The organism is Rhodoferax sp. RT5P35, assembly GCF_056521385.1.
Window position 1 is genome coordinate 1 of sequence record NZ_JBWMAX010000013.1, and the last position, 57,671, is coordinate 57,671.

Consider the following 57,671-nt stretch of genomic DNA (forward strand, 5'->3'; position numbering starts at 1 on the left):
AAGGGGGGCATGGCACATCTCCTTCAGGGCCAGGGAATATTCCCCAGCCAGAAGGCTTACCCTCAACGCCCTTCGTCGCAAGTCACACGCAAACAAAAACGCGGTGGCGGCCTGTGACGACCCGCCACCGCGTCAGCGGTTTAGTTCAACGTTTGACGTGAGAGGCACACTGCGGCAGGGCGGCATGTGGGCCAAAATGAAATGACGGCCCGCATGCCGCCCTGCCGTGGTGTTTCCTCTCGATGGAAGGGTTAGGCCTCACTGCGTGTCCGAGATCCCTTTTGTGAGTTCCTGGGCAAGCCCGATCAAGATTCCTTCCGGGCCTCGGATGTAGCATAGGCGGTAGACGTTCTCATAGTTGACCACCTGATCAACGACGGTTGCACCCAGCCCGCAGAGACGGGCGACGGTGTCGTCAATATTCTCGACGGTGAACATGACGCGCAAGTATCCCAATGAATTCACGGGGGCTTTGCGGTGATCAGATGCGATAGCAGGAGCGTGGAAGCGCGACAGCTCAAGGCGGCTATGGCCATCGGGTGTGCGCATCATCGCAATCTCGACGCGCTGACCACGAACTCCGGTGACGCGGCCTGCCCAGTCGCCCTCGATCGGCGCGCGGCCTTCCAGGGTAAGACCGAGCTCAGTGAAAAACTTGATGGCGGCGTCGAGGTCTTCGACCACGATACCGACGTTATCCATGCGCTTGACTGTCATGAGCTTGCCTTTGCGTTAAAGAGCTTTCGCCCAAGTGCTGATGTGCGTTTCGTGTAGGGCTTTTACGGCTGACCTATTGTTCTGGGCGCACAAGAGGCGGTGCCTATAGGCCTAACGTGATGTACACCGCAAACCTTGCAATTTAAATCGGCTACTGAGGTTTAAATCATCCATTGAAATTTCCTGGAAGTGGCTTGCAGGCTGGGTATTTGCAAAATAAGTGATTGTTTATACAGTCATAAAAATGTCGACAAACCCCGTATCTGAGCGATGGACCACTATAGCCCGTCGAAGTGTTGCGATTCCCTGCGTACGTGCATCTTTCATTCACAAGGTGCAGGCATGAAATGCTCTTCTTTTCATAGCTTCTTGTGCATATGGAGTGTGCGCTGGGGTCAACTTTTTTAAAAATTTTAATGAGAGGTTTGTGGGGGTCTATGTCGCCATGGATGCCACAGTTGCCACCGGGCGCAACTGCCGGCCGGGGATGCGGGCTGGGACTCAGAAAACGTCAATGCCAACCCGCCAATAGGGGTCGGAGCCCCAATGCGGGCCACAAGGTGCTCGACCGGCGAGCCAACCGCGCGCAATTGGGATCCGACCCCTATTGGCTACTGCCTGTTCAAACGATGAAGCAAGCTATTTTTTGATAGTCAAAAACAGGAGCACGTTGCGCATATTCCATATGCGCTGAAAGCCATTTTGGCATCTTTAAATAGGTTTAAATTTTAGAAATAACGACCCCACCAAGCCGCCCGCATCCAACCATAGCGCTGGCGTTGGCGGAGCGGGTAAGCTCAGCGGCATCTGTATGCACCGCATGCTTTGCACTAGCGCTCTCTTTCATTTCTCCATACCCCTATGACCCCCGCATTGGCCCGCCTGATCGCCGCCCAGATCTTTTTGCATGCTTGCATGACCGGTATCCGCCTGGCTGCGCCCTTGCTGGCTTTGCATGCCGGGTACAGCGGGCTGGCGGTGGGTGGCTTGCTGGCCTTGTTTGCCTTGACCCAGGTGTTTCTGGCCCTGCCCGCCGGACGCTATGCCGACCGGCACGGCCTGCGCAAGCCGGTGACCATCAGTGTGGGCATGGCCGTGCTGGGCGCGGGGCTGGCGGCGGTGTTTCCGGTCTACCCGGTGCTGTGCGCGAGCGCGCTGCTGACTGGCGGGGCCACCGGCATTGCGGTGATTGCCTTGCAGCGCCACGTAGGCCGCGCGGCCGAGGGTTCCACCCAGCTCAAGCAGGTGTTCAGTTGGCTGGCGCTGGGGCCTGCGTTGTCCAACTTCATCGGGCCGTTTGCGGCGGGGTTGATGATCGACCACGCGGGGAGCGTGCCTGCCGATACCTGGGGCTTCCAGGCCGCGTTTGCCCTGATGGCGCTGCTGCCGCTGGCTACCTGGGCGTTGGTGCAAGGGGTGCAAGAGCTACCGGCCATCCACGCCGTGCAGGGCGCAGCCAAGCCACGCGTGCTGGATTTGCTGCAGGACCCGATGCTGCGCCGTCTGCTGCTGGTGAACTGGTTTTTGTCGTCCTGCTGGGACGTGCACACTTTTGTGGTGCCCATCCTGGGGCATGAGCGCGGCCTCAGCGCCTCCACCATCGGCACCATCCTGGGCGGTTTTGCGATTGCAGCGGCGGCGGTGCGCATGGCCATGCCGATGGTGGCCGCGCGCCTGCGCGAGTGGGCGGTGATTGTGGGTGCCATGTGGATGACGGCGGCGCTGTTTGCGCTGTACCCGTTTTTGCCCGGCGCGGCGGCCATGGGCGTGTGCTCGGTATTTTTAGGCCTGGCGCTGGGCTCGGTGCAGCCCATGATCATGAGCACTTTGCACCAGATCACCCCGGCGCACCGCCATGGTGAAGCACTGGGCCTGCGGCTGATGACTATCAACGCCTCCAGCGTAGTGATGCCGTTGCTGTTTGGTGCGGCCAGCACGATGGTGGGCGTGGCCGGGCTGTTTTGGGTGGTCGGGCTGCTGGTGGGCGGTGGCTCACGCACCGCCTGGGCCCTCAAGACCGCGTCGTTTGACGGGGCTACAGCTTATAAAACGAACGGATAGCGGTCCACGCGTCTTCGGGGGTGTCGACGAAGTTGAACAGGTCCATATCACTGGCAGAGATGGCGCCTTCTTCGATCAGCACGTCAAAATTGATCAGCTTTTTCCAGTAGTCGGCACCAAACAAGATGATGGGCACGGCCTTGGTTTTGCCGGTTTGCACCAGGGTCACCACTTCAAACAGTTCGTCCAGCGTGCCAAAACCGCCGGGGAAGGCCACCAGGGCTTTGGCGCGCATCATGAAATGCATTTTGCGCAGAGCAAAGTAGTGGAACTTGAAGTTCAGGCTGGGCGATACGTAGCGGTTGCCGCCTTGCTCGTGGGGCAGGGCGATGCTCAGACCCACGTTCAGCGCGCCCATTTCGTGGGCACCGCGGTTGGCGGCTTCCATGATGCCGGGGCCGCCGCCGGTGCAGATGTAGAGCCGGTCGGCGGCGGCACGGTCGGCGCTGTAGTTGGCCACCAGCCGGGCGAACAGGCGGGCCTGGTCGTAGTAGCGGGCGTTGCGCATGCGGCGCTGGGCGACTTTCAGGGCCTCGGCATCGCCGCTGGCTTCGGCGGCTGCCAGTGCAGGCTGCGCGTCTTCAGGGGCGGGGAAGCGGGCGCTGCCAAACACGACGACGGTGTTTTCAATTCCCTGGGCTTGCTGGGCCAGGTCGGGCTTGAGCATTTCCAGCTGGAAGCGGATGCCCCGGGTTTCGCGGCGCAGCAAAAACTCGGGGTCGGCAAAGGCCAGGCGGTAGGCATCTGTGTCCAGCGGCTGGCCGGTGTTGGAGTGGGCTTGCAGGTCGGCCCAGGCCAGGGCGACGTTACGGTCATTGAGTATGTCGGTGTTTTCCATAGGTAGATTGTGGTCCTAAAACGTGACGCTTTGGCGCTGCGGGGCGGTAAATGCCGTGCAAACGGTGTAGTGGGGGCTGCGTGGGTTTGACCCAGGCCTGAGCTCTGGTTTGGGTTTCCCCACCGTAGTTTCCACAATGGCGAGACGTATTTTCGCGAATAAATTGAGAGTTGTTCTGCTGCCTGTGTGGGCGGCCATTTATTTACCCAGAAAGGTTTGCACCATGCGTTCAGACACTCCCTTGGCCAAAAAGCCGTTTTACAAGTCCCTTTATGTGCAAGTGCTGATTGCGGTGGCCTTGGGCGTAGCGCTGGGCCATTTCCAGCCCGATCTGGGTGCGCAGATGAAACCCTTGGGCGATGGCTTCATCAAACTGATCAAGATGCTGATTGCGCCCATCATTTTCTGTACCGTGGTGGTGGGTATCGCCGGTATGGAAGACATGAAGAAAGTGGGAAAAACCGGCGGCCTGGCGCTGTTGTACTTTGAGATCATGAGCACGCTGGCCCTGGTGGTCGGCCTGGTGATGGTCAATCTGGTACAGCCCGGTTCGGGCATGCATGTGGATGCTGCCTCGCTGGACACCAAGGGCATTGCGGCCTACACCGCGCCCGGCAAGATGGTCACCACCACCGACTTTTTGCTCAACGTGATACCAAGCACCGTGGTGGATGCGTTTGCCAAAGGCGAAATCCTGCAGGTGCTGCTGTTTGCGGTGATGTTTGGCTTTGCGCTGCACAAGTTTGGCGGCCGTGGCACGCAGGTGTTTGACTTCATCGAGAAGTTTTCGCACGTGATGTTCGACATCGTGGGCATGGTGATGAAGGTTGCCCCGATCGGCGCTTTCGGTGCCATGGCTTTCACCATCGGCAAGTACGGTGTGGATTCGCTGGTATCGCTGGGCAAGCTGATGGGTACCTTTTATGGCACCTGCCTGATCTTCGTATTTGTGATTTTGGGCATCGTGACGCGCTTGCACGGCTTCAGCATCTTCAAGTTCATCAAATACATCAAGGAAGAGCTGCTGATCGTGCTGGGCACCTCGTCCAGCGAATCGGTGCTGCCCCGCATGATGGAGAAGATGGAAAACGCGGGCGCCAAGAAATCCGTGGTCGGCCTGGTCATTCCCACCGGTTACTCGTTCAACCTGGACGGCACCTCGATCTACCTGACCATGGCGGCCGTGTTCATCGCCCAGGCTACCGACACCCCGATGACGCTGACGCAGCAGATCACCTTGCTGCTGGTGCTGCTGTTGACCTCCAAGGGCGCAGCCGGTGTGACGGGCAGCGGCTTCATCGTACTGGCCGCTACTTTGTCTGCCGTGGGCCATGTGCCGGTGGCGGGTCTGGCGCTGATTCTGGGCATCGACCGCTTTATGTCCGAAGCCCGTGCCCTGACCAACCTGGTCGGCAACGGTGTCGCCACGCTGGTGGTGGCTAAATGGACTGGCGACCTGGATATGAAGCGCCTGGATGCCGTGATGAACAACGAAACCTGGGAAGAGGCCAACACGCCCGAAGTGGTGCTTGACAAGACCACTACACGCATGGCGGGCACGGGGCACTAAATTTTATATAAAAATGGCTTCCAGCGTATGTTCTTATTGCGCTATTAGCTATTAAATTTGCAGCATTTGAAAAAAGCCACCGCAATCGACTTGCGGTGGCTTTTTGCTATGTGGCTGGTAGGTGTTATTTGCCCAACGCGGCAGTGCCATGGCTCTGCTAATCATTGATGGTGTCGAATGGTTTTATCCAAATAAACCATTGGATAGATTGGGTTTGCCTGGTTAGGCTTACAAAAACTGTAACGACTCCACCACCATGACCTCTCTGCACACCGTCCAACTGGCCGACGGACCCGCTGCACCGCTGGTGCTGAGCCATGCCTTGGGCTTGGACCACACCATGTGGCACGCTTTCAGCCGCCAGTACGCAGGCCAGCGGCCCGTATTGGCTTACGACCACCGAGGCCACGGCGCATCGGCTGCCAGCCCGGGGCCTTACACCATGGCGCAATTGGTGGAAGATGCCGCGCAAGTGGTGCAGCGCTGGAACCGGGGGCCGGTGGTGTGGCTTGGCCTGTCTTTGGGGGGCATGGTGGGGCAGGGCCTGGCGATTGCGCATCCGGCTGCGGTGCATGCTCTGGTGCTGGCGCATACCACCTCCGTCTACCCCGCCCCAGCCCAGGCCAACTGGGCGCAGCGCATCCAGACCGTGCAGCGCGAAGGCATGGCGGCGGCGGTGGACATGGTGGTGCAGCGTTACCTGGCCCCCGATTTCCAAAAAAGCCATCCGCAAACGGTGGCATGGCTGCGCCAGATTTTGCTGGCTACCCCTGCCGACGGCTATGCCAGAACCTGTGCCGCGGTGGCCCAGGTGGATTGGACGCAGGGATTGCACCGCATCCGGTGCCCCACGCTGGTCCTGGCGGGGGCGCTTGACATGGGCGCGCCGGTTGCCATGTCAGAGCAAATCCACCACGCGATAGCGGGTTCGCAATTGCAGGTGATCGCTGAGGCGTCCCATCTCAGCCCGCTGGAGTGCCCCGAGACATTTTCCAGTCGGGTGAATGCCTTTTTAGACACTCTCTAGCGTTTTGGCGTAAGGGCATACGCTGTGGCGGCAGGGCCTGGCCGTGCCCTAAAGTTCAATCGGTACAGAACTTGCTGCACAAAGCTGAGGGCTGGATAACAAGCCCCTCCTGTATTTCCACGATAAGGTCAACTTTCCCGATGCTGTCCGCTGGTGTGTCTCTGGATGTCTCCCCTTTGGTGAAGCGCTGCGTGTTTCGCTCCAACGCACGCGTGGATACGCACGACCAGGTGGCGGGTGAGTTCTCAGACCACGGCTTGCAATGGTGCCGTGGCAATGTGGACACCGCCTTGTTCAAAACCAAAATACGCGCGTTGCAAATCTTCATGCTGCAATATGGTGCAGAGGTCGAGATCCGGCCCCGCCCGTTTGATGATTTTGTGCTGGTGCATTTGTCGCTGGCGGGCACGGCAGACATTGAATCCGATGGTCGGCGGGTGCATTTACGCCCCGGTGCTGCCGCCTTGCTGGCACCGCGCCGCAGTCTGCATATGCACTGGCAGCAGGGGGCTCGCCAATTCATTTTGAAGGTGCCGCGCCATTTGTTGTCTAACCCTGGGGACGAAGCTGCACCGCCTTGCCCATCGGTACAGCAGCTCACCGATATGCAAGGCCTGCAGTGGCAGTTTTTGATGCAGTCGCTGCTGCACGTGACCAATCTGCCGTCCGACAACGCTGCCCACGGCGTGTGGGTCGACCATCTGGAGCGCAACGTGGCCTTGTTTTTGTGGTCCCGCCCGGGCGGTGGGGCGGATGCGGTTGACGGGGCGGCCGATGTGCCGGATGACACAGCTTGCGGCAGCGATCTGCTGCGTCTGGACAAGCTCGAATCCTATATGCGCAGCCGCCTGTGCGCCCCCATCGCGCTGGAAGACCTGGCCCGTGCCGCCGGTGTGGGCGTGCGGTCGTTGACCATGCTCTGCCAGCGCCACCATGCGCAGTCGCCCATGGTGCTGTTGCGCAATATGCGCCTGGATGCTGTCCATACCCGGTTGACGGCGCAGCCGGGTGCGGCGGTGACCGACATCGCTTTTGAATACGGCTTTGGCCATCTGGGGCGCTTTTCCCAGTACTACGCCAAGCGCTTTGGCGAGCTGCCTCGCCACACTGCGCATGCGCACGCGGGAACGCCAATATTTGTATTGCCAGAAACGGATAAGTCCGGCCGCATCTCTGCCATTTGAGGATAGCCTTGGCGCGGGGTGGCTTCTAGCATGGGGGCATCACCAATCCAGAGGTAACGCCCCATGTCTGACGCCACTTTAGAAGCCCCGATAGAGTTTCATCCCCGTGCCGACAAGGCCCCGCAACGGCCGGTTTTGTTTCCCCAGCCGGACGGCTCCCAGGTGCCTTACCAGGTGTTCAGCTCGCAAGAGGTCTATGACCGCGAGCAAGAGCGTATTTTTCGTGGCCCGATCTGGAGCTTTCTCGGCCTGGAGGCCGAGATCCCGAACGTCGGCGACTTCAAGTCCACCTTCATCGGCGATACCCCGGTGGTGGTGACACGCACGGCCGAAGGCCTGTCATGCTGGGTTAATCGCTGCGCCCACCGCGGTGCCATGGTGTGCCGCGAAAAGCGCGGCAACGCCGCCAGCCACACTTGCGTTTACCACCAATGGAGCTTTGCCGCGAATGGCGACCTGCAGGGTGTGCCGTTTCGCCGGGGGCAAAAAGGCATGGTCGGCATGCCCAAGGACTTCAAAACCGAAGAACACAACCTGCACAAACTGCGCGTAGACAGCTACAAGGGCCTGCTGTTTGCCACCTTCAGCGACGACACGCCGCCGCTGCCCGACTACATTGGTGCCGAGATGCGGCCCTGGATAGACCGCATCTTCCACAAGCCGATTGTCTACCTGGGCTGCACGCGCCAGTACTCCAAATCCAACTGGAAGCTGTACTTCGAGAACGTCAAAGACCCCTACCACGCCAGCCTGCTGCACCTGTTCCATACCACCTTCAACATCTTCCGCGTGGGCATGAAGGCGCGCTCGATTCCCGATGCCACCCATGGCCTGCACAGCATCATCACCGTGACCAAGCCCGAGGTGGAAACCGATACCGCGGCGGCCTACAGCGCGCAGAACATCCGCTCCATGAACGAGGGCTTTGCCCTGGAAGACCCGGCGCTGCTGGGCCAGATCCAGGAGTTCGACGAGATGACCACCAACCACATCCAGCCGATTTTTCCGCAGCTGGTGGTGCAGCAGATCCACAACACGCTGGTGGCGCGCCAGCTGCTGCCCAAGGGGCCGAGCAACTTCGAGCTGGTGTTCCATTTCTTTGGCTATGCCGACGACACCCCCGAGATGCGCGAGCTGCGCATGCTGCAGGCCAACCTTGTCGGCCCGGCTGGTTACATCTCGATGGAAGACACCGAGGCCACCGAGCTGGTGCAGCGCGGCACGGTGCGCGATGGCGACAAGCATTCCTACATTGCCATGGCCCGCGAAGCCCCGGAGCAGATGGATACGGTCATTACCGAGAACCTGATCCGCCGCTTCTGGGTCGGCTACCAGAAGCTGATGTCGTACTGAGCGCGTATTGAGCCCGTATTGAGTCTTTAGGAACCACCATGAACACACAAGAACGCCTCCAGCTCTGGACCGAACTGCTCGAACTGCAACACCGTTACGTCAGCGTGCTGGACAACAACCGCCTGGAGGAATGGCCAGGTTTCTTTGTGGAAGACTGCCGTTACGAAATCATCCCCAAGGAAAACTTCGATGCGGGCTTCCCCGTGCCGATCGTGTACTGCCGCAACGCGGGCATGCTGCGCGACCGTGTGCTGTCGCTGCGCAATGCCAACATCTACGAAGACCACACCTACCGCCACGCCACCTCGGGTCTGGTGATCAAAAAGTTTGAGGATGGCGTGGTCACCACCGAGTCCAGCTACATCGTCGTCATCACCAGCCAAGCTGGTGAATCCAGCGTTTACCAGGCGGGCAACTACCTCGATGAAGTGGTGCAGCTGGACGGCGAATGGCGCTACCGCAGCAAGCGCGTGGTGTACGACACCTTGCGCGTGCCCACCCTGTTGGCCACCCCCATCTGAAAGCGCGGAATATGCAAGCAAACCAAGAGCAAGTCGGCCAAGACAGCGCAGCGGCAACATGGCACGACGTAGGCGAGCCCGATGATTTTCCCGACGGTGCCGTGTGGCCGGTGGTGGCCGATGGACTGGCCGTGGCGGTGTTCCGCCAGGGCGATGCGCTGTTTGCGCTGTACGACCTGTGTACCCATGGTGCGGCCAAATTGTCAGATGGGTACGTGGAAGATGGCTGTGTGGAATGCCCCTTGCATCAGGGTACTTTCGACATCCAGACCGGTGCGCCCTGCAAGGCACCTGCGACCGAAGCGGTGCGGACCTTTCCAGTGCGCGTCGTGGCCGGTCGGGTAGAGGTGGCGGTGGCGGTGGCGGTGTAAAGCCCTGTACTCTCCCCACTGCTTGTTGGCACTTCCCCTTTTTGACTATGCATTTGACCAAGGATTGACCATGACGTGCTCCGCTTCGAGAATTTCCCGCCTGCGCCAGGCGGCTCTGACCCTGGTGGCCTCGGCCTGTGTGCTGGCACCCGCCTGGGCTGCACCGGTGAAGGTCGGTATCGCACTGGACGTGTCCGGTCCGTTTGCCGGTCCGGGTGCAGAAGCCCGTGACGGCTTCAACCTGGCCATCAAGCTGCTGGACGGCAAACTGGGTGGCCAGCCGGTGGAGTTTGTCCAGACCGATATGGCGGGCAGCCCCGACCAGGCCAAACAGTTGGTAGACCGTTTTGTACAGCGCGAAAAAATCGACCTGTTCACTGGCCCTATTGCTTCCAACGTGGCACTGGCCGTGGCCCCCACCCTGTTTGCTGCCAAGGTACCGTATTTGTCGAACAACGCGGGCCCCAGCCAGTTTGCCGGTGCCCAGTGCAGCGCCTTCTTCTTTGGCACGGCCTACCAGAATGACCAGTTCCACGAGGCTGCTGGCAAATTTGCCGATGACCAGAAGTTTGGCCGCATGGTGTTGATCGCCCCCAACTATCCCGCTGGCAAGGACGCGCTGACCGGCTTCAAACGCAAGTACAAGGGCGAGGTGGCCGACGAGATCTACACCAAGCTCGGCCAGATCGACTACGCCACCGAGCTGGCCCAGTTGCGTGCCGCCAAGCCGAAGGCGCTGTACTTCTTTTTGCCCGGAGCCATGGGCATCAACTTCATCAAACAGTTTGTTGGCGCGGGCTTGTCCAAAGACATCACGCTGGTGACCAGCGGCTTCTCGGCCGATGAAGACGTGATTTCGGCTGTGGGCGAGCCGATGCTGGGACTGTTCAACACCTCGCATTGGGCTTACGACTTGGACAACGCGGCCAACAAAGCCTTTGTAGCCGCCTTCCGCAAGGAGTACGGTGGCCGCCTGCCATCGCTTTACGCGGCCCAGGCGTTTGATGTGATTGCCGCAATGGACGCAGCGGTAAAGGCCGTTGGCGGCAATGTGGCCGACCGGGAAGCGTTGTCCAAGGCCTTGGCCAAGGCCCAGTACGCCTCGGTGCGCGGCAGTTTCCGCTATGCCAACAACCATTTCCCGGTAGAGAACTTCTACCTGCGCACCATCGGCAAAAACGCCGAGGGCCGCGTCACCAACAAGACCATCAAGACCCTGCTGGAAAACTATGGCGACAGCTATGCTGCCCAGTGCCCCTTGAAGTAAACCGCCTTTATCCGATGTATCCAGGTTTCCCACGATGAATCCGATTCTGGTTATCGAGCAGTTGCTCAACGGTGCGGGCTATGGGCTCATGCTCTTTTTGATTGCCGCCGGGTTGACGCTGGTGTTCGGCATCATGGATGTCATGAACCTGGCGCATGGCTCGCTGTTCATGGTGGGTGCCTATGTGGCGGCCCAGGTTCATGTGCACAGCGGCTCTTTTGTGGGCGCGGTACTGGTGGCCATGGTGGTGACGGTGTTGGTAGCCGTGCTGCTGGAGCTGACGCTGATGCGCCGCCTCTACGGGCGTGACCACCTGGCCCAGGTGCTGGCCACCTTTGGCGTTATTTTGGTAGCCGACGACCTGGTGAAGATGGTCTGGGGTCCATCGCCGGTAATGGCACCCACACCGCCCATGCTGAGCGGCCCGATCGAGCTGTTTGCCGGTTTGCCGTATCCGTCTTACCGCCTGGTGGTGCTGGCTGCGGGCGTGCTGGTGGCGCTGTTGCTGTATGGGCTGGTGAACCACAGCCGCATGGGCATGCTGGTGCGGGCCGGTGCCTCCGACCGCTGGATGGCCGAGCTGATGGGTGTGCGCGTCAAGCGCGTGTTCAGCGGCGTGTTCGCTCTGGGTGCCGCGCTGGCGGCGCTGGCGGGGGCGCTGATGGGGCCCATCATGGCGGTGCAGGTGGGCATGGGCGAATCCATCCTGATCCCGGCGCTGGTGGTGATTGTGATTGGCGGCATTGGCTCGGTGCGTGGAGCGTTCGTGGCCAGCCTGCTGGTGGGTTTGGTGGACACCATTGGCCGTGCCTTCTTGCCGCTGTTACTGCGCGCCACCTTACCGCCCACGCTGGCGGCCGATGTAGGCCCGCTGTTTTCCGAAGTGGCGATGTACGCCTTGATGGCGGTAGTGCTGAGCTTTCGGCCTGCAGGTTTATTTTCTGCAAAGGCCTGAACGGGTATGACGAACAACCTATCTTTCTCCTGGGCGCGTGCGCTGCTGCCTGCGGTGGTGTTGCTGGTGTTGGCCCTGTTCCCCTGGGTCGCCAGCCAGTTCGGGCTGGACTTCTACATCGGCTTTGTACGGCGCATTCTGGTGTTTGCGCTGGCTGCTGCCAGCCTGAATTTCATCATGGGCTATGGCGGCATGGTGGCGCTGGGGCACGCCGGGTTTCTGGGTGTGGGGGCCTATACCGTCGTAGCTTTGACCGAGGCGGGCGTTACTTCGGCCTGGCTCGTCTGGCTGGCGGCGATGCTGTTTGCCGCGTTGGCGGCGGCGCTGGTCGGGGCGGTGTCGCTGCGCACCAAAGGCGTGTACTTCATCATGATCACGCTGGCGTTTGCGCAGATGCTGTACTTTGTGTTTGTGTCACTGCGCAGCTACGGCGGTGACGACGGCTATACCCTGGCCGTGCGGCCGCTGCTGGGCCTGGGGCTGAACCCTATGGACGAGTCCACCCTGTATTGGGTGGTGCTGGCCATCGTGGCGGTGGCGCTGTGGTGGTTGAACCGTGCCACCGGCTCCCGCTTCGGCGTGGCGCTGGCAGGCATCCGCGACAACGAAACCCGCATGCGGGCGCTGGGCTACCCGGTGTACCGGCTGCAACTGGTGGCTTTCACTGTGGCGGGCGCCATGGCCGGGCTGGCGGGTGCGCTGCTGGTCACGGGCAACAGTTTTGTCAGCCCTTCCTCCATGCACTGGACGCAATCGGCCACCTTGATCGTGATGGTGGTAATTGGCGGGCTGGGGCGGCGCTGGGGCGGGCCGGTGGGGGCGGCGGTATGGCTGGTGTTGGAAGAGGTGCTGAAGCTGAATACCGACTACTGGCACCTGCCGCTGGGCATGCTGTTGATCGCCACCGCCTTGTACGCGCCGAAGGGCTTGGCTGCGCTGCTGGAATGGCGCGCGGGGAGGACCGTATGAGCTTGTTCCAAGTACAAGGCCTGGTGAAGCGCTTCGGCGGTTTGCTGGCCACCGACCATGTGAGCCTGGAGGTGGCCGCAGGCGAAATCCACGCCCTGATCGGCCCCAACGGCGCAGGCAAGACCACCTTGGTGAACCAGATCTCGGGCCTGCTGCAGCCTGATGAGGGCCGGGTGCTTCTGGACGGTGTGGACCTGACGGCGCTGTCCATGCACCGCCGTGTGGCCCTGGGGCTGACGCGCTGCTTCCAGGTGACGCGCATCTTTCCCCAACAGACGGTGCGCGACAACCTGCTGCTGGCGGTGCAGGCCCAGGCGGGCAGCAGCTTTCGCTTCCTGCAGCCGCGTAGCCAGGCACATGGTTTGTTGGATGCAGCCCAGCGTTTGGCCGAACGGGTGGGTTTGCACGACCGCATGGACCGCATTGCCGGAGCCCTGCCGCACGGTGCGCAGCGCGCGCTGGATGTAGCGCTGGCCTTGGCTGCCAGCCCGAAGCTGCTGCTGCTGGACGAGCCCATGGCCGGCATGGGGCCTGACGAATCCGCGCAGATGGTCACGCTGATTTCCACGTTGCGCAAAGACATGGCGGTGCTGCTGATTGAGCACGACATGGATGCGGTGTTCCGCCTGGCGGACCGCATCTCGGTGTTGGTCTACGGCAAGGTGCTGACCGTAGGCACGCCCGAGCAGATCCGCAACAACCCCGAAGTCCAGGCGGTCTATCTGGGCACTGAAACTCTGGAGTCCTGAGATGGCCACCCTTGACGCGCTATTGCATTGCCGTGCCATCGAAGCAGGCTACGGTGCCAGCCAGGTGCTGTTTGGCATCGACCTGCAAATAAAGGCGGGCGAAGTGGTGTCGCTGCTGGGCCGTAACGGCATGGGCAAGAGCACCACCATCAAGACCATCGTCGGGGCGCTGAAGCCCATCGCAGGCGACATCCAGTTTGCCGGTCAGTCGGTGCGTGGTCTGAAAGCAGATGCGATTGCACGGCTCGGCCTGGCCATCGTGCCCGAGGGGCGGCATGTGTTTCCCAACCTCACGGTGCGCGAGCATTTATTGGCTTTTGCCGATAACCGCAACGGTCTGCGCGACAGCTGGACTCTGGAGCGCATCTACGCCACTTTTCCCCGGCTGAAAGAGCGCGAGAACAACCTGGGCAACCAGCTATCCGGCGGCGAGCAGCAAATGCTGGCCATTGGCCGCGCGCTGTCCACCAATCCGCGCCTGTTGATCCTGGACGAGGCCACCGAAGGCCTGGCTCCCGTGATCCGCGAGGAAATCTGGCGCTGCCTGGCCACGCTGAAGGCGGCTGGGCAGACCATTCTGGTGGTTGATAAATACGTGCACCGCCTGGTCGGCCTGGCGGACCGCCATGCCATTCTGGAGCGCGGGCGCGTGGTGTGGCAGGGCGACTCGGCTGCACTCAATGCCGACCGCAGCCTCTGGTCCCGCTACCTCACTGTGTAACCAAGCTTTTTAAGGTCCAACCCATGCTGGATATTGCCGAAGACCGGCCGGTCGCAGCCGCGCTGCGCACCCATGCCATCACCTTGTTCCCCAGCGGGAGCTGTTTCAACGCCCAGGAGGGCGAAAGCCTGCTGGATGCAGCGGCCCGTGCGGGCCTGCTATTGCCGCACCAATGCAAAACCGGTACCTGTGGAGCTTGCAAATCCCGCGTTGTCAGCGGCGACACCCAGAGGTTGCTGCCCGATGCCCCCGCGCTCAGCCCGGAAGAGGCCGCGCAAGGCTTGCGCCTGCTGTGCTGCACCAGTGCCACTAGCGCTGTGCAGGTGGAATGTGCCGAGATTCCGCATATCCCCGGTATCGAGGTGCGCAAGCTGCCGGTGCGCGTGGCCGCGATGGACCGGCTGGCCTCCGACGTGGTGCGCATACAGTTGCAGCCGCCCGCAGGCCAACATCTGCACTATGCCTGCGGCCAGTACGTCAACGTGCTGCTACCCGGCAATCGGCGGCGCAGCTACTCGCTGGCCACGCCACCCGGCGCAGACACGCTGGAGCTGCACATCCGCCACCTCCCCGGCGGCTTGTTCACCGGCCAGGTGTTCGGCAAGCTCAAAGCCCGTGACGTGCTGCGCATCGAAGGCCCCTTCGGCACCTTTGGTATGCACACACCCAGCGATGCACCGGCGATTCTGCTGGCCAGTGGCACCGGTTTTGCGCCTATCAAGGCCCTGGTGGAGCAGCTCATAGCCACTGGCAGCCAGCGCCGCCTCCACCTGTACTGGGGCGGACGCACGCGCCAGGATTTGTATCTGCACACCCTGTGCGAACAGTGGCAGCAGGCGCTGGCAGGCCGATTGCACTATGTGCCGGTGCTGTCCGATGCCACTGCAGCCGATGGCTGGGCTGGCCGTACCGGCTTTGTGCACCAGGCCGTGATGCAGGACCACCCGGATCTGTCGGGCCACGAGGTCTATGCCTGCGGCGCACCGCCCATGGTCGAAGCGGCCCGGCGCGACTTCGCCGTACAGTGCGGCATGCGCCCCACGGCCTTTTTTGCCGATGCTTTTGTAGCCCAACCCAATTGAGACACCATGACCTCTGTTCCCGCTGACGTGCAGACTTATTACGACCGCCAGTACAACGCCCGTTTGTCCGTCCAGGATGTGGGCCTGGTGCTGGCGCAATACCGTGCGCAGAGCGCGCCGGTGCTGGCCTGGCCCCAGCGCGTAGCCAATCAGCGGTATGGAGACAGCCCCACCGAGCTGCTGGACATTTACCCGGCCAAGGTGCCCAACGCCCCGGTCTTCGTCTTTATCCACGGCGGCTACTGGCGCGCCCTGACCAAGGAAGACTCGGCCTGCGTGGTGCCCGCGCTGCATGCGGCCGGGATCACCGTGGTGGTGGTTGATTACGACCTGATGCCCACCGCCTCGCTGGACCACATCGTGGACCAGGTGCGCAAGGCCACCGCCTGGGTGTTCCACCATATTGCGCGTTACGGCGGTGACCCGCAGCGCATCCATGTCTCGGGCAGTTCGGCGGGCGGCCATCTGGCAGGCATGCTGGTCACGGGTGCCTGGCATGCCGACTACCAGGTGCCGAAAAAGGTGGTGAAGGGGGCTGTGCTGCTCAGCGGCTTGTTCGACCTGCAGCCGCTGACGGTTTTGCTGCCCAACACCTGGATGCAAATGGACGAAGCCTGTGCCGTACGCAACAGCCCGCGCTTTGCCATTCCCCCGGCAGGGTCTGCGCAGGCCGGCAAAATTTTGGTCTGCTGCGGCGAGTATGAAAGCACCGAGTTCAAGCGCCAGTCCACCGACTTTTTGGCCGCCTGGAAGGCCCGCTGCCTGCCCGGCGACTGGGTGGACACGCCCGGCACCAACCACTTCGACATCGTGTTGACACTGGCCGACAGCAGCTCGCCCTTGTTTGCGGCGACCCTGCAACTGCTGCAGGGTTGATTGCTATTAATTTAATAGCTACTGGCGTAGGTAGATTACGCGCTTAAGGCACTTTTTCGCACGGTCGGTACGATCTTGGTGGTGGATGAAATGCTGTTTGCTTCACCCACACCACCGAGACTCCGTGGATGCTGCCCGGCGTGGCACCTACCGGTCGGCGGGGCGAAATTCCGGTGCTGGCGGTGGTCAAGTTCCGCGGCGACAAGCTCTTCCATGGGCACATTTACTGGACCCAGGCCAGCGTGCTGGTGCAGATTGGTCTGCTGGACCCCAAGGGGCTGCCGGTAGCGGGGGTAGAGACGGGGCCGAAGCTGCTGGATGAAAACCTGCCGTCGAACGGTTTAATGCCGCTTTAGTCTGGCCGGGCGGACGCCTTGTGCGCCAGAGCCTTGAGCACAAGACCTTGAAGCTACACGTATTGCTGACCGTATTCCTTCCTCAAAATGGAGGGCATAAAGGCGGTGTGCGGTGGCTGTAAAGTGTTTTTCCCAGTACTCTTTTTAAGTTCCGTTCCAACTGCATATTTTTGTATTCGAACGGTCTTGGAGAACCATACAAGGGGAATTGCATGCAAGCCATTCAGTCACTGTGCCATCCAAGCGCTGTGCGGTGCGGCCTTTGGACGGTAGCCGCTGCGGCACTGCTCACCGGTTGTTTGCCCACAGAATACGCCGCCACCATCCGCACCACGTCCTATGGCGTGCCGCACATTGTGGCGGACAGTTTTACCGGCGCGGGCTATGGCTATGGTTATGCATTTGCGCAGCAAAATGTGTGCTTGTTTGCAGAGGAACTGGTCACGCTGCACGGTGAGTGGGCCAAATATTTCGGTGCTACCGGCGGTTACCTGGGCCCATTGGGCACCGTGTTTGGCAACCTCGACTCCGACTTTTTCTACAAACTGGTGCTCGGCCCCGCCCAGGCAGCCCGGTTCAAGGCGGGCTCCGGTCGAGACACCCACGCATTGGCCGATGGTTTTGCCACGGGCTACAACCGTTATCTGACCGATACCGGGCTGGCCAAGCTGCCTGTCGCCTGCAGGGGCAAGCCCTGGGTCCAACCGATGACCGAAGACGATGCCTATTTGCGGTTTTCACAAGTGGCCATGACCGGTAGCGCGATGGCTTTTATCGGGGCCATAGGCAGTGCCGTGCCACCGATTGCGCCTGTCGCAAAAGCTGCCCCGGTCACCGACTTTGTCCATTCTCCGGTGCTGATGGCGTTTGAGCGCGTGCGCGACCACACCATTGGCTCCAACGGTCTGGGTTTGGGGCGCGATGCTACGCAAACCGGCAAGGGCTTGTTGCTGGGCAACCCGCATTTCCCGTGGTGGGGGGCTTTGCGGCTGAACCAGGTGCACATCACCGTGCCCAGTGAAAACTACGACGTGATGGGCGCAACGCTCTTGGGTGCGCCGGTGCCGTTGATCGGTTTTAACGACACCGTCGCCTGGACCCACACCTTTTCGACCGACAGCCGCTTCACGCTGCGCTACCTGGCGATCGACCCCGGTAATCCCACGCGCTATCTGAAAGACGGTAAATCCATCGCCATGCAGGCCGTGCCCTTGACGGTTTCGGCTCTGGGCGCAGACGGCAAGCAGGTCCAGATCCAGCGCACCCTGTACACCACCGAATATGGCCCCATGCTGAAGGACAGCAGCTTTGCCTGGACCACCGGCAGTGCGTATGCGTTTCAATATGCCAACGTGCGCAACTACCAACTCATCGACCAGGTGGTCTTGAACGGCAAGTCCACCAGCGTGGAGGGCCTGCGCCAGTCCTTGGCCACTTACAACGCGATGCCCTGGGTCAACACCATTGCCGCCGACAAAGCCGGAGACACCCTGTACGCCAATTACTCGGTTGCCGCCAATGTGCCCGACGCGCAATTGGCCGCCTGCGTGCCCCCACCGTTCCAACCATTGATGGCACGTACCGGCGTGGTGGTGATGGCCGGTACCACGGCGGCCTGCGACTGGTCAGGCAGCATTGCAGCGGCTGGACGGCCCTGGGTGAAGCGCCCGGACTACGCCATGAATTCCAACGATAGCCATTGGTGGCCTGGTTTGAACACTTTTTTGACCGGTTTTGCAAAGATCATCGCCACCGGGCCAAATGCCGAAGCGATGCCGCAAAACAACCGCACCCGTACCGGCCACGCCATGGTGCGTGACCGCCTGGCAGGTACCGACGGGCAGGGCGGCTACCGCTTCACGATGGCCAATCTGCAGCAGCTCTACCTGAAGAGCCGCTTCTTCAAGGCCGAAAAATGGTTGCCTGGCTTTGTGTCGGGTTGCCTGGCCAGCACCAGTGCGACACCGGCCGCCCTGGATGCCTGTGGCGTGCTGCAGGACTGGAACACGGCCTACACGCCAGCCAGCCAGGGCGCGGTGTTGTTCTACGAGCTGTATGCTGCGCTGGGCGAGCTCAACGATGCGTCCTGGTGGAGCGTGCCATTCAACCCGGCCGACCCGCAAGAAACCCCCAGCGGCACAGCCAACCTGGCTGCAGGCATGGCGCAACTGGAGGCGCTGGTGGCCAGCCCGCAGTTTGACAACCCCGCCAAGCGCCGTGTACGCCCCCAGGATGTTCAAGTGGTCCAGCGCGCCGAAGGAGTGCTGTCACTACCAGGTAGCCGCGCAACCTTCAACAACTGGCGTGGTGTCAAAACCCAGGTCGCCCCCGGAAGCTTTATCTATACGGCCGACCCCATTACCAATGCCGGCGCGTATGGCAACAGCTATATCCAGTTTGTCACCTGGGACCACGCCGGGCCGGTGGCCGAGGGCATCCTGACCTACAGCCAGTCGTCTGATCCAGCCAACCCGCACTTCAGCGACCAAACCCGCAAATACGCGGCGGGCGAGTGGGTCAAGCTGCCCTATACCGAGCGGCAAATCAAGGCCGATGCCCATTTCACCGAGCGCACATTGTTCGAACTGCCCGTGCTACATAAATAATAGCTATAGGCGCATGTTTTATATGCGCTTGAGGCCTATTTCTTCATATTTTTAAGAGCCAAGGCCGCCTGTTGCACCAAGGCGGGCCCCTGGTAGATCAGCCCGGTGTAGATCTGCACCACGTTGGCCCCGGCTTCGACTTTTGCCACAGCATCTGCTGCGCCCAGGATGCCGCCGACACCGATGATGGGGTAGGCGGGGCCCAGGGCAGTGCGCAGTTGGCGGATCACACGGTTGCTGGCATCCAACACCGGAGCCCCGCTCAGGCCACCGGCTTCTTCACCATGCTGCATACCCTTGACTGCGTCACGGGCCAGGGTGGTGTTGGTGGCCACCACCCCGTCCATACCGTGGCGCAGCAGGGTGGCGGCGATCACGGCGATCTGGGCTGCATCCAGGTCGGGTGCAATTTTTACAAAAATCGGCACCTGCTTGTCGTGCTGCACCGCCAGTACGGCGCGGCGTGCGGCCACGGCCCCCAGAAGGCCGTCCAGCGCCTCGTCGCTTTGCAGGGCGCGCAGGTTCTTGGTGTTGGGGCTGGAGATGTTGACCGTGACGTAATCGGCATGCGGGTACACGCCATCCAGCGCCAGCAGGTAGTCGTCGGTGGCGCGCTCGATGGGGGTGGCCGCATTTTTGCCAATGTTCAGGCCCAGCAGCATCGGCTGGCCTTGCGCCTTGCGGCGGAACTGCGCCCGCTGCACATTGGCCACAAAAGCCGCCAGGCCGCCGTTGTTGAAGCCTAGCCGGTTGATCAGCGCCTGCGCCGCAGGCAGGCGGAACATGCGGGGTTGCGGGTTGCCGGGCTGTGCCAATGGCGTGACCGTGCCTACCTCCACAAAACCAAAGCCCATGGCCCCCAATCCGTCGATGCAGCGCGCGTTCTTGTCCAGCCCCGCCGCCAGGCCCACGCGGTTGGGAAACTGCAGGCCCGCTAACGTGATGGGGTCGCTAACCCGCGTTTGGCGGTACAGGCATTCCAGCGGCGTGCCCTGGGTGCGGGCGATAGCGTTCAAGGTGAGGTCATGGGCTGCCTCGGGGTCCATGCCAAATAGAAACGGACGGGCCAGGGCGTAGGGGATAAAGGGCATTGGATAATTGGAGTTTTTTCTACTTAAGCTTGGATTTTCCCAGATGACCAACCTCATTCCCGCACTCACCCAAGACGAACTCAAAACCCTGGTCGGCCACGCTGCGCTGCGCTACGTGGTGCCTGGCGAAATTGTGGGTGTGGGCACGGGCTCTACCGTCAACAAGTTCATCGACGCATTGGCCACCATCAAAGACCAGGTCAAGGGCGCAGTGTCGAGCTCCGAGGCCAGCACGGCGCGGCTGCAGGCCTTGGGCATTCCCGTGTTTGATGCCAACGCTGTGGGCGAGCTGGCGGTGTATATCGACGGCGCGGACGAGATCGACCACCAGGGCTACATGGTCAAGGGTGGCGGCGCGGCGCTGACCCGCGAAAAGATTGTGGCCGCCCAGTCGCGCCAGTTTGTCTGCATTGCAGACGAGAGCAAGCTGGTGCAGACGCTGGGCCAATTCCCGCTGCCGGTGGAGGTGATTCCCATGGCCACCAACCGAGTCACACGCCAGTTCGCTGCGCTGGGCGGTGCGGCCACCCTGCGCCAAAAAGACGGCAAGCCTTTGGTCACCGACAACGGCCAACACATTCTGGACGTGACCGGCCTGCAGATCAGCGACCCGCTGGCGTTCGAGTCGCAAGTGAACCAATGGCCCGGCGTGGTGTGCGTGGGCGTGTTTGCCCACCAGAAGGCCAGCGTGTGCTTGCTGGGCACAGCCCAGGGCGTAAAGACCTTGGCGTTAGTGTGAGTCGACCGCTGGCCGTGTATCGCCCGGGCTAGGGGCGAGGCCCAGCGCGTTGGCCAAGGCGACATCCCAACGGTTGCGGGTGAGCTTCAAGAAGCCGTCGGCGGTGGGGTGGATTTCATCCATCCAATCACCCGACGGGGCTGTGGAGCCAGCTGCTGCCAGCGTCAACAGGCCTCTTTGGTCCACCACATATACGTTGTTCAGGGTTGCAATTTTTGTGACCAGTAGCTGGTTCAACTTGTCGATAACCGATTGGGTGACTGCCAGCATTTGCGCATCGCTTAAACCCGCAGCATGCATATTGGGGTAGAGCCACGGACCCGCAACCTTGAGTGCACCGCCGAAAATGGCCCCTTTTACCGGGCGGGGTTGCAGGTAATCGTAGCCGTTGACAAAAATCGGTGCTGCTTTGGTTCTAGCCCGGGGGCTGACATCACGCAGGGCCACAAAAGCCTGGATGTTGCCGACCACACCGTCAAAAAAGTCATCGGCATCCGGTGTTTCCAACAGGTCCAGTTGGGCTTGTAACGCAGGGCCGACAGGCAGGCCTTTGGCTTTGGCTTCGGCTTTATGGCCATACAACTCAGCAAAAAGGTTTTTCAGATCGTTACCACCGCCTGAGTACAGGATGGCATCAAAGTCAAACAGCTTGAACATGGCCTTGGTCTGGGTGGCCTGGTGGCCCCGCACCATATCGGCGGCAATGTCGCCAATATGGGACACATCCACAACCCCGGCGAACACGGGCAGACGCAGGGCATCGAGCAGGTTGGTACCTTCATAGCCGATAGGGGTGAACTTGTCGAACCAGGAGTCGCCTTCTGCGTACAGAAGCCGTTCAAAAGGGTAGGTGTTGGTGGCTGCAATCACCTGTTGCACATCACCGCCGACCGTGTCTATCCGGTGTATCGGACGCCAATACGGCTTGTGGTCGGGTGTGTAGCAGTTAGCGCTGAGCGTAAGCGCGTTTTGTGCGGTGATGGCTGGCATGCAAGTCTCCTGACCCCATAGGGTGTGCGCGCAGGCAGAACATTCAGCCGATCCGAAGTTCCGAGCACCCACACAGCTTAGGCCGAAGGCGTGTCTGCGGCATCCTCTAAACAGGTGACATGCGGGCGATACAGGAGCGATCTACAGGCCGTGCAAATAGAGCAAGCCCTGTTGCTATTCAGATAAAAATTGGCATTTAGCGCATGCTGTATATGCGCTTATAGCTACATATTCAGTAGCAAAATGGCAGATGCTGCGTTGCTAAAACTGGATGCCGGTGGGACTGCGGTTAGGTGCCGTTGGCGCAGGCGCTGTATCGGCAGCGGGGGCAGCGGGCTTGGCGGGTTCAGCTGCCGGTTTGCTGGCTACCAATGGCCGGGGGGCTGGGGGTTTGTAGCTGGCGGGCAGCACCGAGGCTTTGGGGTAGGCAGCAGCATCCAGGTACTGTGCCCACTCGACATCCGCAAAGCCCTTGAGCTGCTGGCTGCCAATGCTGCCAAAAGGCAGCGTAGTGTCGCCGCTGATGCTTTGCAGGGCCGCAATATCTTCGTTGCTGTTGACCGTGCGCTCCGTGAACGGCACGCCGCGCGAGGTCAAAAAGTTGCGGGCGCTGGCACAGGGGCTGCAGTTGGCGCTGGTGTACAGCGTGACCGGGTAGCGCTGCACGATTTCTTTGAGTTCGAAGGGGAGTGACGCGTTACTTGCGCTCCCGCCGCTGGCTGCTGCCGTGGTGACTTTGGCTTTGCTGGTGGTGGGCGGGGGCTGGTCGGAGAACGACACCTTGCCGTCCGGCCCGACGATGCGGTACACGGTTTGCGCCTGGGTGCTGGCGGCCAGGGCCAACGCGGCGCAGGCCAGGGCGGTGGTGAACAGGGTTGGGCGCATGGTCGTCATCCTCTTAGATTTTGCGTGATTACATTGCCAGCTACATTGCCAACTATGGCGGCCTAAACGCTACTTTTCAGAGATACCGTGGAACCGGCTTTGCCGGGCCACGGGTATCGCCACCTGCAAGGGGGGGGCGAAAAGCGCTTGCACTGAACCCTGGGGGTGTGCCATCAGCTTGCCATGCCTTGGTGGCGCAAGAGTGCGTCCAGTGTGGGTTCGCGGCCTCGAAAGGCTTTGAACGATTCCATGGCCGGGCGGCTGCCACCGGCTTCCAGAATCGATTCGCGGTATTTGCGGCCCGTTTCAATGCTGGGCAGGCCATCGGACCCGGCAGTTTCTTCGAACGCGGCGTAGGCATCGGCGCTGAGCACCTCGGCCCATTTGTAGCTGTAGTAACCGGCGGCGTAGCCACCCGCAAAGATGTGGCTGAAGGTGTGCACGGTACGGCTGAAGGCCGGCGCCTGCAGCACGGACACCTCGTCGCGAACCTGGCGCAGCAGGGGCATGAAATCAAGGGCGGGGTCGTGTTCGGTGTGCAGCAGCATGTCGAACAGCGAGAACTCGATCTGGCGCAGGGTCTGCAGGCCGCTCTGGAAGTTTTTGGCTTCCGTCATCTTGTCAAACAGCGCGCGGGGCAGAGCAGCGCCGGTGACCACATGCGAGGTCATGTGCTTGAGCACATCCCATTCCCAACAAAAGTTTTCCATGAACTGGCTGGGCAGTTCCACCGCGTCCCATTCCACGCCGCTGATGCCGGACACGTCGCGCTCGTTCACCTGGGTCAGCATGTGGTGCAGGCCGTGGCCGAATTCGTGGAACAGCGTGGTCACGTCGTCGTGGGTGAGCAGCGGCGGTTGGCCGTCTACACCGTCGGCAAAGTTGCACACCAGGTGGGCCACCGGGGTTTGCAATTGGCCGGTGTCGGGGCGCAGCCAGCGGGCGCGCACGTCGTCCATCCAGGCACCGCCGCGCTTGCCGGTGCGGGCGGGTTGGTCGAGGTAGAACTGGCCTACGAGCTGACCGCCGCGTTCGATGCGATAGAACTCCACCGAAGGGTGCCACACGGGCGCGCTGTCTTTGCGGATGGCTACTTCAAACAAGGTTTCGATGATCTTGAACAGGCCGCCCAGCACCTTGGGCGCAGTGAAGTACTGCTTCACCTCTTGCTCGCTGAAGGCATAGCGTGCTTCCTTGAGCTTTTCGCCGATGAAAGACCAGTCCCAGGGCTGCGGGTCGGCCAGGGCCAGGTGCTCTGCCGCAAAGGCGCGCAGGTCGGCCACGTCTTTCAGGGCATAGGGTTTGGCGCGTACGGCCAGGTCGCGCAGGAAGCGGGTTACCTCCAGAGGTGATTTCGCCATCTTGGGCACCACCGAGACTTCGCCAAAGTTGGCGTAACCCAGCAGCTGGGCTTCCTCCAGTCGCAGCGCCAGGATCTCGGCAATGATGGCCGAGTTGTCGAACTGGGTGGCATCGCCTTCGGCCTGGTCGGAGGCGCGGGTCACGTAGGCGCGGTACAGGCGCTCGCGCAGCGCGCTGGAGGTGGCGAACTGCATCACCGGCAGGTAGCAGGGCATCTTCAGGGTGAGCTTGTAGCCTTCTTTGCCCTCGGCCTTGGCGGCAGCCAGGGCGGTTTGCTGCACGTCGGCGGGTACGCCATCCAGCTCGTCGGCCGCGGCGTAGTAGGCAAAGGCATCGGTGGCATCCAGCGCGTTTTCGCTGAACTTCTGGCTGATCTCGGCCTGGCGCTCCTGGATGCGGGCGAAGCGCTCTTTGGCCGCACCCACCAGATCGGCACCGCTGAGCACGAAGTTGCGCATGGCGTTGGTGTGTGCTTGGCGCTGCTCGGGGTTCAGGCTGGCGGTGTCCACGGCCTTGTACTTGGCGTACAGGCGCTCGTCGGCACCCAGGCGGGTCCAGAACTCGGTGACGCGGGGCAGAGCCTCGTTGTAGGCTGCCCGCAGGGCCGGGGTGTCTGCCACGCTGTTGAGGTGGCTTACCGCGCCCCAGGCACGGCCCAGTTGCTCGGCACTCACGTCCAGGGCCTTGGAGATGGCCTTCCACTGCGCGGGGAAATCGGGCTGGGTGACGGTTTCCAGCGCGGCATTGGCCTGGGCCAGCAGGCTGTCCATCGCGGGGCCTACGTGCTCCGGCTGGATCTGGTCAAACAGGGGCAGGTCACCAAAATTTAACAAGGGGTTATCGAGCAGTGGATTGGTCATGGTGGTGATATGGCGTTGGGCTCGTGGGATTCAAGGTGCAACAGATCGTTCCGCAGCTTCCAGGGTATTGACCAGCAGCATGGTGATAGTCATTGGGCCGACCCCGCCGGGCACCGGGGTGATGTAGCTGGCGACCTCTTTGATGCCGTCAAAGTCTACGTCGCCGCAGAGTTTGCCGTCGGGCGTGCGGTTCATGCCCACGTCGAGCACCACGGCACCGGGCTTGACCATGTCGGCGGTCAGCACGTTGCGCTTGCCCACTGCGGCCACAATCACGTCGGCCTGCAGGGTCATGGCTTTCAGGTCTGCGGTGGCGCTGTGGCACACGGTGACGGTAGCGTTCTTTTGCAGCAGCAGCAGGGCCATGGGCTTGCCGACGATATTGCTGCGGCCGATCACCACGGCGTGCTTGCCGCGCAGGTCATAGCCGATGCTCTCCAGCATCTTCATGCAGCCGTAGGGCGTGCAGGGAAGGAAGGCCGAGGTGCCAGTCATCAGCGCACCGGCGCTGGCAATGTGGAAGCCATCCACGTCTTTCAGCGGGGCGATGGCCTCGATGACTTTTTGCGCATCGATGTGCGCGGGCAGTGGCAACTGCACCAGAATGCCGTGGATGGCCGGGTCGGTGTTCAGAAACCTGATGCGCTTGAGCAGTTCGGCCTCCGATAGGTCGGCCGGATATTGCTCCAGCACCGAGTGCAGGCCCGCGTCGGCGCAGGCCTTGACCTTGTTGCGCACGTAGACCTGGCTGGCCGGGTTTTCGCCCACCAAGATGACGGCCAGGCCAGGGGTGATGCCGTGGGCCTTCAGGTTGGCGGCGCGTGCGGCGACGTCCAGGCGCAGGGTGCGGGAGAGGGCGATGCCATCGATCAGTTCAGCGGTCATGGTTTCAAAATATCAAGTAAAAACGCCCGCTGATGCTTATCAAACGGGCGTAGGGTGCTACAAATTCAGTAGCGTCAGGTTTTCGGAGCGATCTGTCCCAGGGCAATCTTCAGCAGGTCGGCCACGGTGTTGGCATTGAGCTTTTCCATGATGTTGGCGCGGTGCGCTTCCACCGTCTTGATGCTGATGCCCAGGTCGTCGGCGATCTGCTTGTTCAGGCGACCAGCGACGATGCGCTCCAGCACCTGGCTTTCGCGCGAGGTCAGCTTGGACAGCAGCGCGCCGCGGCTGGCGGCTTGCTGGTGGTCGGTGAAGGCTTCTTTGGCGTGCTCCAGCATGCGTTCGACCAGGCCGACCAGTTCGTCTTCTTTAAAAGGCTTCTGGATGAAATCCATGGCACCTTTTTTCATGGTGTCCACCGCCATGGGCACGTCACCGTGGCCGGTGATGAAGACGATGGGCAAGGGCGATTTGCGTTCGATCAAACGGTCTTGCAGCTCCAGGCCGGTCATGCCGCCCATGCGGATGTCGACGATCAGGCAGGCCACCTCACGGGCATCGAAGCGGCTTAAAAAGGACTCGGCCGAATCGAAGCAACGAACCCGGTAGTCCTTGCCTTCGAGCAGCCATTGCAACGAGTCGCGGACGGCTTCGTCGTCATCGACCACGTACACAGTACCTTTTTTGGGGATCAAACTCATGCAGTCACTCCGGGGGTTAACGTAAAAGTTCGGGGGTGTTTGCTGGGCCACTCTGTGCACTATTTTGCGTGACAAAGGTTTGCGCCAACGGTATCCAGAATGAAAAACGGCACCCTGTGCCTTCATTTCCATTGTAGAGGTTCTCTGCCTGCATCCGGCCCAGGTGGGACTCGACGATGGTGCGGCACAAATTGAGGCCAATGCCCATGCCTTCGGCCTTGGTCGAGAAGAAGGCTTCGAACAGCCGTTCCTTCACTTCGGGGGCCAGTCCGTTGCCGGTGTCGGCCACCGAAAACTCGATCCCGGCCTTGTCGTTCACCGCCTTGGGCACCACCCGCAATTCGATATTGCGGTTGGCCGTGGGGCGCTGCGCCAAATCAATGGCCTCAGCAGCGTTGCGCAGCAGATTCACCAGCACCTGCTCGATCAGAATCGGGTCCACCTGCAGCTGGGGCAGGCGGGCGGCGACGTAATGGCTGAGGCGCACATTGCGGCGGCGCAGCTCGATACCCGCCAGCTCCATGGCCTCGACCACCATGTGTTCTACGTCGGACAGGCTGCGGTTGGGTTCGCTGCGTTTTACAAACGACTGGATGCGCTGGATGATCTGGCCCGCGCGCTGGGCTTGGCGGGCGGTTTTGTCCAGTGCGGCCAGCAGGTCGGCTTCGGCAATGCCAGGGCCTTTGATGCGCGACACCATGCCGTTGCAGTAGTTGCTGATGGCGGCCAGCGGCTGGTTCAGCTCGTGGGCCACGCTGGAGGCCATCTCGCCCATGGTGATCAGGCGGCTGGAGCTTTGGGCGCGCTCGGCCTGGGCGGCAGATTGCTCTTCGGCACGGCGGCGCGGTGTGATGTCGGTGGCAATCACCATCTGCACCAGGCGGGCATCCACCCAGCTCAGGTAGCGGGTGCGCACCTCCAGCCACTTGCCCAGTTCGGGCACAAAGACTTCGGTACTTTCAGACTGGGTATCGGTCAGGCTGTCGGTGGGCAGGCCGACAAACGCATCCACATCATCGTCCATGGCTTCGTCGCTGGCCGGGATGCTGGGCACACCGGCTTCGGCTACCAGTTTTTCATGGCCTTCGGTTTGCACGCCAAACCAGAGGCGGTATAGCTTGTTGGCAAACAGCAGTTCGTGGCTGTTGATGGGTGCTACAGAAACAGAAGCATCGAGCGCTTCCAGCACCTTGGTGAACCGCTCATACGATGCAGATAACTGCTCGCGCACGCGGTTCGGCTCGGTGATGTCGGTCATTGAGGTCATCCAGCCGGTTTGCTTGCCTACCGCGTCGATCAGCGGTGCCACATACATCCGCCCATCAAACACGCTACCGTCGCGCCGTTTCACCCGCACCTGGAAGCCGCCGGGCGGGGTGCGGCCATTGAGCTCGTCTTCCAGCCGGGCCACCAGGTAATCGCGGTCTTCTTCGGGCCAGTGCACAAACGGTGCGGTGTGGCCCACCAGGGCGGATTCGCTCCAGCCGGTCATACGGCAAAACGCGGTGTTGACGTAGGTAATGCGGCCTTGCATATCCAGCGCGCGCATGCCGGTCAGCATCGAGCTTTCCATGGCGCGGCGGAAGTTGGTCTCTGACACCAGGGCCTGCTGGGCCTGCAGGCGGCGGCGGGTGTGCTTCCAGTTGCCGATCAGCATCCAGGCGGTCAAGATGCTCAAGGCCCCCACCAGCCAAAACAGGCCGCTGCCGATCACGCCCTGCGAGGTGCGGTAGGCCTGGGCCCGCAGCACCAGGCCGTTGCCCACCGGAGACACCGACACTTCATAGGGTTCCGATTGGCTGGACCAGGGCAGCAGCCGGGCGCCCACCATATGGATAGGCGCTGCGTTGCCCGCCAGCACCTGGCCGTTGCCGTTGAGCAGGGCCACTGCGTACTTGGCCAGCACCTCGGCGGGCACGCCATAGCGCAGCAGGCTCTCGTTGGAGTATTCGGCCAGCAACACGCCCGCAAAGTGGCCGCGGTCGGACAGCGGAATGTGCAGTTGCAGCAGAGCCACGCTGTCGGGTGTACCCGCGGGCTGGGCGTATACCGGCTGCTGCAGGTCGCGCGCCAGGCTGAAGGTGCTTTCGGTGTCGCCACCGGGCCGGAGCAGGGTGTCCACCGCGCGCACCTGGGGCGTGGGCAGGCTGGGCGCGGCGTAGCTGGCTTTGATACGACGGCGCTCGTCGATCCAGCTGACGGACTGTAGATCGGGGTGTTGCGCCACCAGCGACTCGGCGCGGCTGATGAATTCTTCGGCATCCACCTCTTCGTTGGAGATGTCGCGGCCAATGCGCATCAATTGCTCTTGGCGCTCCAGCAGGCGCAGGCGGATCTGCTGTTGGGTGTACTCCACATCGCGCTTCACCGCTTCCTGTTCGCGGTCAATTTCTTCGAGCCGCAGATACATGAAAGACGAGCCAATGGCGGCCAGAAACATCAGCACCGCAATCAGCGGTGCCAGCATGGCAAAACGGTCTTGCCGGTGTGGTGTTTGGCGGCCCCACCAACGCTTCCACCAGCGTGCGGGCGCCAGTGCCGCGGGCATTTGAGAAGAGGATGAGGGGCGCTGGGGCATGGGTGAAGTGTAGGGGACTGACCGCTTAGAACCCAAAGGCACAAAAAACTATGCGTGTTTTTACGCAGTTTAAAGCGCTTTTAAACCACATTATGAAATCAGTATCCATATATTGAAAATTGCAAACTTTTATGCAAAAATAGACTAGCCGCCTTAAAAAGCCGTGCCAAACCATCAAAATACCGCTACCCAACCTAGGAGACAAAGCATGTCAGCTGTACCCGAAAGCCTGTCAGGAGCTGCGCAAACCGACGCAGACAGCCAGGAAACCCGCGAGTGGATGGACGCGCTGTCCGCCGTTATCGAAAGCGAAGGCCCGGATCGTGCCCACTTTCTCCTGGAGCAGTTGCTGGAACATGCGCGACAAAACAGCATTGACATGCCTTTCTCGGCCAACACTGGCTACGTCAACACCATCCCCGCCGAGCAAGAGGTGCGTTGCCCCGGCAACATCGAGATCGAAGAACGCTTGCGTGCCTACATGCGCTGGAACGCCATGGCCATGGTCGTCAAGGCGAACCGCCACCATCCCGTAGACGGCGGTGATCTGGGCGGCCACATCGGCTCGTTTGCTTCCCTGGCCCATATGTTTGGCGCTGGCTTTAACCATTTCTGGCATGCCGAAAACGAAAACCACGGGGGCGACTGCCTGTACATCCAGGGCCATGTGTCCCCTGGCGTGTATGCCCGTGCCTACCTGGAAGGCCGCCTTTCTGAGGAGCAGTTGCTCAACTTCCGCCAGGAAGTGGACGGCAAGGGCCTGTCCAGCTATCCGCATCCCAAGCTGATGCCCAATTTCTGGCAGTTCCCCACCGTCTCCATGGGCCTGGGCCCGCTGATGGCCATCTACCAGGCCCGGTTCCTCAAGTATTTACATGCCCGTGGCATCGCCGACACCGCCAACCGCAAGGTCTGGGTGTTCTGTGGCGACGGCGAAATGGACGAAGTCGAATCCCTGGGTGCGATCGGCCTGGCCGCGCGCGAAAAGCTCGACAACCTGATCTTTGTCGTCAACTGCAACCTGCAGCGCCTGGACGGCCCGGTGCGCGGCAACGGCAAGATCGTGCAAGAACTGGAAGGCGAATTCCGTGGCTCCGGCTGGAACGTCATCAAGCTGCTGTGGGGCAGCGAGTGGGACCCTCTGCTGGCCCGCGACAAAGACGGCGCTTTGAAGAAGCTGATGATGGACACGCTGGACGGCGATTACCAGGCTTTCAAAGCCAACGACGGCGCCTACGTGCGCAAGCATTTCTTCGGTCGCGACCCGCGCACCCTGGAGATGGTCGCCCACATGACCGACGACGAAATCTTCGCCTTGAAACGTGGCGGCCACGATGCCAAGAAGGTTTACGCGGCCTACCATAAGGCGGTCAACCACAAAGACCAGCCCACCGTGCTGCTGATCAAGACCGTCAAGGGCTTCGGCATGGGCAAGAGCGGCGAAGGCAAGAACAACGTCCACCAGACCAAGAAGCTCACCGACGAAGATATCAAAATCTTCCGCGACCGCTTCAACATCCCGATCCCAGACAGCCAACTGGCCGAGATTCCGTTCTTCAAGCCCGCCGACGACACTCCCGAAATGCAGTATCTGCACGAGCGCCGCAAGGCCCTGGGCGGCTACCTGCCACACCGGCGCGTCAAGGCCGACGAGCAGTTCACCGTGCCCGCGCTGGAGACCTTCAAAACCGTGATGGAAGCCACGCCCGAAGGCCGTGAAATCTCCACCACCCAAGCCTATGTCCGCTTTTTGACCACACTGCTGCGCGACCAGGCCCTGGGCCCCCGCGTGGTGCCCATCCTGGTGGACGAAGCCCGTACCTTTGGGATGGAAGGCCTGTTCCGCCAGATCGGTATTTACAACCCGGCGGGCCAGCAGTACACCCCGGTCGATAAAGACCAGGTCATGTACTACCGCGAAGACAAGGCCGGGCAGATTCTGCAAGAAGGCATCAACGAAGCCGGTGGCATGTCCAGCTGGATCGCTGCGGCCACCAGCTACAGTACCAGCAACCGCATCATGGTGCCGTTCTACGTGTACTACTCGATGTTCGGCTTCCAGCGCATTGGCGATCTGGCCTGGGCTGCGGGCGACATGCAAGCCCGCGGTTTCCTGCTGGGTGGCACCTCGGGGCGTACCACGCTCAACGGCGAAGGCCTGCAGCACGAAGATGGCCACAGCCATATTCTGGCCAACACCATTCCCAACTGCATCAGCTACGACCCCACGTTCGCCCACGAGGTCGGTGTCATCCTGCACCATGGCCTGAAGCGCATGGTCGAAAAGCAGGACAACGTCTACTACTACCTGACCCTGCTGAACGAAAACTACCCCATGCCCGGCCTTACCGCTGGCACGGAGGAGCAAATCATCAAGGGCATGTACCTGTGCCAGCCTGCCGCCAACGGCAAGGGCACCGTGCAACTGCTGGGCTCGGGCACCATCCTGCGCGAATCCATGGCCGCGCAAGAGCTGCTTGAAGCCGACTGGGGCATCGCTGCCAACGTCTGGAGCTGCCCTAGCTTCAACGAGTTGACCCGCGACGGCCAGGATGCCGAGCGCTTCAACCTGCTGCACCCGCTGGAAAAACCCCGTAGCTGCTTCGTGGCCGACCAATTGGCGGGCCACGCCGGTCCGGTCATTGCGTCCACCGACTACATGAAGGCCTACGCCGAGCAGATCCGCCCGTTCATCCCAAAAAACAGCGACGGTACCGGCCGCACTTACAAAGTGCTGGGCACCGACGGTTTTGGCCGCAGCGACTTCCGCAGCAAGCTGCGCGAGCACTTCGAGATCAACCGCCACTACATTGTGGTCGCCACCCTCAAGGCGCTGAGCGAAGACGGCACTGTGCCAGCGGCCAAGGTGGCCGAAGCGATTGCCAAGTACGGTATCCAGGCCGACAAGGTTAATCCGCTGTATGCCTGAGGCCTTGTGGGACAGACCAAGAGTTACACGCAGTGAACTTTGCTCTGTCCTCAACTAGATAGAACCTGCAGGGCCATTCAAGCTGGTCCTGCGCGCAACTTTGGAGACACAAACATGGCATTGATTGAAATTCATGTCCCCGATATTGGGGACTTTGACGAGGTGACCGTCATCGAGCTGATGGTCAAACCCGGCGATACCGTCAAGGCCGACCAGTCGCTGATCACCGTCGAATCCGACAAAGCCTCGATGGAAATCCCATCCAGCAGCGCCGGTGTGGTCAAAGAGATCAAGGTCGCCCTAGGCGACAAGGTCAAGCAGGGCTCTTTGGTGGTGATGCTTGAAGCCGCCGGTGGCGCTGCCGCCGCACCGGCTGCTGCAGTTGAGGCACCAAAAGCGGTTCCTGCCCAGGCAGCACCTGCACCAGCAGCTACAACTCCTGTAGCAGCGCCTGCAGCCGCACTAGTCGCGGCACCGGCGGCTTCCGGCCCGGTCCAGATCTTCGTTCCCGATATTGGCGACTTCAAGGACGTGACCGTCATCGAAGTCATGGTCAAGGTCGGCGACACCATCAAGCAAGAGCAGTCGCTGATCACCGTCGAGAGCGACAAGGCTTCGATGGAAATCCCGTCGTCTTCGGCTGGCGTGCTCAAAGAGCTCAAGGTCAAGATGGGCGACACCGTCAACATCGGCGACCTGCTGGCGATTCTGGAAGGTGTTGCGGCTCCCGCAGAAGCAGCGGCCGCCCCTGCCGCAGCACCTGCTGTGGCCGCTGTCGCTGCCAGCCCTGCACCGGCACCAGCCGCTGCCGCCCCCGCTGCCGCCCCCGCTGCCGCTGCACCCGCGGCCCATAATCCCAACGTCGCCCCCACCGGCGCTCTGCCCCACGCGTCGCCCTCAGTCCGCAAGTTCGCCCGCGAACTCGGCGTGCCCCTGGCCGAAGTCAAGGGTACGGGTCGCAAGGGCCGCATCACCGATGCCGACGTGCAAAGCTTCACCGCTTCGGTTATGTCCGGCGCGGTCAAGACGGCGGCCATGGCGGCAACCCAAGCCAAAGGCCCCGCAGGCGATGGCGGCGGCGGCCTGGGTTTGCTGGCCTGGCCCAAGGTGGACTTTGCCAAGTTCGGCCCGGTTGAGCGCAAGGACATGTCGCGCATCAAGAAGATCAGCGGCGCTAACCTGCACCGCAACTGGGTCATCATTCCGCACGTCACCAACCACGACGACTGCGATATCACCGAACTGGAAGCTTTCCGCGTGCAGATGAACAAGGAAAACGAGAAGGCGGGCATCAAGCTCACCATGCTCGCCTTCATGATCAAAGCCAGCGTGGCCGCGCTCAAGAAGTTCCCCGATTTCAATAGCTCGCTGGACGGTGACCAACTGGTGATGAAGCAGTACTTCAACATTGGCTTTGCAGCAGACACGCCCAACGGCCTGGTCGTCCCGGTCATCAAGGATGCCGACAAAAAGGGTGTGGTCCAGATCAGCACCGAAATGGGCGAACTGGCCAAGAAGGCCCGCGACGGCAAGCTTGGGCCCGCCGACATGAGCGGTGCCTGCTTCACCATCTCCAGCCTGGGCGGCATTGGCGGGCGCTACTTCACGCCCATCATCAACGCCCCGGAAGTCGCCATCATGGGCGTATGCAAGAGCGCGATCGAACCCAAGTGGGACGGCAAGGCGTTTGTGCCCAAGCTGATGCTGCCGCTGTCGCTGAGCTGGGACCACCGGGTGATTGATGGCGCATCGGCTGCCCGCTTCAACGCCTATTTCGGCCAAGTCCTCACCGACTTCCGCCGAGTCTTGTTATGAAACACCCCCAGGCTTCGCGCACTGCGTGTCGCTGCGCCAACCCCCTTGCAGGGGGCAACACCAGCGGTCCGGCAAAGCCGGTCCCGCGGTGTTCTGGACTGTGGCTCGCTTCGCTTGCCTGGGAGATGGCTGCATGACAACGGTGGTCGTCGTTAAGAAAGCCGGTGTGGTGGCGATTGCCGCCGACACGCTGGTGACCTTCGGCGACACCCGCTTGGGCCAACGTTTTGAAGACAACAGCAAAATCTTCAAAATCGACACCCTGGCGGGTCCCAGCTTTGTCGGCATGGCGGGCACCGTGGCGCACTTCCCCGCGCTGCGTCTGGCTATGACCGGTCTGCCGCCCGAGCAGCTTTTGCTGGGCAGCAAAGACGAGGTGTTCACCACCTTCACCAAGCTGCACCCGGTGCTGAAAGAAGCCTTCTTTCTGCAAACCAAGGAAGACGACAACGACCCCTACGAGTCCAGCCAGTTCAGCGTGGTGGTGGCTAATGCCACCGGTATCTACGGCCTGTACAGCTACCGCGAAGTGTTCGAGTTCAAAGAGTTCTGGGGCATTGGCTCGGGCCGCAGCTTCGCGCTGGGCGCTCTGCACGCCACCTGGGGCAGCGCCAAGTCGGCCCGCGATCTGGCGGTGCTGGGCGTGCAGGCGGCCTGCGAATTCGACAAGAACTCTGCCGGGCCGGTCGAGGTTTTTACCGTCAAATTAAAGAAACCGTGACGCATGCAGTCTCTCAGCCACCAGGCTGGGATCTGCGTAAGTTGCAAAAAACAGAGTGGAGATCAAACAAATGGCATCCCTGGAAATCAAAGTCCCTGACATCGGCGATTTCGACGAAGTCACCGTCATCGAGCTGATGGTCAAAGTGGGCGACACCGTCAAACCCGACCAGTCCCTGATCACCGTGGAAAGCGACAAAGCCTCCATGGAAATCCCCAGCAGCGACGGCGGCGTGGTCACCGCGCTGAACGTCAAGCTGGGCGACAAGGTCAAGATGGGCTCCGTTGTGCTGGTGCTCGAAGCTGCCGGTGGCGCTGCGGCGCCCGCTTCTGAGTCAAAACAGGCTCCAGCGCAGGCAGCACCTGCACCTGCAGCTGCGAATGTTGTAGCGGCTACCCCCAGCCCATCCACCCCCGCACCCACTGCCTCCAGCTTTGCCGGTACGGCCGACCTGGAATGCGACGTGCTGGTCCTCGGCGCTGGCCCTGGTGGCTATTCTGCTGCCTTTCGCGCAGCCGATCTGGGCCTGAAAGTCATCTTGGTTGAGCGCTACGCCACACTGGGCGGCGTGTGCCTGAACGTGGGTTGCATCCCCTCCAAAGCCCTGCTGCACGTGGCCGCCGTGATGGACGAAGTCAGCCACCTGGGTGCTTTGGGCATCGAGTTCGGCAAGCCTGAAGTCAGCATCGACAAGCTGCGGGCCCACAAAGACAAGGTCATCAGCAAGCTCACCGGCGGTCTGGCCGCCATGGCCAAGATGCGCAAGGTCACCACCGTGCGCGGTCTGGGCCAGTTCGTCGGCGCCAACCACCTGCAGGTCGAAGAAACCACGGGCGCCCAAGGCCAGGAAAAAACCGGCAAGACGCAAACTATTGCTTTCAAGAAGGCCATCATTGCCGCGGGCAGTCAGGCCGTGCGCCTGCCCTTCATGCCCAATGACCCGCGCGTGGTGGACAGCACCGGCGCGCTGGGACTCAAGGAAGTGCCCAAGCGCATGCTGATTCTGGGCGGCGGCATCATCGGTTTAGAGATGGGTACCGTCTACAGCACCCTGGGTGCACGCTTGGATGTGGTGGAAATGCTCGACGGCCTGATGCAGGGTGCCGACCGCGACCTGGTCAAGATCTGGCAAAAAATGAACGCGCCACGTTTTGACAACATCATGCTCAAGACCAAGACCGTCTCCGCACGCGCTTTGCCCGAAGGCATTGAAGTCACGTTCGCAGCGGCAGAAGAGGGCGGCACCGTCCCCGCGCCCCAGGTCTACGACCTGGTGCTGCAAGCCGTGGGCCGCACGCCCAACGGCAAGAAGATTGCCGCCGACAAGGCCGGTGTGGCCGTGACTGACCGTGGCTTCATCAACGTCGACATCCAGATGCGTACCAACGTGCCGCACATCTTCGCCATCGGCGACATCGTCGGCCAGCCCATGCTGGCCCACAAGGCGGTGCACGAAGCGCATGTGGCCGCAGAAGTCATTGCCGGTGAACTGCAAGGCAACAAAGAGCTGGCCGCCGCCGCCTTCAACGCCCGCGTCATCCCCAGCGTGGCCTACACCGACCCCGAAGTAGCTTGGGTCGGCCTCACCGAAGACCAGGCCAAGGCCCAAGGCATCAAGGTCAAAAAGGGCCTGTTCCCCTGGACCGCCTCTGGCCGCGCCATCGCCAATGGCCGCGACGAAGGTGTCACCAAGCTGCTGTTCGACGACAGCCCCGAGGCCCACGGCCACGGCAAGATCCTCGGCGGCGGCATGGTCGGCACGCATGCAGGCGACATGATCGGCGAGATCGCCCTGGCGATCGAGATGGGCGCGGATGTGGTCGATATCAGTAAGACGATTCACCCGCACCCCACGCTGGGCGAAAGCATCGGCATGGCAGCGGAAGTGGCGCACGGCAGTTGCACGGACTTGCCGCCTGCGAAGAGGTAAGACCTAGTCAAGGTCTTGCAAGAGCCCGGACCGGCAACGGTTCGGGCTTTTTGTCGTATGGCGTTGGCATCCAAGGCCAAGCGTTCACAATCGTGGGTCTTTGCCGATTCTATGACCCACCACAAGGTCTTCAACGGTCTGAAAGAGATGCCCCCATTCGCCCTTCACGCCTAAAACCATGAGCGACATCACCACTTTTCACGCGGATATCAAAAGCATCCTCGAATTGGCGCGCAGCAAGGCGCGTTCGGCGGTAAATGCCGCCATGGTGGAGGCCTATTGGCTGATCGGCCAGAGGATTGTGCAAGAGGAGCAGCAGGGAAACAGTCGGGCTCAATATGGGCAGAGGCTGCTGGAAAATCTGTCTAAAGCGCTGTCGGACAGCTTGGGCAAAGGTTTTTCTTATGCCAATTTGCGTAATTTCCGCCAGTTTTACCTCACCTATCCCGACCAGGAGATTTGCTACACGGTGTGTAGCAAATTGGGTTGGAGCCACAACCGCCTCATCATGCGCGTGGATGAGGCTAATGCCAGGGCCTACTATTTGACAGAAGGTGCAGCACAGCAATGGAGCGTTAGGCAACTGGAGCGCAACATCCAAACCCGCAGCTTTCAGCGCTTGCTGTCTACCCAAGGAGCTGGCACTGAGGGCCGCGCTGCGCCGGGCAATACGCTAGGCGATTTCATCAAAGACCCGTACGTGCTGGAGTTCTTGCAATTGCCGGAGGCGGGGCAGGTCAAGGAAAGTCAGTTGGAGCAGGCCATCATTGATGAGCTTCAAAAATTCCTGCTGGAACTGGGCAAGGGGTTCTCGTTTGTAGCGCGGCAAATGCGCATCAGCACCGAGACTAGCCATTTTTTCGTTGACCTGGTTTTTTACAACTACTTGCTCAAGTGCTTTGTCATCATTGATCTAAAAACGGGCAAGCTCAGCCACCAGGACATTGGCCAAATGGACATGTATGTGCGCATGTTTGATGACCTTAAACGCGGCGAGGATGACAACCCGACTATCGGGATCATCTTGTGTGACAGCAAGGACGAAACCGTCGTCAAATATTCGGTGATCAAAGAGAGTCAGCAACTATTTGCTTCCAAGTACCAGAGAGTGCTTCCCACCGAAGAAGAGCTGATCGCTGAGATCGAACGGGAAAAGCGGTTGATTGCAGGGGTGCAGTAAAGGCCCCAAGCGCCCGGCCCCATAATGGCCGATGACAGACCCCACCCCTCCCCACAAGCGCCGCGTACGTTACGCGGGCACCCATCCCCGCCAGTTTGAAGAAAAATACAAAGAGCTGGACCCCACGCGCCATGCGGCGGAGGTGGACAAGGTCATGCTGCGCGGGCAAACGCCTGCGGGCATGCACCGCTCGATTTGTGTGGACGAAATCCTCGCCATCCTCAAGCCAGTACCGGGCGAAACCGGCGTGGACCTGACCCTGGGTTTTGGTGGCCACACACTGGCAATCCTGCCGCTGGTGCAGCCGGGCGGGCGCATGTTTGGCATGGATGTGGACCCGATCGAGCTGCCCCGCACCACTGCGCGGCTGCGCGCCTTGGGCTTTGGCGACGAGGCCCTGATCGTGCACCGTGCCAACTTCAGCGAACTGGCCACTTTGCTGCCACAGGCGGGCGGTGGTTTCGACTTTGCGCTGGCCGACCTGGGCGTGTCGTCCATGCAAATTGACAACCCGGCACGGGGTTTCAGTTTCCGCGCCGATGGTCCGCTGGACTTGCGCCTGGACCCGACCAGCGGCCAGTCGGCCAGCGAGTTGCTGCTGTGCGTGACCCGCCACCGGCTGCGCGACTTGCTGACGGACAACTCCGACGAGCCTTTTGCCCTGCCGCTGGCCGCCGCCCTGCAAGGCCAGTATCTGGAGACCACCGTGCAGCTCGCCGACCTGGTACGGGCCACGATGGAGCTGGCGTACAAGCGCAGCATGCCTGCCGAAGAGCGCTTGGCCGAGACAAAGAAGGTGCTGCAGCGCACGTTCCAGGCGCTGCGCATCGAGGTGAACGACGAGTTCGGCGTGCTCGATGCCATGTTGCTGAACCTGCCCGCCTGCCTCAAGCCGGGTGGTCGCGTAGCGATTTTGAGCTTTCATTCCGGGGAAGACCGGCGGGTGAAAAAGTGCTTTCAAACCGGCGAACGCAACGGCACCTTCAGCAGCGTGGCCCCCGACCCGATTCGCGCCTCGTATGAGGAGCAGCGTAGCAACCCGCGCTCATCGTCGGCCAAGTTGCGCTGGGCGGTGCGGGCGTTGCACTGAGCCCGTGCCGGTACGAGACGGTAGGTTTGCATCGACACCGGCATGGCCGCTGGGCCGACTTGCTGCTGGCGCCGAAATAACTTTTTGAATTGCTACTGATTTAGTAGCTGTATGTGCAGTTTTTGTAAGGGCCGCGCGGCTTTTTATTGCTTGGAGTTCTCGCGCTGCTACTATGGCGCTCCCCCGGCGCAAAGCTACTACGTCGGACCGGCTGCCAGGGTGGGCATATTTGCCAGTAGGGGCCGGGTGTGCAGTGCCACAGCGGTGCGACAGATGGAAGGCTTCTGATGACAGATTCTGATGTGATCCAGGCGGTATACGCCAAGACGGCCATGGGCCAGCAAGAGGTGTAGACGCGCTCGCTCGGTCTGGTGCCGTCTTTACGGCGGGTGCTGATTCTGGTGGACGGCAAACGCGGTGGCCATGCGCTGGCGGCGCTGATACCGGGTCAAGACATTGTGGCGATCCTGCGCCAGCTGATGGATACGGGCTGCATTGCATCGCAGGCATCGCCATTGCCGGTGTCGCCTGCTGCGTTGGTAGACGAAGCTGCGCAGGAAGACGCTGCAGCCCTGCCACTCGACTTGCCGCCTGCGGACGTACGCAGTCAGCAAGAGCGCGAGAAGGCGCGCCACTTCATGATCAACACCGTTAACTCGGTGTTCGGGCAGAACATGCGCTTGACGTTGCTGGAGTCGATTGCCGCCTGCCAGACTACGGACGATCTGCGCCGGGCTTACCCCTTGTGGCTGAAGGCCATGGAGTCCACCCGGGCCAGCGCCAAGCGTGTGCCCGAGTTTCGCAAGATGTTGTTCGAGGTCCTTTGAAGGCTAAGGACAGTTGTTTTTTTGCTATTTATTTGATAGCGTATTGTGCATGTGAATTATGGGCTGCACGGCTTTTTTATTAATATTTTAGATTCTGGTATCCATGCAAGCCCTACTCAACGCCATCGCCAAGATGGATCTGCCCACCGATGCGCAGCGCATTTTTCACGGCCGGTGCGGTCTGTATCCAGGCTGTGAGCATTGGGCGCTGGATGCTTTTCCGCCCGTGTGGGTGTTGACCTGTTTCCAGCCAGCAGCAGACGACGCGCTAGCCGCCATCGGCACCGCCTTGGCGGCGCGCTGGCAGCAGCTGGCACCGGACCAGCCACTGCATTGGGTCTACCAATGCCGGTTCGAGGGCCGTACCGAGACCCGTTTGATGGCAGGTGCCGTGCCCGATCCGCATGTGGTCACGGAGCAGGGCGCACGCTTTCGTGTGCATGTGCTCCAGGGGCAGAACCACGGCCTGTTTCTGGACATGGCCGAAGGCCGTCGCTGGGTGGCCAACCACGTAAAGCATGTGGCGGGCCGCCCGGACTTTCGGGTGCTGAACCTGTTCGCCTACACCTGTGCTTTCTCGGTGGTGGCTTTGCAGGCGGGTGCCAAGCGGGTGGTGAACGTGGACATGGGCCAGGGGGCCATCGGCATCGGGCAGCAGAACCACCGGCTCAACGGCCTCAGCACCGGGGCCAGCTTTTTGCCGCACGACATCTTTACCACCTGGGGCAAGATCAACCGCAGCGGCCCGTACGACTTGGTCGTCATCGATCCGCCCAGCTACCAGAAAGGCAGCTTCGTCGCCACCAAGGACTACGCCCGCCTGATGCGCCGCCTGCCCGATCTGCTGATGCATGGCGGCCATGTGCTGTTGTGCCTGAATGCGCCGGAGCTGGGTGTGGCGTTTTTGCAAGACCAGATGCAGGCGCTGGCCCCTGGATTGGTGTTTGTCGAGCGGCTGGCGAATCCGGCGGTGTTTGCCGATGTGTCGATGGATCGGGCGTTGAAGGTGCTGGTCTACCGGGCTCCGATGCCAGAAGCCGTTGCATAAGCCGCTGCCCCAATGAAAAAGCCCCGGCACGGGGGTGCCAGGGCTTGCGCGTTGCGTTAGCGCAGCAGCTTACATCTGCTGGATCCCCGACAGCAGCCAACCACCCGCACCTTGCAGCGGTTTGGTCAAATGCCAGACTTCGTCAAACGGCTCGGATGGCGCCGTGGCTTCTTCGCGGATCAGGCCGGTGAAGCGCACGATGACCACATACTGGCCGTTTTCTTCGGCCACTTCCAACACATCGCCGTCGATGTTGACCACATCGGTCTGCTGCGCAGCTGCGCCGCGGTCGCTCAGGTCCATCTTCAACTGGGCAAACATTTCCGGCGTGGTGAACTGGCGGATATCGTCCAGGTTACCGGCATCGTTGGCCGCTTGCAGGCGGATGAAGTTGACCTTGGCGTTGCGCACAAAACCGGCCACGTCGAAGTCCGCGGGGATAGACTGGCGGGTAGGCATGCTGCCACCCACACCGGAACCAATGGCGGAGCCGATGCTGGAACCCGTGGATGTCCCGGGCATTTCCATCTTGTAGGCGGGCGCTGCGGGTGAGAGGTTAGTGGGTGCACCTGCTCCGGCGTACTGCATGCCACCGACGGTGCCGGCTTTTGCCGCAGCACGTTTACGCAGGAAGAAGCCCACCGCGACCATGATGCCAGCGGCCAGCAGGCCCATCATCAACATGGAAGCCAGTTCGCCGCCGAAGCCAAAGTGCGATGCCAAAGCGGCCAGGCCCAGGCCTGCGGCGATGCCTGCCAGCGGACCCATCCACGAGCGCTTGGGCGCTGCAGCGGGTGCGGCGGCGGCAGCGGCGGCCGGGTTGGCTGCAGCTGTTTGTGCCGGTGCGGCTGTGGGTGCCTTGTTGGGCGTGGCATCGCGCTGCATACCCAGGGATTTGCCTGCGCCCATGCGCCTGGCGGCTTCTGCGTCGAACGCGGTCATGGACAGACCCAGCGTGACGACCACGGCCAATACAGACAGTAATTTTTTCATGGTTTCTCCAGTGATAACGGATTGATATACCCGCAATACTAGTGAATCCAGAGCCTATGAAAAAGCAGATAAATGAGGATATTTAGTTCTGATAAACCGGAATTTGGAATACGCTGTGCACGGGTGCCCCCCGGCTGTACAAATAGCCCCGACAAACACACATCCTGTTTTAGCGTGCGTACATGGTCTGTATACCCCCCCTAGGTTTTAGAATCTGGCACTGCAAGCTTTTTGCCCACCACTTTGAACGACCGCCCTGACCCATCTCTCGCGCCTGCGCCGCAGGACTGGACCCGTGCGCCAGAGCGTGGCGACGCAAACAACCCCTGGAAATTGGCTCTGGAAGGCTCGGGCGTGGGCGTGTGGGATTGGGATCTGTGCACTGGCAGCCAAACCTATTCCCCGCGGTGGGACGAAATGCTGGGCTTTGCCAGGGGTGAACTGGCCCCAGGCTTTGAAGAGTTCGCCAGCCGTGTACACCCGGACGACATCGCCCCGATGCAGGTGGCGGTAGCCGCCTACCTGAATGGTTCGGCACCCAGCTACAGCATGGATTTACGCATGCGCCACAAGGACGGGCACTGGGTCTGGATTGTGTCCTGCGGCATGGTGGTCAGCCGGGCTGCCGACGGCACTCCCTTGCGGATGATCGGCACCCACACCGACATCAGCGCGCGCAAACAGGCCGAGGCCGAATTGCGCGCCTCCCATGCCCAGTTGCTGGAGCAAACCCGGCTGCTGCAAACCACCACCGCCAGCATCAGCCAGGGCATTTTTGTTTTCAATGCCGAGATGCGCCTGATCTCGTTCAACCAGCGGGTCTGCGAAATGCTCCGCTTGCCAGAGAGCTTTCTGGCGGAACGCCCCTCGCTAGCGCGTATCAGCAGTGTGCAGTTCAAGCGCGGTGACTTCGGCCCAAAGGCGAAATGGGTAGAAGAGAGTGCCCGCGCCTATGTGCTGACCGGTGGTAGAGCCCCGCTGCCTGAGCATTTTTTGCGCGACACCCCGGATGGTCGAACCCTTGAGGTCAAAAGCAAGGTGCTGCCCGACGGCGGCATGGTGCGCACCTTTGCCGATGTGTCTGACTATGTGCAGGTCCAGGCGGATCGTAAGCGGCTGGACCTGCTGCTGATGGCCATGCAGTCGCTGGCGCAGGTCGGGGGGTGGGAGGTGGATAGCATCCATGACCGGGTGTTCTGGACCGAAGGTGTGTACCGGATTTTTCAAACCTCGCCCGAGGAATACACGCCGACCACGGCGATGGGCACGGCCGAGCGGGTATTTACGCCAACCTCCATGGCCAAAATCCGTGCCGCGTATGCCGACCACGTCAAGCCGCCGACATTGCATGATTTCGAACTCGAGGCGGTCACTTTCCGTGGTGAGCCGATCTGGGTGCATGCCATGGACACCTCGGTGTGGGACCAGGGGCAACTGGTGTCGCGTATCTTGGTGTTGCAAAACATTACCGAGCGCAAACAGGCCCAGATAGCGCTGCTGGAGACCGAAAACCGTTGGAAGCTGGCGCTGGAGAGCACCGGCGACGGCGTGTGGGACTGGCACATCGAGAGCGGGGTGGAATACCTATCCAAACGCCTGGTCGAGATGTATGGGTTTGCAGAGGGAGAAATCCCGGATTTGCCAACCGAACTGGACCAGCGAACCCACCCTGACGATATGGCCCAGATGGACCGCGACCGCGATGCGCACTTTGCTGGCATCACCAGCACCTACGCCAACGAACACCGGGTGCGTTGCAAAGACGGCAGCTGGAAATGGGTGTTGAGCCGGGGCATGGTCATCCACCGCGATGCGCAGGGGCGGCCCTTGCGGATGATCGGAACGCACACCGATATCACCGATCGCAAAGCCTCTGAGGCGCTGATCCGCCAGCAGGCGTTTTTTGACACCCTGACCGGTCTGCCGAACCGGCGCATGCTGCGCGACCGGCTGGAGCAAGAGGTCAAGCGCTGCAAACGCGATACGCAGCAACTGGCCATCTTGTTCATCGACCTGGACCACTTTAAAGAGGTTAACGACACCCTGGGCCATGGCAACGGCGACCTGCTGCTGATGGAGGCGGCCCGGCGCATCCAGGCCTGTGTGCGCGAAGCCGACACGGTGGCCCGCATGGGCGGCGACGAATTCACGGTGATTCTGACCGAGGTCACCGATGTCCACCGCCTGGAGCCCACCCTGCAAAAGATTCTGCGGGCCATGGAGCAGGTGTTCCAGCTCGGCAACGAGCAGGTGTTTGTGTCGGCCAGCATTGGTATCACCCTGTACCCGCTGGATGCCAAGGACATCGAAGACCTGTTCAAGAATGCCGACCAGGCGCTGTACGTGGCCAAAGGCGCGGGCCGTAACCGTTTCAGCTTTTTTACCCCGGCCTTGCAGGAAGCCGCGCAAACCCGGGTCCGTTTGGCCAACGACCTGCGCTCCGGCCTGCAAGAGCAACAATTCCGGTTGGTCTACCAGCCCATCGTTGAACTGGCCACGGGTCGGGTGCACAAGGCCGAAGCGCTGATTCGCTGGCAGCACCCGACGCGCGGACTCGTCAGCCCAGCCGAATTCATCCCGATTGCCGAGTCCAGCGGGCTTATCGTCGACATCGGCGAATGGGTGTTCCAGCAAGCGGCGCGGCAGGTGCAGCTCTGGCGCAAAAACCTGCATCCCGACTTCCAGATCAGCGTCAACAAATCGCCGGTGCAGTTCCACCATGACAGCGGTGGCCATCTGCCATGGGCGCAGCAGCTGCAGGCGATGGGCCTGCCCGGCTCGGGCATTGTGGTGGAGATCACTGAAGGCCTGCTGCTGGACACCAGCGCCCGGGTTACCGACCATCTGATGGAGCTGGCCGACGGTGGTATCCAGGTGTCGCTGGACGACTTTGGCACCGGCTATTCCTCGTTGTCGTATCTGCAAAAGTTCGATATCGACTTCATCAAGATCGACCAGTCGTTTGTGCGGTACCTGATTCCGGCATCTACTGAGATGGCTTTGTGCAAGGCGATGATCGTGATGGCGCATGAGCTGGGCATGCAAGTGATTGCCGAAGGCGTGGAAACCCCACAGCAGCGCGATCTGCTGGCCGCTGCGGGCTGTGACTATGGGCAAGGCTATTTGTTCTCGCGCCCGGTCTCCAGCGCGGACTTTGAAGCCTTCTGGGCCGCCGCACAGCACCCCAGCCCAGACTGGTGAATTTATACAAAAAGTGCCGATGGCGCATGCAGATGCTAGGCTAGTAGCTATTTAATTGATAGCTATTTTTGTACGTTTATGGGCGACGTATCGAAATATTTTTGTGGAAGTGCATCCAAAACCGGGTCTGGCGGGTAGTACCTGTAGCAGCGCAAAAAAGAGCTGTCTGTTGTCCTTATCCGCTAAACCTTTTTTGGAGTACTTTCATGTCGATCAAACCTCTTTCGCTTCTTGCTGTTGTTTCCGCTGCCGCTGTGCTGAGTGCCTGCGGCTCTATGGCCCCGGCCAAGCCCATGTTCAGCCAGGACAGCCTGCCCGAGGCCGTCAAGGTGCCCATGGGCAACAAGGTGGCCCTGGAAACCGTAGGCGTGGGCGAGATCACTTACGAATGCCGCGACAAGGCCAACGCCCCCGGCATGACCGAGTGGGTGTTTGTAGGCCCCACCGCCGCTCTGAACGACCGCAGCGGCAAACAAATCGGCAAGTACTACGGCCCGCCCGCCACCTGGGAATCCATGGACGGCTCCAAAATTACCGCCACCCAACTCGCCGTAGCCCCCGCCGGTACCGGCAACCTACCCTACCAGCTGGTCAAGGCCAACCCCGCCATGGGCATGGGCGCGATGGCGGGTGTGACGCACATCCAGCGCGTAGCCACCCAGGGCGGTGTGGCACCGGCCAGCGCCTGCAGCCCGGCCAACAAAGGCGCCAAAGAAATCGTGAAGTACCAGGCCGACTACATTTTCTGGAAGGCTGTCTAAACAGTAGAGCTGGTTTCGGCGGCTACCATCGAGGGACGTAACTCCTTTCGATGGATCCGCCTGTGACGACTACTCCCGAAGACTTCAACTACGAGCGCGCCCTCCAGGGCTGCGCCCGCGGTGACCGCCAGGCACTGCACGATATTTACCGGCAAGAAAGCCGCCACTTGCTGGGTGTGGCGCTGCGCATCGTGCGCCAGCGCCAACAGGCGGAAGATGTGGTGCACGACGCTTTTATGAACATCTGGACCCAAGCCCGCAGTTTCGATGCCCAGCGCGGAACGGGCCGGGGCTGGATCTTCAGCGTGGTGCGTAATTTGGCACTGAATGCCGTACGCAATGGTGCCCGTGAAGTGTCGGTGGATGAAGAAACCGCCGAAGCCCTGGATGCGCAAAGTTCTATGGATGCGCACAGCCAGGTGACGGATGCTTTTGAGCTGAACATGAGCCTGGGCAAACTCAACGACTGCCTGGCCCGGCTGGAGCCTGCGCGGCGCAACTGCATCCTGTACGCCTATGTGGATGGATGCTCGCACGGCGAGATTGCCGAGCGCACCCAAACGCCCTTGGGCACCGTCAAAGCCTGGATCAAACGCAGCATGGGTAACTTGCGGGAGTGCATGGCATGAGCGCGCAGCAAGAACCTCTATCGCCCGACGACCTGGCCGCCGAATACGTGCTGGGCACGCTTTCGGCCACCCGCCGCCGCTGGGTGGAACAGCGCCTGCCCACCGATGCCGCTTTGCAGGCCGCCGTGCAGCGCTGGCAAGAGCAGTTGCTGCCGCTGGCCGTTCTGGCCGAGCCGGTAGAGCCGTCCGAGGCACTGTGGCAGCGCATTGACCGCAGCGTGGCCCACGCCGCGGCCCCGAGCCGAGCCGCCATCTTGCCAGCCAGCCCGCCGTGGTGGGACCGGCTGGGCCTGTGGCGCGGCCTGGCCGGTGCCGGTTTTGCCACCGCCGCCATCCTGGCCTCGGTGTTGGTGACCCGCCAGGGTGTGCTACCCGTCGGGCCGCAGTACATGGTGGTGCTGGTCGCGCCGCAAGACAAGGCACCCGGCTGGGTCATCCAGGCCAGCGACACCCGGCAACTCAGCCTGACGGCGCTGGGTCCGGTGGCCGTACCCGCCGAGAAATCCCTGCAGTTCTGGACCAAGGGCGAGGGCTGGAACGGCCCGGTGTCGCTAGGCCTGGTCAAGCCGGGGCAAACCATCACCATCCCGCTGGACAAGCTGCCGCCGCTGCAGCCCAACCAGCTGTTTGAGCTGACCCTGGAGCCGGTGAACGGCTCACCCCTCAATAAACCCACCGGCCCAATCCAGTTCATTGGCCGTGCGGTGAAGGTGCTGTGATACCGGTGCGATAATCTCACGAGATACCGGGAGAGACTGCTCCCCTTGCTTTCACGCAAGAAATCAGCGCCGAAGGAGCAACCGCCCCCGGAAACTTTCAGGCAAAAGGACCGGTATCTATTCGAGTCACCGCCGGTTAAGGGTAGGTCGTGCACTTTCCAGAAACACCGCAGAACTGGCTTTGCCAGGCTGCAGGTGCTGCCCCCTGCAAGGGGGTTGGCGAAAGATGCGCAGCACTGCAGCCTGGGGGTGAGTCACATTTCTCTGAAGAGTAGCTGGGTTCGTCACCTGGCTCACCGCAGGAGCAAGCGGACTGGCAATATGCCAGCCGTGAATCTCTCAGGTCCAAAACAGAGGGGGCGATAGCCGCGCACGTTTGTTGCTATCCCCCTGTTGACGTTTTGGAAGTCTCATCATGAAAAACTTTGCTGTTATTGGCGGTGGAATCACGGGCGTAACCACGGCCTACGCTTTGGCTAAACGCGGTTATGCCGTTACCTTGTTCGAAAAACACCGCTATGCGGCCATGGAAACCTCGTTTGCCAATGGCGGGCAGTTTTCGGTGTCCAACGCCGAGGTGTGGAACCACTGGTCCACGGTGCTCAAGGGTGTGAAGTGGATGCTGCGTAGCGATGCGCCGCTGCTGGTCAACCCTAAGCCCAGCTGGCACAAGATGGCCTGGTTTGCCGAGTTCATTGCCGCCATCCCGCAGTACGAAAAAAACACCATCGAAACTACCCGCCTGGCGATGGCCGCTCGCCAGCACCTGGATGCCTGGGCGGCCGAGGAGGGCCTGGACTTTGACCATAAGCGTGAAGGCATCCTGCACATCTACCGCGACAAGGGTAACTTTGTACACGCAGGCAAGGTCTCCAAGCTGCTGGCTCAGGGCGGGCTGGACCGCCGCGCCGTGACACCGCAAGAGATGCGCGCGATTGAGCCCACGCTGGCGGGCGACTACTACGGCGGCTACTTTACCGAGAGCGACACCACCGGCGACATCCACAAGTTCAGCACCGGCATCGCAGCGGCTGCCGAGCGCCTGGGCGTGCAAACCCGCTACGGCCATGCCATCCAGACCGTCAAAAGCGATGGCCAGGCCGTAACCATTACCGCGCAAGACGGTGCTGATATCCACACCAGCGTGTTCGACGGCGTGGTGGTCTGCGCGGGTACGGCCAGTCGCGATATTGCCGCCCAGTTGGGCGACCGGGTCAACATCTACCCGGTCAAGGGCTATTCCATCACCGTGAACCTGGACGACGCGCACAGCCAGGCATCGGCCCCGATGGTCAGCCTGCTGGACGATGAAACCAAGCTGGTCAGCAGCCGCCTGGGGCTGGGGCGTTTTCGGGTGGCGGGCACGGCCGAATTCAACGGCTACAACCGCGACATCCGGGCCGACCGCATCCGCCCGCTGGTGGAATGGGTGCAGCAGTGTTTCCCCGGCGTGCGGACTGAGAACGTGGTGCCCTGGGCCGGGCTGCGCCCCATGATGCCCAACCTGATGCCGCGGGTGGGGCCGGGCAAGCGGCCCGGCGTGTTCTACAACACCGGGCACGGGCATTTGGGTCTGACGCTGTCGGCGGTCACGGCCGATATGGTGGCTGCCATGGTGGGCAGTTCCACTGCCCCGTAAGTTTCTGTAAGGGTATGGCCGCCCATTCCTGCGTAAAGTAGAGTCTGGTCTGGCAAATGCGGGGTTTTTGGCATTATTTTGGGCTCTTGCGGGCATATGAGGGGCTTGAAAAGGATACAGTCCGTTACATGGTGTGGAGCGTTTTGCGTTTCTCGCCGCGACGGCTTGCTTTCATCCATTCTTCAACCATCGGTTGTTCACACCCTGCGGGCTAGAAGGACGTTCATGCGGTTCCCTTGTTCCATCAGCAGCCTGCTGCACCACCCGGTTTTCCGGGCGGTTGTACTGGCTTGCGTGGGCAGCACGGCGTGGGCGGCCGAACCCTGCAAGCAACTGGTTGCCACGGGTAACCCCGAATACCCCCCTTACCTGTGGCGCGATGCCGCCGATGTGGGCCGCCTGGTGGGGGCCAATGCCGATCTGGTGCAAATGGTGGCCAAACAAATCGGCATCCCCATTGAGGTGCGCTACGTAGGCTCGTGGGCCCGGGTGCAGGAAGAAGCCCGGCTGGGGCGCATTGACCTGATAGCGGGGGCGTTTTTCACGGTCGAGCGCCTGGACTACATGGACTACATCTACCCGGCGTTTCGCGAAACCCGCTCGGTGATCTGGGGGCGGCAAGAGGCTCCGCTGAAGTATCGGCAGTGGTCGGATCTGAAAAACCTGTCGGGCATGACCGTCATCAACAACAGCTTTGGCGAGGACTTTGACCGTTACGCCAAAAAGAACCTGAAGATCAACACCGTGCCCAGCCTGGAGCAGGCCTTCAAAATTTTGCAACTGGGCCGGGTGGACTATCTGGTGTACGAAGAGGACCCTGGCTTGGCTTATATTGCCAAATTTTCCATTCCCGGGCTGGTGCCGGCTAACCCGTCGGTCAGCAACGAGAGTCTGTACCTGACCATGTCCTACAAATCCCCTTGTAACACCAGCGCGATGCGGGCGGCCCTGGCCAAAGCCATGTACACCCTAGCCAAGCAAGGCGTGATGAAGAAAATGGTCGAGGCCAATATCCAACTGTGGCGTACCAAGTAAATCTTATGCGCTCTGTGGGGTTGCATGCCGTAAGCGGCGAGGGACGGCGTGCCTAGGCTATCGCTGCGGCAGATCATGACCCTGGGCGTAGCGCTGGGGATTCTGCTGCCTGCCCTGGTCATGGGCAGCCTGGTGCTGAAACAACGCTACGACCGGGAGCTGGAACTGCGCATCCACGAGCCCTTGTCGCAGTACACCCAATTGCTCTCGAGTGCACTGGCCATGCCGATCTGGAACGTGGACAAGGCGGTGGCCAAGCAGCTGATGGATGCGGTGATGCGCAATCCAGATGTGGTGGAGGTGGAGGTGGAGGACGAGTTTGGCAACCCCTTTGTGTCCGGCAATGAGCAGCTGAGCCGCAAAGGCCTGGTGCTGAGCCAGCAGAGCGACATTGTGGTGGACAGCAAGCGCATTGGCCGGGTCCGCGTCGGACTCAGCACCGACCGCATCATTCGCCAGCTGTGGATCGAATTCACTCCACTCGGCCTGGCCTTGCTGGTGCAGGTGGGAATCTCGTTTTTGCTGGTGTTTTGGCTCGTCGAGCGGCGCGTAGTGCATCCCTTGTACCGGCTCCAGATGGCCACCGTGCGGCTGGCACGCGGGGAACTGGACCAGCCGCTGGCCTGGCACCGCCACGATGAAATCGGCCTGCTGGCGCAGGGCCTGGACAGCATGCGCGAGGCATTGGGTGGACTGATCGCCCAGCGCGATGCCCAAAACGCCGACTTGCAGCAAGAGCTGAACGAGCGTTTGCGGGCCGAACAGGCGCTGCGCTACACCGAGGCCAAGTTCAAGGCGTTTTTCCATGCCTCGCCGCTGGCCATGACGGTCTCGCGCAACGCGCCGGGCTATCCGATTGCCGACATCAACGATGCCGGGCTGCGCCAGTTTGGCCTGTTACCTGACGATGTGCTGGGTGCCAGCCATACCCTGTTGTGGTGCAAACCGCAGGACCAGGCCCATGTGCTGGAAGTGGTCCAGCGTGTGGGCCATATCAAAGGCTTTGAAGCGCGCCTGCGCCGCGGCGAGGCCCTGCAACCCGCGCCCGTGCGCAGCCTGGCGGAGAATGATTCGGGCTACCACGGCTATGGGGTTGAAGAGGCTGCTGGCGTAATTTTGTGCGAGGTCTCGGGCCGCATGATTGATTTGGGCAGCGAGCAGTTGTTCATTCTGGTGCTGGAGGACGTGACCGAGCGCAAGCGTGCCGCAGAAATGATCTGGAACCAGGCTAACTTTGACCGCCTCACCGGCTTGCCCAACCGCCACATGTTCCACGACCGGCTGGAGCAGGCCATGGCCAGCGCCAAGCGCGACAGCCGCTCACTGGCGCTGGTCTTCTTTGACCTGGATTTGTTCAAGGAGGTCAACGACACCCTGGGCCATGAAATGGGCGACGTGCTGCTGCAGGAAGCCGCCCGCCGCTTGCGTGTGGGGGTACGCCAAAACGATCTGGTGGCCCGCCTGGGCGGCGACGAATTCACCCTGGTCCTGGGCGGCCTGGCGAATATCCGCGACGTGCACCAGATCGTGCAAGACGCTTTGCGGCGGCTGGCCGAGCCGTTTTTGCTGGGTGGCCAACCGGTGCATATCTCGACCAGCGCGGGCGTCACTTTTTACCCGCAGGATGCCACCCAGGTCGAGGCGCTGCTGAAAAATGCCGACCAGGCCATGTACGCCGCCAAAAGCCAGGGTCGCAACCGCTACACCGTGTTCGCGCCGTCCATGCAGGATGCGGCGCAAAAGCGCATGCGGCTGGTGAATGATTTGCGCGTGGCCATCGCCGAGCAGCAGTTCAGCCTGTTCTACCAGCCCATCGTCGATTTGAAAACCCGCCAGATCCACAAGGCCGAGGCCCTGGTCCGCTGGCGGCATCCGACCGAGGGCATGGTCAGCCCGGCGGACTTCATCCCGATTGCCGAAGAAACCGGCATGGTGGTCGATATCGGCCACTGGGTTTTCCGCGAAGCCGTGCAACAGGCGGCGCTGTGGCGGCAGACGCACCATCCCGACTTCCAGGTCAGTGTGAATGTCTCCCCGGTACAGTTTCGCAACGAGGGCATCGACCAGGCTGCCTGGCTGCAGCACCTGCAGGCGGCGGGCCTGCCGGGCCAGGCGGTGCTGATCGAGATCACCGAAGGCCTGCTGATGGATGCCGGCGGCAATGTCACCGAGCAACTGCGCGGTTTCCGCCAGGCCGGCATCGGGCTGTCGCTGGACGACTTTGGCACCGGCTACTCGTCCCTGTCGTATCTGAAGAAGTTCGATATCGACTTTCTGAAGATCGACCAGTCCTTTGTGCGCAACCTGACCGCCGACTCGGACGACATGGCTTTGTGCAATGTGATCATCGTGATGGCCCACACCCTGGGCCTGAAGGTGGTGGCCGAGGGCGTGGAGACGCAGGAGCAATGCGACCTGCTAGCCGCCGCCGGATGCGACTACGGCCAGGGCTACCTGTTTGCGCGGCCCGCGCCCGCCGCCGAGATGGTCCTGCAGCTAAATTTATAGAAAATACGGCTCTAGCGCATATAGAGTATACGCTAGTAGCTATATTTTTAATAGCAATTGATTGGGGTGCCTTTTCAGACCCGATGCCCCGTACGGCCCCAGCGGCGGGCGGCTTCTTCGGGGGATGGGACTGCGGCCAAACTTCCCAAACTTCCCAACGGTGCCAGCAGCGCATCCAGATCCGCCGCGCCAAACTTCAGCCCACCCTGCGCATCGTGGCCCAGCACGCTGTTCGCCAGGGCCAGTTTGCGGGCCTGCAGCTCCAGCATGCGCTCTTCGATGCTGCCTTCGACCACCAGTTTGTAAACGAACACCGGCTGGTCCTGGCCGATGCGGTGGGCGCGGGCGGTGGCCTGTTCTTCCACTGCGGGGTTCCACCACGGGTCCATGTGGATGACCGTGTCGGCGGCGGTGAGGTTCAGGCCCACGCCACCGGCTTTCAGGCTCAGCAGCAGCACGGGCACTTGCCTATCTTGGAAGCGCTGCACCACGCTGCCGCGCTCTTTGGGCGGGGTCTTGCCGGTGAGGCTCAGAAACGACAGTTCCAGCAGGGCCAACTGCTCCGCCACCAGCGCCAGTAGCTCGGTGAACTGCGAAAACACCAGCACCCGCCGTCCCTCGGCCACCATCTCGGGCAGCATGTCGGCCAGCAGCGCCAGCTTGGCGCGCTCCATGGTTTTGGCGGGCTTTTTCCCTTTGAGCAGATGCGGGTCGCAGCAGACCTGGCGCAGCTTGAGCAGGGCATCGAGGATGGTGACTTGGGCACCGTGAAAGCTTTGGCGCTCCAGCACGCGGCGCACCTGCAGGTCGGCGGCTGCGCGCACGCCCTCGTACAGCTCGCGCTGCTGGCCTTGCAGCTGCACACGCTGGATGACCTCGGTGCGGGCAGGAAGTTCGCTGGCCACGTCTTGCTTGCGGCGGCGCAGGATGAAGGGGCGCACCCGCTGGGCCAGCAGGGCCGCGCGTAGGGTTTCGCCGTTCTCTTCGATGGGCTTGCGCCAGCGGGTGGCGAATTGGCGCGCATCGCCCAGAAAGCCCGGCATCAGCCAGTCAAACTGTGCCCACAGCTCGCCCAGGTGGTTCTCCATCGGCGTGCCGGTCAGGCACAGGCTGTGGCGGGTTTGCAGGCGGCGCAGAGCGCGGGCGCTGCGGCTACCGGCGTTTTTGACCATCTGCGCCTCGTCCAGAATCACCAGGTGGAAGTGCTGCGCCGCCAAGGCATCCAGGTCGCGCCACAGCAGCGGGTAGGTGGTCAGCACCAGGTCGTGCTGGGGCATTTGCGCAAACAAGGTGGCGCGGTCCGGCCCTTGCAACGTCAGCAGACGCAGGCCGGGGGCCATGCGGCGGGCTTCGGCCTGCCAGTTGAAGATCAGCGAGGTAGGCAGCACCACCAGCGCGGGCCGATCCAGCCGCCCGGCCTGCTTTTCTACCAGCACATGGGCCAGGGCCTGCGCGGTCTTGCCCAGGCCCATGTCGTCGGCCAGGATGCCGCCCAGGCTGTGGGCGCGCAGATACTGCAGCCAGGCCAGGCCCTCCAATTGGTAGGGCCGCAACTGCACCTGCAGGCCTTCGGGCGCGGCCACGGGCTGCGGCGTGCCCAAGGCCTTTAGGCGCTTGGCTAGGCTGGCCAGGCCCAGGTCGCCTTCCAGTTGCCACGTGTTCTGCGGCCCTACGCGGTGCGCGTCCAGCAGACCGGCGCGCAGGGCTTCGAGCCGCCGCGCCTCCCACGCGCCCAGGCGCAGCAGGCCGTTGTTTTGGTGGCGCAGTGGGTCGGTGAGCAGATCGACCATCGCGCCGATGATGGCTTTTAGCGGTGCCGCTGGCGCGTCGATGCGTCGGCCGCCGGGCGCGCGCAGGCTGATCACCGCATGGTCGTCAATGGTGGCAATCTGGTCGGCGTGCAGCCACCGGCTGTCTCGTTTCAACAGTTCGGCCAGCATGGGGGCCAGGTCCAGCGTCTCGCCGTCGATCTCGATCCCTAAGCTCAGCAGCCACGCACCTTCGCGCTCCGGCAAACGCAGTTTTTGTACGCCACGCCCGGGTGGCACCAGCGGCTCGGCCAGTTCCTTGGACGCGATTTCGCCGGTGTCGGGGTGGACATGCAACTTCCAGCGCTGTACCGGCACACTCTCATGCGCAAAACCAGGTTGCACGGCCACCGCCCAGCCTTGGGCCTGCAGGCGCGGCACCTGCTCGGCCCAGAAGTCGCCAAAAAAAGCCTCTTGCGCCAGCGTCCACACCGGGCCCAGGTCTGGGCGATCGTCCCGGCTGCGCCACTGGAAGCTGTGCGCGGCCACCGGCACCAGACCCAGCTCCCACACCCGGTCCATGGCATCGGCTTCGGCCGCCAGATCGCGCTGCATCTGCACGACAGGGCCGCCGGTGTCGAACAGCTCCTGCACCGCTGCGGGGCGGTTGTTCAGAATGGAGGTGGGCGCGGGGGTGGACCAGCGCTGGCCTTTGTTCGTGCAGTAGGTCCAGTCGATCTGCGCCAATGTCACGCTGTCGTCGCGCGGGCCCAGCTTGCCCTGCGGTTTAAGCCCCAGCAGCCCGTCGCCCCGGCCCAGGGTGAGCAAGGTGATGCGTGGGCGGAAGTGGCCGGGAACGGTGTTGGGGTCGGTTTCGGGAAATGAGGGTGCCGCTTCGGGTGAACCGTCTTGCCGCAGCAAGGCCATCACCCGCGCCGCATCGGCATCGGCCAGCGTCGGCAGCCCTTTCAGCGTCGCCGCGTCGGCCTGGTTGCGCAGCGCATCGACCCAGGCGGCGATGGCGTGGCTGGGCGGCGACGGGGGGTGGCGGGGCATGCTGGGATTGTGCCGCGTACGGGATGTTGGTCTGTGCGGACAGCCATCTTTTCATATAAAAAATAGCTACTAGCCCAGGTTATACCTGCGCTAGTAGCTATTGATTTAGGAGTGTCTCAACCCGCCATCAAACGGGCTTTACCACCGCCGTCGGCAAATCCCGGCCATGGTATTTCTTGTAGATGGTGTTGAGCTTGCCGCTCTTGATGTTGGTGTTGACCCAGGCGTTTATCCATTCCTTCAGCTGGGGTTCGCCCTTGTTCATGGTGATGCCCAGGCCGGAGTCGAGCTGGGCGAACTTCATTTCGAAGTTTTTGCCGGGGCTGCGCTTGTTGATCTCGCCCATGTTCGACGGGGTGCTGGAGAAAATGTCCACCTGGCCGGTAACTACCGAGGTGATCAGCGTGGCGTCGTCCTCAAAACGCATGATTTCTGCGCCCTTGGCCTCTTTGGTGGTCAGGTTGTCATTGGTGGTGGCACGGGTCAGGCCGATGCGTTTGCCGGCCAAGTCGGCGTAGCTGGCGATCTTCACATCCTTGGGTGCGCCGACCATGATGGTGATGGCCGAGTAGGGGATGGAGAAGTCCACCACCTTGGCGCGCTCTTCGGTGATCGACAGGCTGGAGATCACCAAATCCGCGCGCTGGGCTTGCAGCGTGGGGATGCGGGCTGCCGTGGTGATGGGTACGATTTCTAGTTTCACGCCCAGGTCTTTGGCCAGCTCGGTGGCGGTGTCCACATCCGAGCCGGTGGGCTGCAGGTTGGCATCGGCAAAGCTGAACAGCGGCGTGCCGATGGCGATGGCCACGCGGACCTTGCCCGCTTTTTTGATGTCGTCCAATTGGTCGGCCAGGGCGGCGTGCGTGCCGCAGGCCAGCAGTACGGCGGCGATGGCGGTGCGGGTGAAGTAAGTGGTTTGCATGTCTGTCTCCGGGTGGTTATAGAAAAAAGGCTTACAGGCCGTTGTCGAGAAAAGCTTTGAGTTCGGGGGTCTTGGGCGCGTCCAGCATCTCGCCTGCGCCCACCTCCCAGACCTTGCCATGGTGCATGTAGATGATGCGGTCGGCCACGCGCTTGGCGAAGGCCATTTCGTGCGTCACCAGCAGCATGGTCATGCCGCCGGCGGTCAGGTCTTCCATCACGCGCAGCACCTCGCCGGTGAGCTGGGGGTCCAGGGCCGAGGTCACTTCGTCAAACAGCATCACCTTGGGTGACATCGCCAGCGACCGGGCAATCGCCACGCGCTGCTGCTGGCCGCCGGATAGCTGCTCGGGGTAGGCCCCGGCTTTTTCTTGCAGACCCACCTGCGCCAGCACGCGCAGCGCCACCGTATGGGCTTCGGCGCGCGGCAGTTTTTTGACGTGGCGCAGGGCCAGCAAAATGTTTTCTTCTACCGTGAGGTGCGGAAACAGGTTGTAGCTCTGGAACACGATGCCCACTTCCAGCCGCAGCTGCTTCAGGTCCACCGTGGGGCTGTCCACGCGGATGCCGCAGACTTCGATGCTGCCCTGGTCGATGACCTCCAGCCGGTCGATGCAGCGCAGCGCCGTGCTTTTGCCCGAGCCGCTGGCCCCGATGATGGCAACCATTTCGCCCTTGGCGACTTCAAAGGAAACTCCCTTCAGCACCTGGTTCGAGCCAAAGCTCTTGTAGATGTTGTCCAGCTTAACGATTTGCGACATTCAGTTTTTTCTCCATGGCTTCGCTCCAGCGCGACAGCGGATAGCACAGGGCAAAATAAAACGCGCCCACGATCGTGAAGATCAGAAACGGTTGAAAAATCGAGTTGTTGATGATCTGGCCCGCACGCGTCAGCTCCACAAAGCCGATCACCGAGGCCAGCGAAGTCATCTTGATGATCTGCACCAAAAACCCCACGGTGGGCGGCAGCGACAGGCGCACCGCCTGCGGAATGATCACCAGGCGCAGCGTTTGCCAGCGCGAAAACGCCAGGCACTCGGCCGCCTCCCACTGCGGCTTGGGCATGGCATCGATGCAGCCGCGCCAGATGTCGCCCAGGTAGGCGCTTACGTAGACCATCATGGCGATACCGGCTGCCACCAGAGACGGCAGCGAATAGCCGTACACCGACAGCCCGAAGTACACGATGAACAGCAAAATCAGCAGCGGAATGCCCTGGATGCACTCGATGTAGCCCAGCGCCAGCCAGCGCAGCCAGCGGCGCGGCGAAATGCGCGCCAACATCACGCCAAAGCCGCCCACGCTGCCCAGCACAAAGGCCACAGCCGACAGCACCAGCGTCCAGCCGATGGAGGTGAACAGGTACAGTAGGTGGGTGCCAGTGAAGCTGCCCATCATGCGGCCACCGCCTTGTTTTTGGGGCTATTGCGCAGCGCGGCCTGGCGGATCACCCGGCGGCGGCGAAACACCAGCTCGCCCAGCACCCCAGTCACCAGCTTGATCACCAGCGACAGCGCCAGGTACAGCGCGGCCACCACGATATAGGTTTCCAGCGAGCGGAAGGTGTCGGACTGCACCGTGTTGGCAATCGCCGTCAGCTCCTCGGC

The 57,671-nt window shown here is 61.7% G+C and carries 46 protein-coding genes, 1 pseudogene and 2 riboswitches (1 of these 49 running past the window's edge); of the genes and pseudogenes, 32 read left to right on the forward strand and 15 right to left on the reverse strand.

Going from position 1 to position 57,671, the window contains the following annotated elements:
* Positions 1-258 precede the first annotated feature (258 nt).
* Entirely contained in the window at positions 259-717 is a 459-nt protein-coding gene (locus AC097L_RS18585; RefSeq protein ID WP_479588184.1) for a VOC family protein, read from the reverse strand.
* Between the two features lie 861 nt (positions 718-1,578).
* On the opposite strand from AC097L_RS18585, the gene AC097L_RS18590 reads away from it, so the two are divergent.
* Positions 1,579-2,778, forward strand: coding sequence for an MFS transporter (locus AC097L_RS18590; RefSeq protein ID WP_479588186.1), 1,200 nt, complete (start codon positions 1,579-1,581; stop codon positions 2,776-2,778).
* On the opposite strand, the gene AC097L_RS18595 is transcribed toward AC097L_RS18590, so the two are convergent.
* Positions 2,753-3,616, reverse strand: a complete 864-nt coding sequence (locus AC097L_RS18595; protein ID WP_479588188.1) for an LOG family protein — start codon at positions 3,614-3,616, stop codon at positions 2,753-2,755. The two genes, AC097L_RS18590 and AC097L_RS18595, sit on opposite strands and share 26 nt — an antisense overlap.
* 223 nt (positions 3,617-3,839) lie before the next feature.
* Between AC097L_RS18595 and AC097L_RS18600 the strand changes: the two genes are divergently transcribed.
* From AC097L_RS18600 to AC097L_RS18670, 15 genes and pseudogenes are all read left to right on the forward strand, one after another.
* Positions 3,840-5,186 carry a dicarboxylate/amino acid:cation symporter gene (locus AC097L_RS18600; RefSeq protein WP_479588190.1) on the forward strand — a complete coding sequence of 449 codons (1,347 nt, stop codon included), beginning with the start codon at positions 3,840-3,842 and terminating at the stop codon, positions 5,184-5,186.
* A 256-nt stretch (positions 5,187-5,442) separates the two neighbouring features.
* Positions 5,443-6,213 carry an alpha/beta fold hydrolase gene (locus tag AC097L_RS18605; RefSeq protein WP_479588192.1) on the forward strand — a complete coding sequence of 257 codons (771 nt, stop codon included), beginning with the start codon at positions 5,443-5,445 and terminating at the stop codon, positions 6,211-6,213.
* 140 nt (positions 6,214-6,353) lie between these two features.
* Positions 6,354-7,397: an AraC family transcriptional regulator gene (locus AC097L_RS18610; protein WP_479588194.1), complete on the forward strand. Its 1,044-nt coding sequence runs from the start codon at positions 6,354-6,356 to the stop codon at positions 7,395-7,397.
* 63 nt (positions 7,398-7,460) lie between these two features.
* Entirely contained in the window at positions 7,461-8,750 is a 1,290-nt protein-coding gene (gene andAc, locus AC097L_RS18615) for an anthranilate 1,2-dioxygenase large subunit AndAc (RefSeq protein WP_479588196.1), read from the forward strand.
* A 38-nt stretch (positions 8,751-8,788) separates the two neighbouring features.
* Complete coding sequence (gene andAd / locus AC097L_RS18620) at positions 8,789-9,271, forward strand: anthranilate 1,2-dioxygenase small subunit AndAd (protein ID WP_479588198.1); 483 nt, start codon at positions 8,789-8,791, stop codon at positions 9,269-9,271.
* An 11-nt stretch (positions 9,272-9,282) separates the two neighbouring features.
* Positions 9,283-9,642, forward strand: a complete 360-nt coding sequence (andAb, locus tag AC097L_RS18625) for an anthranilate 1,2-dioxygenase ferredoxin subunit AndAb (protein WP_479588200.1) — start codon at positions 9,283-9,285, stop codon at positions 9,640-9,642.
* Positions 9,643-9,712: 70 nt separating this feature from the next.
* Positions 9,713-10,909: an ABC transporter substrate-binding protein gene (locus AC097L_RS18630; RefSeq protein ID WP_479588202.1), complete on the forward strand. Its 1,197-nt coding sequence runs from the start codon at positions 9,713-9,715 to the stop codon at positions 10,907-10,909.
* A gap of 34 nt (positions 10,910-10,943) precedes the next feature.
* On the forward strand, positions 10,944-11,864 hold the full coding sequence (locus AC097L_RS18635; RefSeq protein WP_479588203.1) for a branched-chain amino acid ABC transporter permease: 921 nt from the start codon (positions 10,944-10,946) through the stop codon (positions 11,862-11,864).
* 6 nt (positions 11,865-11,870) lie between these two features.
* On the forward strand, positions 11,871-12,833 hold the full coding sequence (locus AC097L_RS18640) for a branched-chain amino acid ABC transporter permease (RefSeq protein WP_479588205.1): 963 nt from the start codon (positions 11,871-11,873) through the stop codon (positions 12,831-12,833).
* Positions 12,830-13,582, forward strand: coding sequence for an ABC transporter ATP-binding protein (locus tag AC097L_RS18645; protein WP_479588207.1), 753 nt, complete (start codon positions 12,830-12,832; stop codon positions 13,580-13,582). The genes AC097L_RS18640 and AC097L_RS18645 overlap by 4 nt, the downstream gene beginning before the upstream one ends.
* A gap of 1 nt (position 13,583) precedes the next feature.
* The gene (locus tag AC097L_RS18650) at positions 13,584-14,303 is read left to right on the forward strand and encodes an ABC transporter ATP-binding protein (protein ID WP_479588208.1); all 720 of its coding nucleotides are present in this window, start codon (positions 13,584-13,586) and stop codon (positions 14,301-14,303) included.
* A 23-nt stretch (positions 14,304-14,326) separates the two neighbouring features.
* Positions 14,327-15,385: a CDP-6-deoxy-delta-3,4-glucoseen reductase gene (locus tag AC097L_RS18655; protein WP_479588210.1), complete on the forward strand. Its 1,059-nt coding sequence runs from the start codon at positions 14,327-14,329 to the stop codon at positions 15,383-15,385.
* A gap of 6 nt (positions 15,386-15,391) precedes the next feature.
* Positions 15,392-16,261, forward strand: a complete 870-nt coding sequence (locus tag AC097L_RS18660; protein WP_479588211.1) for an alpha/beta hydrolase — start codon at positions 15,392-15,394, stop codon at positions 16,259-16,261.
* 51 nt (positions 16,262-16,312) lie between these two features.
* Positions 16,313-16,617: pseudogene (locus tag AC097L_RS18665) on the forward strand (dienelactone hydrolase family protein); the annotation flags it as partial.
* Positions 16,618-16,916: 299 nt separating this feature from the next.
* Positions 16,917-19,223 (forward strand): penicillin acylase family protein, encoded by a 2,307-nt coding sequence (locus AC097L_RS18670; protein WP_479588213.1) that lies wholly within the window; start codon positions 16,917-16,919, stop codon positions 19,221-19,223.
* A gap of 35 nt (positions 19,224-19,258) precedes the next feature.
* Here AC097L_RS18670 and AC097L_RS18675 read toward each other — a convergent pair whose 3' ends face one another.
* Positions 19,259-20,314, reverse strand: a complete 1,056-nt coding sequence (locus AC097L_RS18675; RefSeq protein WP_479588214.1) for a quinone-dependent dihydroorotate dehydrogenase — start codon at positions 20,312-20,314, stop codon at positions 19,259-19,261.
* Positions 20,315-20,357: 43 nt separating this feature from the next.
* Here AC097L_RS18675 and rpiA point away from each other — a divergent pair, with 43 nt between their 5' ends.
* A complete protein-coding gene (gene rpiA / locus AC097L_RS18680; RefSeq protein WP_479588216.1) occupies positions 20,358-21,053 on the forward strand; it encodes a ribose-5-phosphate isomerase RpiA in 696 nt (231 codons plus the stop codon).
* Here rpiA and AC097L_RS18685 read toward each other — a convergent pair.
* The 6 genes from AC097L_RS18685 to AC097L_RS18710 all read right to left on the reverse strand — a co-directional run bounded on the left by AC097L_RS18685 (position 21,045) and on the right by AC097L_RS18710 (position 29,314).
* Positions 21,045-22,043, reverse strand: a complete 999-nt coding sequence (locus AC097L_RS18685; protein ID WP_479588217.1) for a hypothetical protein — start codon at positions 22,041-22,043, stop codon at positions 21,045-21,047. The two genes, rpiA and AC097L_RS18685, sit on opposite strands and share 9 nt — an antisense overlap.
* Before the next feature lie 261 nt (positions 22,044-22,304).
* Complete coding sequence (locus AC097L_RS18690; RefSeq protein WP_479588219.1) at positions 22,305-22,937, reverse strand: DUF4124 domain-containing protein; 633 nt, start codon at positions 22,935-22,937, stop codon at positions 22,305-22,307.
* 164 nt (positions 22,938-23,101) lie between these two features.
* On the reverse strand, positions 23,102-25,150 hold the full coding sequence (locus AC097L_RS18695) for a M3 family metallopeptidase (protein WP_479588220.1): 2,049 nt from the start codon (positions 25,148-25,150) through the stop codon (positions 23,102-23,104).
* Between the two features lie 30 nt (positions 25,151-25,180).
* Complete coding sequence (gene folD / locus AC097L_RS18700) at positions 25,181-26,035, reverse strand: bifunctional methylenetetrahydrofolate dehydrogenase/methenyltetrahydrofolate cyclohydrolase FolD (protein ID WP_479588222.1); 855 nt, start codon at positions 26,033-26,035, stop codon at positions 25,181-25,183.
* 74 nt (positions 26,036-26,109) lie between these two features.
* Positions 26,110-26,736, reverse strand: coding sequence for a response regulator transcription factor (locus AC097L_RS18705; protein ID WP_295950912.1), 627 nt, complete (start codon positions 26,734-26,736; stop codon positions 26,110-26,112).
* Between the two features lie 16 nt (positions 26,737-26,752).
* The gene (locus tag AC097L_RS18710; RefSeq protein WP_479588225.1) at positions 26,753-29,314 is read right to left on the reverse strand and encodes a PAS domain-containing sensor histidine kinase; all 2,562 of its coding nucleotides are present in this window, start codon (positions 29,312-29,314) and stop codon (positions 26,753-26,755) included.
* A gap of 208 nt (positions 29,315-29,522) precedes the next feature.
* Here AC097L_RS18710 and aceE point away from each other — a divergent pair, with 208 nt between their 5' ends.
* From aceE to AC097L_RS18750, 8 genes are all read left to right on the forward strand, one after another.
* The gene (gene aceE / locus AC097L_RS18715) at positions 29,523-32,243 is read left to right on the forward strand and encodes a pyruvate dehydrogenase (acetyl-transferring), homodimeric type (protein ID WP_479588227.1); all 2,721 of its coding nucleotides are present in this window, start codon (positions 29,523-29,525) and stop codon (positions 32,241-32,243) included.
* Between the two features lie 114 nt (positions 32,244-32,357).
* Entirely contained in the window at positions 32,358-34,058 is a 1,701-nt protein-coding gene (gene aceF, locus AC097L_RS18720) for a dihydrolipoyllysine-residue acetyltransferase (protein ID WP_479588230.1), read from the forward strand.
* A gap of 133 nt (positions 34,059-34,191) precedes the next feature.
* Positions 34,192-34,779 carry an MFS transporter gene (locus AC097L_RS18725; protein ID WP_479588231.1) on the forward strand — a complete coding sequence of 196 codons (588 nt, stop codon included), beginning with the start codon at positions 34,192-34,194 and terminating at the stop codon, positions 34,777-34,779.
* Positions 34,780-34,849: 70 nt separating this feature from the next.
* Positions 34,850-36,709, forward strand: a complete 1,860-nt coding sequence (gene lpdA, locus AC097L_RS18730; RefSeq protein WP_479588232.1) for a dihydrolipoyl dehydrogenase — start codon at positions 34,850-34,852, stop codon at positions 36,707-36,709.
* Between the two features lie 178 nt (positions 36,710-36,887).
* A complete protein-coding gene (locus AC097L_RS18735; RefSeq protein WP_479588233.1) occupies positions 36,888-37,889 on the forward strand; it encodes a PDDEXK nuclease domain-containing protein in 1,002 nt (333 codons plus the stop codon).
* A 31-nt stretch (positions 37,890-37,920) separates the two neighbouring features.
* The gene (gene rsmH / locus AC097L_RS18740) at positions 37,921-38,979 is read left to right on the forward strand and encodes a 16S rRNA (cytosine(1402)-N(4))-methyltransferase RsmH (protein ID WP_479588234.1); all 1,059 of its coding nucleotides are present in this window, start codon (positions 37,921-37,923) and stop codon (positions 38,977-38,979) included.
* A gap of 371 nt (positions 38,980-39,350) precedes the next feature.
* Positions 39,351-39,806: a hypothetical protein gene (locus tag AC097L_RS18745; RefSeq protein WP_479588235.1), complete on the forward strand. Its 456-nt coding sequence runs from the start codon at positions 39,351-39,353 to the stop codon at positions 39,804-39,806.
* Between the two features lie 103 nt (positions 39,807-39,909).
* Positions 39,910-40,854 (forward strand): class I SAM-dependent methyltransferase, encoded by a 945-nt coding sequence (locus tag AC097L_RS18750; RefSeq protein ID WP_479588236.1) that lies wholly within the window; start codon positions 39,910-39,912, stop codon positions 40,852-40,854.
* Positions 40,855-40,923: 69 nt separating this feature from the next.
* Here the strand turns inward: AC097L_RS18750 and AC097L_RS18755 are convergent, their stop codons facing one another.
* Positions 40,924-41,847 (reverse strand): Tim44 domain-containing protein, encoded by a 924-nt coding sequence (locus AC097L_RS18755; RefSeq protein ID WP_479588237.1) that lies wholly within the window; start codon positions 41,845-41,847, stop codon positions 40,924-40,926.
* Between the two features lie 243 nt (positions 41,848-42,090).
* Between AC097L_RS18755 and AC097L_RS18760 the strand changes: the two genes are divergently transcribed.
* From AC097L_RS18760 to AC097L_RS18790, 7 genes are all read left to right on the forward strand, one after another.
* A complete protein-coding gene (locus tag AC097L_RS18760) occupies positions 42,091-45,048 on the forward strand; it encodes an EAL domain-containing protein (RefSeq protein WP_479588238.1) in 2,958 nt (985 codons plus the stop codon).
* Positions 45,049-45,254: 206 nt separating this feature from the next.
* Positions 45,255-45,809, forward strand: a complete 555-nt coding sequence (locus AC097L_RS18765) for a DUF3455 domain-containing protein (RefSeq protein WP_479588239.1) — start codon at positions 45,255-45,257, stop codon at positions 45,807-45,809.
* A gap of 50 nt (positions 45,810-45,859) precedes the next feature.
* Positions 45,860-46,438 (forward strand): sigma-70 family RNA polymerase sigma factor, encoded by a 579-nt coding sequence (locus tag AC097L_RS18770; RefSeq protein ID WP_479588240.1) that lies wholly within the window; start codon positions 45,860-45,862, stop codon positions 46,436-46,438.
* Positions 46,435-47,157, forward strand: a complete 723-nt coding sequence (locus AC097L_RS18775; protein ID WP_479588241.1) for an anti-sigma factor — start codon at positions 46,435-46,437, stop codon at positions 47,155-47,157. The genes AC097L_RS18770 and AC097L_RS18775 overlap by 4 nt, the downstream gene beginning before the upstream one ends.
* Before the next feature lie 17 nt (positions 47,158-47,174).
* Positions 47,175-47,280: riboswitch (glycine riboswitch) on the forward strand.
* Between the two features lie 131 nt (positions 47,281-47,411).
* A riboswitch (glycine riboswitch) is annotated at positions 47,412-47,521 on the forward strand.
* 51 nt (positions 47,522-47,572) lie between these two features.
* A complete protein-coding gene (locus AC097L_RS18780; RefSeq protein WP_479588242.1) occupies positions 47,573-48,796 on the forward strand; it encodes a D-amino acid dehydrogenase in 1,224 nt (407 codons plus the stop codon).
* 225 nt (positions 48,797-49,021) lie between these two features.
* Positions 49,022-49,831, forward strand: coding sequence for a substrate-binding periplasmic protein (locus AC097L_RS18785; RefSeq protein ID WP_479588243.1), 810 nt, complete (start codon positions 49,022-49,024; stop codon positions 49,829-49,831).
* A gap of 48 nt (positions 49,832-49,879) precedes the next feature.
* Entirely contained in the window at positions 49,880-52,339 is a 2,460-nt protein-coding gene (locus AC097L_RS18790; protein WP_479588244.1) for an EAL domain-containing protein, read from the forward strand.
* Between the two features lie 74 nt (positions 52,340-52,413).
* Here the strand turns inward: AC097L_RS18790 and AC097L_RS18795 are convergent, their stop codons facing one another.
* The 5 genes from AC097L_RS18795 to AC097L_RS18815 all read right to left on the reverse strand — a co-directional run.
* A complete protein-coding gene (locus tag AC097L_RS18795) occupies positions 52,414-55,143 on the reverse strand; it encodes a DEAD/DEAH box helicase (RefSeq protein WP_479588245.1) in 2,730 nt (909 codons plus the stop codon).
* 127 nt (positions 55,144-55,270) lie between these two features.
* Positions 55,271-56,065 (reverse strand): transporter substrate-binding domain-containing protein, encoded by a 795-nt coding sequence (locus AC097L_RS18800; protein ID WP_479588246.1) that lies wholly within the window; start codon positions 56,063-56,065, stop codon positions 55,271-55,273.
* A gap of 31 nt (positions 56,066-56,096) precedes the next feature.
* Positions 56,097-56,825, reverse strand: coding sequence for an amino acid ABC transporter ATP-binding protein (locus AC097L_RS18805; RefSeq protein WP_479588247.1), 729 nt, complete (start codon positions 56,823-56,825; stop codon positions 56,097-56,099).
* On the reverse strand, positions 56,809-57,462 hold the full coding sequence (locus tag AC097L_RS18810) for an amino acid ABC transporter permease (RefSeq protein ID WP_479588248.1): 654 nt from the start codon (positions 57,460-57,462) through the stop codon (positions 56,809-56,811). Before AC097L_RS18810 ends, AC097L_RS18805 begins: the two co-directional genes overlap by 17 nt.
* Positions 57,459-57,671, reverse strand: the 3' end of a protein-coding gene (locus AC097L_RS18815; RefSeq protein WP_479588249.1) for an amino acid ABC transporter permease. It continues 507 nt past the right edge of the window; the window shows 213 of its 720 coding nt (coding positions 508-720); its start codon lies off the right edge, out of view; its stop codon occupies positions 57,459-57,461. Before AC097L_RS18815 ends, AC097L_RS18810 begins: the two co-directional genes overlap by 4 nt.

What these genes read in the sequence shown, in the direction of transcription:
- rpiA (WP_479588216.1), top strand. Translation starts at nt 20,358, where the DNA reads ATGACCAACCTCATTCCCGCACTCACCCAAGACGAACTCAAAACCCTG.
- AC097L_RS18675 (WP_479588214.1), bottom strand. Translation starts at nt 20,314, where the DNA reads ATGCCCTTTATCCCCTACGCCCTGGCCCGTCCGTTTCTATTTGGCATG.
- AC097L_RS18605 (WP_479588192.1), top strand. Translation starts at nt 5,443, where the DNA reads ATGACCTCTCTGCACACCGTCCAACTGGCCGACGGACCCGCTGCACCG.
- andAc (WP_479588196.1), top strand. Translation starts at nt 7,461, where the DNA reads ATGTCTGACGCCACTTTAGAAGCCCCGATAGAGTTTCATCCCCGTGCC.
- andAb (WP_479588200.1), top strand. Translation starts at nt 9,283, where the DNA reads ATGCAAGCAAACCAAGAGCAAGTCGGCCAAGACAGCGCAGCGGCAACA.
- AC097L_RS18595 (WP_479588188.1), bottom strand. Translation starts at nt 3,616, where the DNA reads ATGGAAAACACCGACATACTCAATGACCGTAACGTCGCCCTGGCCTGG.
- AC097L_RS18660 (WP_479588211.1), top strand. Translation starts at nt 15,392, where the DNA reads ATGACCTCTGTTCCCGCTGACGTGCAGACTTATTACGACCGCCAGTAC.
- aceE (WP_479588227.1), top strand. Translation starts at nt 29,523, where the DNA reads ATGTCAGCTGTACCCGAAAGCCTGTCAGGAGCTGCGCAAACCGACGCA.
- AC097L_RS18710 (WP_479588225.1), bottom strand. Translation starts at nt 29,314, where the DNA reads ATGCCCCAGCGCCCCTCATCCTCTTCTCAAATGCCCGCGGCACTGGCG.
- lpdA (WP_479588232.1), top strand. Translation starts at nt 34,850, where the DNA reads ATGGCATCCCTGGAAATCAAAGTCCCTGACATCGGCGATTTCGACGAA.
- aceF (WP_479588230.1), top strand. Translation starts at nt 32,358, where the DNA reads ATGGCATTGATTGAAATTCATGTCCCCGATATTGGGGACTTTGACGAG.
- AC097L_RS18690 (WP_479588219.1), bottom strand. Translation starts at nt 22,937, where the DNA reads ATGACGACCATGCGCCCAACCCTGTTCACCACCGCCCTGGCCTGCGCC.
- rsmH (WP_479588234.1), top strand. Translation starts at nt 37,921, where the DNA reads ATGACAGACCCCACCCCTCCCCACAAGCGCCGCGTACGTTACGCGGGC.
- AC097L_RS18785 (WP_479588243.1), top strand. Translation starts at nt 49,022, where the DNA reads ATGCGGTTCCCTTGTTCCATCAGCAGCCTGCTGCACCACCCGGTTTTC.
- AC097L_RS18770 (WP_479588240.1), top strand. Translation starts at nt 45,860, where the DNA reads ATGGATCCGCCTGTGACGACTACTCCCGAAGACTTCAACTACGAGCGC.
- AC097L_RS18650 (WP_479588208.1), top strand. Translation starts at nt 13,584, where the DNA reads ATGGCCACCCTTGACGCGCTATTGCATTGCCGTGCCATCGAAGCAGGC.
- AC097L_RS18590 (WP_479588186.1), top strand. Translation starts at nt 1,579, where the DNA reads ATGACCCCCGCATTGGCCCGCCTGATCGCCGCCCAGATCTTTTTGCAT.
- folD (WP_479588222.1), bottom strand. Translation starts at nt 26,035, where the DNA reads ATGACCGCTGAACTGATCGATGGCATCGCCCTCTCCCGCACCCTGCGC.
- AC097L_RS18750 (WP_479588236.1), top strand. Translation starts at nt 39,910, where the DNA reads ATGCAAGCCCTACTCAACGCCATCGCCAAGATGGATCTGCCCACCGAT.
- AC097L_RS18645 (WP_479588207.1), top strand. Translation starts at nt 12,830, where the DNA reads ATGAGCTTGTTCCAAGTACAAGGCCTGGTGAAGCGCTTCGGCGGTTTG.
- AC097L_RS18725 (WP_479588231.1), top strand. Translation starts at nt 34,192, where the DNA reads ATGACAACGGTGGTCGTCGTTAAGAAAGCCGGTGTGGTGGCGATTGCC.
- AC097L_RS18810 (WP_479588248.1), bottom strand. Translation starts at nt 57,462, where the DNA reads ATGATGGGCAGCTTCACTGGCACCCACCTACTGTACCTGTTCACCTCC.
- AC097L_RS18795 (WP_479588245.1), bottom strand. Translation starts at nt 55,143, where the DNA reads ATGCCCCGCCACCCCCCGTCGCCGCCCAGCCACGCCATCGCCGCCTGG.
- AC097L_RS18640 (WP_479588205.1), top strand. Translation starts at nt 11,871, where the DNA reads ATGACGAACAACCTATCTTTCTCCTGGGCGCGTGCGCTGCTGCCTGCG.
- AC097L_RS18630 (WP_479588202.1), top strand. Translation starts at nt 9,713, where the DNA reads ATGACGTGCTCCGCTTCGAGAATTTCCCGCCTGCGCCAGGCGGCTCTG.
- AC097L_RS18735 (WP_479588233.1), top strand. Translation starts at nt 36,888, where the DNA reads ATGAGCGACATCACCACTTTTCACGCGGATATCAAAAGCATCCTCGAA.
- AC097L_RS18635 (WP_479588203.1), top strand. Translation starts at nt 10,944, where the DNA reads ATGAATCCGATTCTGGTTATCGAGCAGTTGCTCAACGGTGCGGGCTAT.
- AC097L_RS18655 (WP_479588210.1), top strand. Translation starts at nt 14,327, where the DNA reads ATGCTGGATATTGCCGAAGACCGGCCGGTCGCAGCCGCGCTGCGCACC.
- AC097L_RS18755 (WP_479588237.1), bottom strand. Translation starts at nt 41,847, where the DNA reads ATGAAAAAATTACTGTCTGTATTGGCCGTGGTCGTCACGCTGGGTCTG.
- AC097L_RS18600 (WP_479588190.1), top strand. Translation starts at nt 3,840, where the DNA reads ATGCGTTCAGACACTCCCTTGGCCAAAAAGCCGTTTTACAAGTCCCTT.
- AC097L_RS18765 (WP_479588239.1), top strand. Translation starts at nt 45,255, where the DNA reads ATGTCGATCAAACCTCTTTCGCTTCTTGCTGTTGTTTCCGCTGCCGCT.
- AC097L_RS18775 (WP_479588241.1), top strand. Translation starts at nt 46,435, where the DNA reads ATGAGCGCGCAGCAAGAACCTCTATCGCCCGACGACCTGGCCGCCGAA.
- AC097L_RS18585 (WP_479588184.1), bottom strand. Translation starts at nt 717, where the DNA reads ATGACAGTCAAGCGCATGGATAACGTCGGTATCGTGGTCGAAGACCTC.
- andAd (WP_479588198.1), top strand. Translation starts at nt 8,789, where the DNA reads ATGAACACACAAGAACGCCTCCAGCTCTGGACCGAACTGCTCGAACTG.
- AC097L_RS18780 (WP_479588242.1), top strand. Translation starts at nt 47,573, where the DNA reads ATGAAAAACTTTGCTGTTATTGGCGGTGGAATCACGGGCGTAACCACG.
- AC097L_RS18685 (WP_479588217.1), bottom strand. Translation starts at nt 22,043, where the DNA reads ATGCCAGCCATCACCGCACAAAACGCGCTTACGCTCAGCGCTAACTGC.
- AC097L_RS18800 (WP_479588246.1), bottom strand. Translation starts at nt 56,065, where the DNA reads ATGCAAACCACTTACTTCACCCGCACCGCCATCGCCGCCGTACTGCTG.
- AC097L_RS18695 (WP_479588220.1), bottom strand. Translation starts at nt 25,150, where the DNA reads ATGACCAATCCACTGCTCGATAACCCCTTGTTAAATTTTGGTGACCTG.
- AC097L_RS18705 (WP_295950912.1), bottom strand. Translation starts at nt 26,736, where the DNA reads ATGAGTTTGATCCCCAAAAAAGGTACTGTGTACGTGGTCGATGACGAC.
- AC097L_RS18610 (WP_479588194.1), top strand. Translation starts at nt 6,354, where the DNA reads ATGCTGTCCGCTGGTGTGTCTCTGGATGTCTCCCCTTTGGTGAAGCGC.
- AC097L_RS18805 (WP_479588247.1), bottom strand. Translation starts at nt 56,825, where the DNA reads ATGTCGCAAATCGTTAAGCTGGACAACATCTACAAGAGCTTTGGCTCG.